Origin of the sequence: Actinoplanes sp. TBRC 11911 (assembly GCF_012933445.1) — a bacterium.
Classification (GTDB): domain Bacteria; phylum Actinomycetota; class Actinomycetes; order Mycobacteriales; family Micromonosporaceae; genus Actinoplanes.
On record NZ_JABBNC010000039.1, the window covers coordinates 57,183 to 100,996 of the forward strand.

The 43,814-nt window shown below is 70.8% G+C and carries 39 protein-coding genes; 12 read left to right on the forward strand and 27 right to left on the reverse strand.

Annotated elements, in window-relative coordinates; genetic code table 11:
* The first annotated feature begins 69 nt into the window (after positions 1 to 69).
* Complete coding sequence (locus HH310_RS36320) at positions 70 to 663, forward strand: metalloregulator ArsR/SmtB family transcription factor (protein WP_169180263.1); 594 nt, start codon at positions 70 to 72, stop codon at positions 661 to 663.
* Here HH310_RS36320 and HH310_RS36325 read toward each other — a convergent pair.
* From HH310_RS36325 to HH310_RS36340, 4 genes are read right to left on the reverse strand one after another with little or no spacing between them, the layout of a single operon-like run.
* A complete protein-coding gene (locus tag HH310_RS36325) occupies positions 660 to 3,053 on the reverse strand; it encodes a hypothetical protein (protein ID WP_169180264.1) in 2,394 nt (797 codons plus the stop codon). The genes HH310_RS36320 and HH310_RS36325 overlap by 4 nt on opposite strands.
* Before the next feature lie 19 nt (positions 3,054 to 3,072).
* Positions 3,073 to 4,356: a glycosyltransferase family 2 protein gene (locus tag HH310_RS36330; protein WP_169180265.1), complete on the reverse strand. Its 1,284-nt coding sequence runs from the start codon at positions 4,354 to 4,356 to the stop codon at positions 3,073 to 3,075.
* Positions 4,353 to 5,291, reverse strand: a complete 939-nt coding sequence (locus HH310_RS36335; protein ID WP_169180266.1) for a glycosyltransferase family 2 protein — start codon at positions 5,289 to 5,291, stop codon at positions 4,353 to 4,355. The genes HH310_RS36330 and HH310_RS36335 overlap by 4 nt, the downstream gene beginning before the upstream one ends.
* 3 nt (positions 5,292 to 5,294) lie before the next feature.
* Entirely contained in the window at positions 5,295 to 6,149 is an 855-nt protein-coding gene (locus HH310_RS36340) for a glycosyltransferase family 2 protein (protein ID WP_169180267.1), read from the reverse strand.
* A gap of 763 nt (positions 6,150 to 6,912) precedes the next feature.
* On the opposite strand from HH310_RS36340, the gene HH310_RS36345 reads away from it, so the two are divergent.
* Positions 6,913 to 7,848, forward strand: coding sequence for a sulfotransferase domain-containing protein (locus HH310_RS36345; protein WP_169180268.1), 936 nt, complete (start codon positions 6,913 to 6,915; stop codon positions 7,846 to 7,848).
* 75 nt (positions 7,849 to 7,923) lie between these two features.
* A complete protein-coding gene (locus HH310_RS36350; protein WP_169180269.1) occupies positions 7,924 to 8,835 on the forward strand; it encodes a hypothetical protein in 912 nt (303 codons plus the stop codon).
* 1,664 nt (positions 8,836 to 10,499) lie between these two features.
* On the opposite strand, the gene HH310_RS36355 is transcribed toward HH310_RS36350, so the two are convergent.
* From HH310_RS36355 to HH310_RS36365, 3 genes are all read right to left on the reverse strand, one after another.
* The gene (locus HH310_RS36355) at positions 10,500 to 11,063 is read right to left on the reverse strand and encodes a hypothetical protein (RefSeq protein WP_169180270.1); all 564 of its coding nucleotides are present in this window, start codon (positions 11,061 to 11,063) and stop codon (positions 10,500 to 10,502) included.
* Positions 11,064 to 11,160: 97 nt separating this feature from the next.
* Positions 11,161 to 12,618 (reverse strand): GMC family oxidoreductase N-terminal domain-containing protein, encoded by a 1,458-nt coding sequence (locus HH310_RS36360; protein ID WP_211193053.1) that lies wholly within the window; start codon positions 12,616 to 12,618, stop codon positions 11,161 to 11,163.
* Positions 12,619 to 12,722: 104 nt separating this feature from the next.
* The gene (locus HH310_RS36365) at positions 12,723 to 13,211 is read right to left on the reverse strand and encodes a MarR family transcriptional regulator (RefSeq protein WP_169180271.1); all 489 of its coding nucleotides are present in this window, start codon (positions 13,209 to 13,211) and stop codon (positions 12,723 to 12,725) included.
* Between the two features lie 58 nt (positions 13,212 to 13,269).
* Here HH310_RS36365 and HH310_RS36370 point away from each other — a divergent pair, with 58 nt between their 5' ends.
* Entirely contained in the window at positions 13,270 to 14,064 is a 795-nt protein-coding gene (locus HH310_RS36370; RefSeq protein WP_169180272.1) for a hypothetical protein, read from the forward strand.
* On the opposite strand, the gene HH310_RS36375 is transcribed toward HH310_RS36370, so the two are convergent.
* The 4 genes from HH310_RS36375 to HH310_RS36390 are packed head-to-tail and all read right to left on the reverse strand — an operon-like array spanning position 14,061 to position 18,863.
* Positions 14,061 to 15,734, reverse strand: a complete 1,674-nt coding sequence (locus HH310_RS36375; protein WP_169180273.1) for a cytochrome c biogenesis protein CcdA — start codon at positions 15,732 to 15,734, stop codon at positions 14,061 to 14,063. The two genes, HH310_RS36370 and HH310_RS36375, sit on opposite strands and share 4 nt — an antisense overlap.
* A gap of 35 nt (positions 15,735 to 15,769) precedes the next feature.
* Positions 15,770 to 17,146, reverse strand: coding sequence for a right-handed parallel beta-helix repeat-containing protein (locus tag HH310_RS36380; RefSeq protein ID WP_169180274.1), 1,377 nt, complete (start codon positions 17,144 to 17,146; stop codon positions 15,770 to 15,772).
* Positions 17,143 to 18,093, reverse strand: a complete 951-nt coding sequence (locus HH310_RS36385) for a glycoside hydrolase family 26 protein (protein WP_169180275.1) — start codon at positions 18,091 to 18,093, stop codon at positions 17,143 to 17,145. Before HH310_RS36385 ends, HH310_RS36380 begins: the two co-directional genes overlap by 4 nt.
* Positions 18,090 to 18,863 (reverse strand): polysaccharide deacetylase family protein, encoded by a 774-nt coding sequence (locus HH310_RS36390; RefSeq protein WP_169180276.1) that lies wholly within the window; start codon positions 18,861 to 18,863, stop codon positions 18,090 to 18,092. Before HH310_RS36390 ends, HH310_RS36385 begins: the two co-directional genes overlap by 4 nt.
* A 141-nt stretch (positions 18,864 to 19,004) precedes the next feature.
* Between HH310_RS36390 and HH310_RS36395 the strand changes: the two genes are divergently transcribed.
* From HH310_RS36395 to HH310_RS36405, 3 genes are read left to right on the forward strand one after another with little or no spacing between them, the layout of a single operon-like run.
* Entirely contained in the window at positions 19,005 to 19,664 is a 660-nt protein-coding gene (locus HH310_RS36395; protein WP_169180277.1) for a hypothetical protein, read from the forward strand.
* Between the two features lie 19 nt (positions 19,665 to 19,683).
* The gene (locus tag HH310_RS36400) at positions 19,684 to 20,331 is read left to right on the forward strand and encodes a nucleoside/nucleotide kinase family protein (RefSeq protein ID WP_169180278.1); all 648 of its coding nucleotides are present in this window, start codon (positions 19,684 to 19,686) and stop codon (positions 20,329 to 20,331) included.
* Positions 20,332 to 20,348: 17 nt separating this feature from the next.
* Positions 20,349 to 21,548 carry a metallophosphoesterase gene (locus tag HH310_RS36405; protein ID WP_312034558.1) on the forward strand — a complete coding sequence of 400 codons (1,200 nt, stop codon included), beginning with the start codon at positions 20,349 to 20,351 and terminating at the stop codon, positions 21,546 to 21,548.
* Here HH310_RS36405 and HH310_RS36410 read toward each other — a convergent pair.
* The 5 genes from HH310_RS36410 to HH310_RS36430 form a co-directional block, all read right to left on the reverse strand.
* Positions 21,516 to 25,004, reverse strand: a complete 3,489-nt coding sequence (locus HH310_RS36410) for an ABC transporter ATP-binding protein (RefSeq protein WP_169180279.1) — start codon at positions 25,002 to 25,004, stop codon at positions 21,516 to 21,518. The two genes, HH310_RS36405 and HH310_RS36410, sit on opposite strands and share 33 nt — an antisense overlap.
* A 1,090-nt stretch (positions 25,005 to 26,094) precedes the next feature.
* Positions 26,095 to 26,697, reverse strand: a complete 603-nt coding sequence (locus HH310_RS36415; RefSeq protein WP_169180280.1) for a class I SAM-dependent methyltransferase — start codon at positions 26,695 to 26,697, stop codon at positions 26,095 to 26,097.
* Between the two features lie 51 nt (positions 26,698 to 26,748).
* Positions 26,749 to 27,603, reverse strand: a complete 855-nt coding sequence (locus tag HH310_RS36420; RefSeq protein WP_169180281.1) for a TIGR03089 family protein — start codon at positions 27,601 to 27,603, stop codon at positions 26,749 to 26,751.
* A gap of 10 nt (positions 27,604 to 27,613) precedes the next feature.
* A complete protein-coding gene (locus tag HH310_RS36425; RefSeq protein WP_169180282.1) occupies positions 27,614 to 27,895 on the reverse strand; it encodes a peptidoglycan-binding protein in 282 nt (93 codons plus the stop codon).
* Positions 27,896 to 27,986: 91 nt separating this feature from the next.
* Positions 27,987 to 28,544 (reverse strand): DUF732 domain-containing protein, encoded by a 558-nt coding sequence (locus tag HH310_RS36430; RefSeq protein ID WP_169180283.1) that lies wholly within the window; start codon positions 28,542 to 28,544, stop codon positions 27,987 to 27,989.
* Positions 28,545 to 28,876: 332 nt separating this feature from the next.
* Here HH310_RS36430 and HH310_RS36435 point away from each other — a divergent pair, with 332 nt between their 5' ends.
* Positions 28,877 to 29,794: a S1C family serine protease gene (locus tag HH310_RS36435; protein WP_169180284.1), complete on the forward strand. Its 918-nt coding sequence runs from the start codon at positions 28,877 to 28,879 to the stop codon at positions 29,792 to 29,794.
* On the opposite strand, the gene HH310_RS36440 is transcribed toward HH310_RS36435, so the two are convergent.
* From HH310_RS36440 to paaN, 11 genes are all read right to left on the reverse strand, one after another.
* On the reverse strand, positions 29,766 to 31,229 hold the full coding sequence (locus HH310_RS36440; protein WP_169180285.1) for an FAD-dependent monooxygenase: 1,464 nt from the start codon (positions 31,227 to 31,229) through the stop codon (positions 29,766 to 29,768). The genes HH310_RS36435 and HH310_RS36440 overlap by 29 nt on opposite strands.
* Before the next feature lie 72 nt (positions 31,230 to 31,301).
* Positions 31,302 to 31,922, reverse strand: coding sequence for a TetR/AcrR family transcriptional regulator (locus HH310_RS36445; RefSeq protein ID WP_169180286.1), 621 nt, complete (start codon positions 31,920 to 31,922; stop codon positions 31,302 to 31,304).
* 53 nt (positions 31,923 to 31,975) lie between these two features.
* On the reverse strand, positions 31,976 to 33,034 hold the full coding sequence (paaE, locus tag HH310_RS36450; protein WP_169180287.1) for a 1,2-phenylacetyl-CoA epoxidase subunit PaaE: 1,059 nt from the start codon (positions 33,032 to 33,034) through the stop codon (positions 31,976 to 31,978).
* Position 33,035: 1 nt separating this feature from the next.
* Positions 33,036 to 33,545, reverse strand: a complete 510-nt coding sequence (paaD, locus tag HH310_RS36455) for a 1,2-phenylacetyl-CoA epoxidase subunit PaaD (protein ID WP_169180304.1) — start codon at positions 33,543 to 33,545, stop codon at positions 33,036 to 33,038.
* Positions 33,542 to 34,417, reverse strand: coding sequence for a 1,2-phenylacetyl-CoA epoxidase subunit PaaC (gene paaC / locus HH310_RS36460; RefSeq protein WP_211193055.1), 876 nt, complete (start codon positions 34,415 to 34,417; stop codon positions 33,542 to 33,544). The genes paaD and paaC overlap by 4 nt, the downstream gene beginning before the upstream one ends.
* 52 nt (positions 34,418 to 34,469) lie before the next feature.
* Complete coding sequence (gene paaB, locus HH310_RS36465) at positions 34,470 to 34,769, reverse strand: 1,2-phenylacetyl-CoA epoxidase subunit PaaB (RefSeq protein ID WP_211193056.1); 300 nt, start codon at positions 34,767 to 34,769, stop codon at positions 34,470 to 34,472.
* Entirely contained in the window at positions 34,762 to 35,703 is a 942-nt protein-coding gene (paaA, locus tag HH310_RS36470) for a 1,2-phenylacetyl-CoA epoxidase subunit PaaA (protein WP_169180288.1), read from the reverse strand. Before paaA ends, paaB begins: the two co-directional genes overlap by 8 nt.
* The gene (locus HH310_RS36475) at positions 35,700 to 36,581 is read right to left on the reverse strand and encodes a 3-hydroxyacyl-CoA dehydrogenase family protein (RefSeq protein ID WP_169180289.1); all 882 of its coding nucleotides are present in this window, start codon (positions 36,579 to 36,581) and stop codon (positions 35,700 to 35,702) included. The genes paaA and HH310_RS36475 overlap by 4 nt, the downstream gene beginning before the upstream one ends.
* A complete protein-coding gene (locus HH310_RS36480; RefSeq protein ID WP_169180290.1) occupies positions 36,578 to 37,315 on the reverse strand; it encodes an enoyl-CoA hydratase/isomerase family protein in 738 nt (245 codons plus the stop codon). Before HH310_RS36480 ends, HH310_RS36475 begins: the two co-directional genes overlap by 4 nt.
* Positions 37,312 to 38,514 (reverse strand): thiolase family protein, encoded by a 1,203-nt coding sequence (locus tag HH310_RS36485; RefSeq protein ID WP_169180291.1) that lies wholly within the window; start codon positions 38,512 to 38,514, stop codon positions 37,312 to 37,314. The genes HH310_RS36480 and HH310_RS36485 overlap by 4 nt, the downstream gene beginning before the upstream one ends.
* Positions 38,514 to 40,202 carry a phenylacetic acid degradation protein PaaN gene (gene paaN / locus HH310_RS36490; protein ID WP_169180292.1) on the reverse strand — a complete coding sequence of 563 codons (1,689 nt, stop codon included), beginning with the start codon at positions 40,200 to 40,202 and terminating at the stop codon, positions 38,514 to 38,516. The genes HH310_RS36485 and paaN overlap by 1 nt, the downstream gene beginning before the upstream one ends.
* A 99-nt stretch (positions 40,203 to 40,301) precedes the next feature.
* Here paaN and paaI point away from each other — a divergent pair, with 99 nt between their 5' ends.
* The 4 genes from paaI to HH310_RS36510 form a co-directional block, all read left to right on the forward strand.
* Positions 40,302 to 40,679, forward strand: coding sequence for a hydroxyphenylacetyl-CoA thioesterase PaaI (gene paaI, locus HH310_RS36495; RefSeq protein ID WP_169180307.1), 378 nt, complete (start codon positions 40,302 to 40,304; stop codon positions 40,677 to 40,679).
* Complete coding sequence (locus HH310_RS36500; protein ID WP_169180293.1) at positions 40,676 to 41,263, forward strand: TetR family transcriptional regulator; 588 nt, start codon at positions 40,676 to 40,678, stop codon at positions 41,261 to 41,263. The genes paaI and HH310_RS36500 overlap by 4 nt, the downstream gene beginning before the upstream one ends.
* A gap of 33 nt (positions 41,264 to 41,296) precedes the next feature.
* The gene (gene paaK, locus HH310_RS36505) at positions 41,297 to 42,598 is read left to right on the forward strand and encodes a phenylacetate--CoA ligase PaaK (RefSeq protein ID WP_169180294.1); all 1,302 of its coding nucleotides are present in this window, start codon (positions 41,297 to 41,299) and stop codon (positions 42,596 to 42,598) included.
* 23 nt (positions 42,599 to 42,621) lie between these two features.
* The coding region (locus HH310_RS36510; RefSeq protein ID WP_248294767.1) for a glycoside hydrolase family 3 N-terminal domain-containing protein at positions 42,622 to 43,814 on the forward strand (1,193 nt) is incomplete at its 3' end.

The window sequence follows — 43,814 nt, forward strand, 5'->3', positions numbered from 1 at the left end:
CGGACAGCGTCATCGTGCACCTTTTGCGGGAGCAATTTCAATAGCGCTCGTTGGTGATATTCTGCGCACATGCCGGACCGCTGGGACACCGTGGCGACACTGGTGGATCCCTCACGCCGCGCCTTGTTCGACTACGTGCGGCGCCAGGACCACCCGGTCGGCCGCGAGGAGGCGGCCGGCGCCACCGGCGTCACCCGCGGCCTGGCCGCCTTCCACCTGGACAAGCTGGTCGACGCCGGCCTGCTGACCGCGCGGTACGAGGCGCCGGCCGGCCCCCGCGGCCGCGGCCGCACCCCGAAGGTCTACGAGGGCGCCGCCGACGTCATGGTGACGATCCCGGAGCGCCGCGACGCCTTGATCGCCGACGTGCTGGCCGAGGCCTACCTGCGCCAGGAGGATCCGCGCGCGGCCGCGCACCGCCTGGGCGCCGAGCACGCCGTCGGCGACCTGGCCGCCCTCGGTTTCGAGCCCCGCCCCGACGGCGACCTGATCGCCCTGGACAACTGCCCGTTCCATGCCCTGACCGCCCGGCACGGCCCGCTGATCTGCGACATCGCCCTGAATTTCGTCAAGGGCATGACCGACGGCGACCCCACCCACGAGGCGCTGCCGTCCCCGCTGCCGGCCGGCTGCTGCGTGGCGGTCCGGACGACGTCCGGCTAGTTGGCGGCCGGGGCGTCTCCGGTGAGCTGGAAGATGGTGACGCCCGGGGCCTGGTAGAAGACGTGCCAGTCCGGGGACGCGCGCATCGCCGAGTCCAGGGCCGCCATCGTGCCCGGCGGCTCGGTGCCGAAGTAGTCCGTGTACCGGGCCATCGCCTGGCTGACCACCAGGTAGTTCGTGTCATAGTGCAGATTCCGGATATATGACTCGATGTCGGGCAGGCGGGCGGCGCTCAGCGAGCCGGTGAACTCCGGGTCCCCCACCAGCGCGATGTCCACGTCGACGTGGCCCCGGTTGAACGACCCGTAGTTGGCGGTCAGCTTCGTCGGGAAGTTCGGGGCGACCAGCACCAGACCCGAATCGGGCCGCGCGTGCGCGTAGAAATACTCCGCCGCGTCGATGTCGGTGGCGCTCATCTGATGCACGTACACCTGGCCCTGAAGCCCTTGCAGCCCGGCGAGCATGATGGCCGCCAGCAGCGCCCCGGACGCCAGCATCGCGGGCACACCCCAGCGGTCGCGGACCCGGCGGATCAAGCCCACCCAGATCGTGCCGACCAGCAGCGCCACGAACGGGATCGAGAACGCGAACACCCGGTAGATCGCCTCGCCGCCGTAGTTCCCGGCGATCAGCGTGGTCAACGGCAGGAACGCGAGCAACGCCGGCAACGCGACCCGGCCCAGCCGTTTACGGGCCAGGAACACCGCGCCGAGCGCCGCGAGCCACACGCCGATCGCCAGCACCCGCGACACCTCGGCGGAGAACGCCTGCTCCGGCGTGCCCCAGCTGTTCGCGTTGCCTTCCGCGTTGGCCAGGACGTCCAGCGAGAAGATGCTGTACTGGCTGTCCACCGAGGCGAGCCGCGGCGCCACGAACGCGACCACCACGAGGATCAGCGCGCCCGCCAGCCACCGCGGCCGCAACACCCCGAGCAGCGCGAACACGACCACCGGCACCAGCATCATGAACGGGCTGAGCTGATGCGACACGGTGATCGCGGCGAACACCGCGGTGGCGCCCAGGCCGGCCCACATCCGGGCGCGCGGGGCGACGTCCGGCATGTCCGGCATCCCGCGCAGCACCCAGCCCCGGAACCGCCAGAACCGGCCGGTGAACGCCGGCGGGGTCACCAGCAGCCAGCGCAGCACGATCACCCAGAAGCCGAGCATCAGCGGATACACGAAGGCCTGCGGCGAGAAGTACGCGATGTCGACCCACATGGTGATCTGCATGAGCAGCACGCCCAGGGCCAGCACCCGCCGGTCCCGGGTGAACTGCCGCAGCAGCGCCGCCGTCAGCAGCGAGTTCACCAGCGTGAAGAACAGCTGCGACCAGGCCGCGAACGACAGCGCGTCCAGCCCGGACACGTGCGACAGCATCGCCACGACCGCGAAGAACCCGGGCCACTGCTGGTAGATGTCGTTCGAGGCGAGCAGGTGCCCGTTGTCGCGCAGCAGGTCGACCACGCCGATGTGTTTGTACGTCCAGGCGTACTCGACGGTGCCGTCCAGCAGCGGCACCGTGGCCTGCATGATCACCGGCACCGCGACCAGGACGCCGGTCAGCACCCAGGGCCGGGCGCGTCCGACCACCTCGACGGCGAACCCGATGAGCAGCAGGATCACGCCGACGACGAACGGCACGCCGAGCGACGACGTGAACCCGTACACGCCGACCTGCCCGGGTTGCAGCCGGGCCAGCGAGACGATCCACAGGCCGAGCCCGGCGGCCAGCGTCACGAACGGGATGGTGGCCAGCAGCCGGCCGTTGTCCACGTTGCGGTGCGGCGGTCCGGTGCGGCCGAGGATCACCGGGACGCCCGCGCGGCTGAGCCGGGCGAACTGCAGCCCCGAGCCGATCAGCGTGCCCGCGGCCAGCACCGCGATGACGGCGAACGGCTGCCACGTGTGCGTCCACAGGCTCAGCACCGCGGCACCCGTCACCGCCGTCAGGCTCCCGAGCACCGCCAGCGCCCAGGACAGCAGCCGGCTGCGCACGTTGGCGACCGACATCAGAGCCGCGCCGGGCCCGAACACCGCGAACACCAATTCCAGGACCAGCTGTACGGTGTCCTGGCGCGCCACCAGGCCGGCGATCCCGGCACCCGCGGCGAGCACGCCCACCAGCGCGAACTCGGGCCGGTGATCGGAGAGCGGGGCGGGCACCTCGGTGGTCCGGCCGACGTCCGGCGGTGCGGGCAGGGCCCGGGTGACCGGCTCGTCGACGGGCGTGGCCGGGATGACCGCGGTCCGCTCGCCCACTTCGAGCGAGGCGGTCACGTCCTTGTCCGCCAGCGGCAGCGTGGCCGTCTTCTCCGGGTCGGCCGCGTCCAGCCGCAGGGTCGTGTCCGCCTCGGCGGTCGACGGCCTGCCGGTAGAGCTTTGTCGCATGTAGATCTGCCCCTCCGATTCAGACCTTGGCGCGCGCCTGCCGGCGGCCCTTCACGTAGGCGCGCGGCCCGGCGAGCATCCCGCGCCGATTCGCCGACAGCAGCTCCCGCGGGAAGTCGTCGCGCAACGTCGCGGTTCGCGTGCTGTCCTTGGCCGTCATGTCCCGCAACGCCGCGGGCGCCAGCCTCAGCAGACTCCAGATCAGTGCCGGCCGGGACAAGACCAGGCTGGTGTACGCCGCCACGAGTCCCGTCCCGTACCCCACCATCTGGCGGCGCAATCCTTCGAGGTCGCGCCGGTGATAGTGATGGGTGACGGCGGTGGGCTGATACGCGATCGTGCCGCCGCCGAGCAGTACCTTGGTGAACGCGAGCGTGTCCTCCGACCCCATGGCCGGCGTGCCCGCCCCGAGCGCCGTGTCGAACATCCCGATGCGCTCGAGCACCCCGGGCCGAAACGTCATGTTCGCGCCCGCCCCGAACGGCGGCAGCGGATACAGCGGGCTCTGCAGGTGCGCGGTGTCCGGGCTGAACACCGCCGGCCGGAACCCGCGACCCTTGCTGTGCCCGCCGAACTGCTCGAACCACAGTTGAGCGGGGGTTTCCAGCTCGGCCGGCACGATGACCCCGGACACCACGTCGGCGGCCGGGTGCTCGTCCAGCGCGCGGGCGATCTCGGCCAGCCAGTCCGGGTCCGCGACCTCGTCGTCGTCGATCCAGGCCAGGATCTCGCCGGGGGCGGCGCGGACGGCCGCGTTGCGCGCGAACGAGAGCCCGGCCCGCGGCTCCACCAGGTAGCCGACCGTGGGGAAACCCCGCACGACCTGCTCGGTGGCGCCGGTGACCGGCGCGTTGTCGACCACCAGCACCCGGAAGTCCGGGTAGCGCTGGGCGACCAGGCTGGACAGGCAGACGGCGAGGGCGGCCGGCCGTTCCCGGGTGCAGACCACCACGGTGATGGGCGGCGCGCTGGCCAGCACCTCGCGACGGCGTGCCAGGAACGCGGGTTCGCGGGTGACGACCAGACCCCGTACCGGAATCGGACCACCCAGCCGGGGCCGCAGCACCTCGCCGAGCTCCGCGTCGATCGCGGCCGCGAACTCGATCGGCAGCAACCCCTGCTCGGGCACGTCCACCAGCACGCTCCCGACCGGCTCGCCGAACAACCGCACCAGCGCCCACACCTGCGCGACCCGCCGGCCGCCGGACTGCGCGGGCACGGTGGGCAGCGGCGCGGACAGTTCGATGTCGAGTACCGCGGCCGGGAGAACGCCGGTCCCGGCGCGTACGGTCTCGGCGCTCATCGCACCGCCTCCAGCTCGGGCCGGCCCGCCCGGCGCGACGCGACGGTCTCCACCACGCCGCCGAATCCGGCCGCGACGACCCCGGCGAACACGCCGCCGGCCTGCCGCAGCCGGCCGGTGCCGAGGTTGCGGAGCATCGCCTTGGGCAGCGACCACAGGTAGTCCCGTTCGGCACCGAGTGTCTCGCCGCCCTCGTGCAGTCCGGCCATCTGCACCTTCCCGCGGCCTTCGGCGTAGCACCGGCGTACGAAATAACTGAAGGTGGACCGGCTGGCCGGCACCTCGTGGCGGATCACCGCGTCCGGCACGTACATCCAGTGGCCGCCCTTGAACGCGCTCATCCGGATGCACAGCTCGGTGTCCTCGGGGCGGTTGACGCCGCCGAGCTTGCCGAAGCCGACCCGGAACCCGCCGACGGCGGTGAACACGTCGCGGCGGACGACCATGCTCGCCGACCAGACGTTGCGGATCGGCGAGGTGACGGTGGGCATGCCCGCGTAGGAGCCGCCGACCGCCCAGAGGAACTCGTCGGGCATCCACCGGGGGCGTCGCACCTCCCAGGCGGGTTCGATCCAGCCGCCGGTGCCGACCACGTCCGGGTCGGCGAACGGGGCGATCAGCCGGGCCAGCCAGTGCTCGTCGGCGGCGATGTCGTCGTCCAGGAACGCGACGATCGGGGTGGTGACGTGCAGGGCGCCGGTGTTGCGGTTGCCGGAGACGCCCTGGCCGTAGCGGTTCTCCAGCACGGTGACGCCCGGCAGGTCGCGGCGGATGCGGTGGAAGAACGGGGTGTTGTGGTCGACGACCACCACGATCTGCTCGGCGCGGTAGGTCTGCGCCTTCGCCGTGGACACGGTCCGGACCAGGGAGTTCCAGCGCTGTTCCGAGTGCGTCGGGATGACGATCGAGGTGCGCGGTTGTGGGGTGGCGGGCATCGATCAGTCCTTGAAGGTCCGCGCGCGCAGCGGTTTGAGGTCGTCGTCGCGGTGCTTGCCGTACGGCTCCGGGTTGACCACCACGCGGCGCATCCGGCGCATCCGCGCGTACTCGCTGAGGATCGTGCGCAGCACCCGTACGCCGTCGCGGAAGGTGTTGAGGTTGGTGACGCCGTGGATGCGCCGGTGCTCGACGCTGCCGACCTCGCCGACCCGCATCCCGTCCACCGCGGCCCGGATGTTGATCATCGTTTCGACCTCGAAGCCGTCGCCCCAGAGCTTGGCGCCGCCGGCCGGTCGCGGCAGCCGCGTGTCCGGGAGGTCGAGGGTCGGTACCACCGAGCGCCAGAACGCGTTGTAGCCGTAACAGAGGTCCGTGAAGTGCGTCCGGAACAGTACGTTGACCACCACGTTCAGCCCGTCGTTGCCGAGCTTGCGCAGCCGCGTGATGTCGTCGCTGTGCCCGCCGTGGGAGAACCGCGATCCCTTCACGAAGTCATCGCCGGCGACCAGTTTCCGCACGAAGAGTGGAATCTCGGCCGGGTCGGTCGAGCCGTCGGCATCGATCATGACGATGATGTCGCCGCGGCTGGCGCGAAACCCGCAGGCGAGCGCGTTGCCCTTGCCGGTGCGGGTCTGTTGCACGACCACGATGTCGGGTCGCAGCTCACGGGCCACCTCGACGGTGCGGTCGACCGACCCGCCATCGACGAGCACGACCTCGCTGATGCCCGCCGGCAGCTTCGCGAAGACGTACGGCAGGTTCTTTTCCTCATTCAGCGCCGGAATGACAACGCTTACAGATGGTGACGGACCGCCGCTACCCTCCGTCGGGCCAGCGGGCGTCGGAAACTCCATTGTGTCGGTTCCTTTCCGGCATTACGGGGGGCGTGCTCCGCGTTTCCTCCGGCGAGGTGGTGATCGTCAGCCTCTCCTGATCAACGTATCTCGCCACTACGGACGGTCAATTGATTGATTCGCGGAATTACTGGTCGTCCGGGCGGACAAGATGATCACGCGCTGAGGTCGGTGCGGCACCTTAAGTTGCTTGTGGCGCGGAAGTTTAGGGAGGAAGATGGACAAAGCGGCCAGACGAATGGTCGTGGGAATTTCACAATGGAAGCGTCGGATAAGCGGATTTCCGACAGCAGGTCGGTGCCGGATAATTGTCGTGAGTTAAAGCACAATGGCCGATGGAAAGTCACATGCGCAGGCAAGTTCACGTCAATCAATCGGCATCCGGGTGCGCCGAGAATCACACGGGTGATCTCGCATAAACAAAATGCCACTACGCGGAGTCACCTCGGCATTACCTATCGGTCGCTATTTGCGGTCGAAATCGAGAAATGTAAGATCCGCGTGATCCGGCTCCCGGAGCAATGGCCCGTCCACAGCCGTAGCTTTCGTACGGCCTTACCGTTGGTGAAGCGATGAACAAAGAGGAAGCGCTCTGTGTCTGCGGCCATACCTACCGCGCCCACGAGCATTACCGGCCGGGATCCGAATGCGCCGCGTGCGAATGCAAACGCTTTCGCCGGGCATTCTGGTGGCGGCGGCGCTCCCCCTCGTGAGGTGGCCGCCATAGTCTACTAATCCTGTAGGCTATGCCTCTGGAGGGACCATGCCACTTCCCGACTTCCTGATCGCCGGGGTGCCCAAGGCGGGCACCACGGCCCTGCACGCCGCGCTCGTGGCGCACCCCGGGCTGTTCCTGCCGTCGGTCAAGGAGCCCAAGTTCTTCCTGTCGCACGAGCGGCCACCGGCCACCGGGGGCCCCGGCGACGTGCAGACCTACGAGGAGCACGTGCGCCGCCAGGAGGACTACGAGGCCCTGTTCGACCCGGCCCCGCCGGGCACGCTGCTGGGCGAGGCCACACCCTTCTACCTGTACGATCGCTCAGCTCACGAACGCATCAAGGCGCTCATCCCGTCGGCGCGCCTGATCGTGCTGCTGCGCGACCCGATCGACCGCGCGCACTCCAACTGGACGCATCTGTGGAACGCCGGCCTGGAACCGGAGGCCGACTTCGTGGCCGCCTGCCGCGCCGAGGAACGCCGCAAGGCCGCGGGCTGGGCGCCGTTCTGGCACTACCTCTCGCTGGGCCGCTACGGCGAGCAGCTCCAGCACCTGTACCGGCACTTCCCCCGCGAGCAGGTGCTGCTGCTGCGCTACCGGGACCTGCGCGACGCCCCGGCCGCCACGCTGGACCGCGTCTGCCGGTTCCTCAGCGTCGCCCCCGGCGTGCTGACCGAGGTGCCGAAGGAGAACGTCAACCGGTACACGGTCGAGGACAACGGGCTGAACCGGGTGTTGCGGACGTTGCTGCGCGGGGGCGGATACGTCGGGCACCACTTCCCGGTCCCCGTCCGGATGGCCGCCCGGGGTCCGCTGCTCACCCTGCTGCACCGCAAGACCGGAAGCCGCCCGGTGACCACGCCGGCCGAGCGAGCGGCGCTGCAGCCGCTGGTGGCCGGCGACATCGAACTGCTACAGGAAGTGACCGGCGACCGCTACGACGACTGGCTCTCGGTCGACCGACACGCCAGCGACCGGTAAAACCCACCATGCCGATAGACCATGTAATGTTCTGTTCGCCCGTTCGTATGTTCGTATGTTCGTATCGGAGTCGCCTTGTCCATCGGAACCTCGACGCTGCCGTTACCCCGCTGGGATGGATCCACCGTCGTGGTGGAGCCGCCCGGGGACGAGCCCGGGGCCTGGTCCGGCGCGCCCAGCTCGATCGTCGCCGACGGCTACGTCTACCTGGCGTACCGCGTGCGCCTGCCGATCGGCGAGGGCCGGGGCATCGCCAACGTGATCGCCCGCTCCCGCGACGGCGTCCACTTCACCACGGTCGCCGAGATCTCCAAGGACCAGTTCGGCGCCGAGTCACTGGAAAGACCAGCCCTGATCCGTACGCCGTCGGGCCGCTGGCGCCTGTACGTCAGCGCCGCCACCCCCGGCACCAAGCACTGGCGGGTCGAGCTGCTGGAGGCCGCCACGCCTTCGTTACTGGCGACCGCCACCCCTGTCCCGGTGCTGCCCGGGGACGAGACGGCCGGCGTGAAAGACCCGGTGCTCTTCCACGACGCGTACGGCTGGCACCTGTGGGCATCGGTCCACCCGCTGGACAGCTGGGACGACGCCGACCGGATGACCACCGAGTACGCGACCAGCCCCGACGGCGTCAGCTGGACGTGGCGCGGCACCGCCCTGGCCCCGCGCCCCGGCTCGTGGGACGCGCGCGGTGTCCGGGTCACGTCGGTCCAGGTGGACGGCGACGAAATCACCGCGACGTACGACGGCCGCGCGACCGCCGGCGAGAACTGGGAGGAGCGCACCGGCCTGGCCCACGGCACCCGCCTTGCGGACGGCAGCTTCGGCTCGCTGGTCGCCGCGGGGGGTGAGCCGCTGGGGAGTCCGCACGCGCCGGGCGGGTTGCGGTATTTGAGCGTGGTCGGGATGCCGGACGGCGGGCGCCGTTTGTACTACGAGGCGACGCGCGAGGACGGCGCCCACGACCTGCGAACCGAGCGGGCCTGACGGGCGAAGCGTCGGTGCGGGCCGCATCATCGGGCGCCTGACGTGATCGTGCGGGTGACGTGGTGTCCGGGAGCTCGCGGGCGGGGGCTGGCGTCGCGCGGCTGACGTGGCGTCCAAGAGGCCCTCGAAGCTGGCGCCTCGACGCGACGCAGGCACCGCGCAGCGGACGCGGCATCCAGAAGCCCCTCGACGCAGGCACCGCGCAGCCGACGCGGCATCCAGAAGCCCCTCGACGCGGCGTCCACGAGCCCGTCGACGCTGGTATCGCGCACCGAGCGTGTTCGCGGAACCGCCGTCGGGCACCCAACGTGATCGCCCAGCTGACGTACCCTGCCGGACCCAGCGTCTACCCCGGTAGCGCGCGGGTCAAAGCCTGCTGGCGCCGAGCCACCGCTGGCCGCCCCCTCCCCCTCCCGGTTCCTGGGTGGGGTCGATTAAACCAGGGCCCACTGACATTTTTGCGTCGTCATCCACAGGCGAGCACCGCGGTGAGGTACTTCGCATCCTTGCCGTGGCCGGGGCGGGGGCCGGAGCCGGAGCCGAGCGCTGGTGCTGGTGCTGGTGCTGGTGCCGAGGCCGAGCGCTGGTGCCGAGCCGGGGCCGGAGCCGGGTGCCGAGCGCTAGTGCTGGTGCCGAGGCCGAGCGCTGGTGCCGAGCGCCGAGTGCCGGTGCCGAGCGCCGAGTGCCGGTGCCGAGCGCCGGCAACGCTGAGACGACCGTTGTGTTGCGACGATGGCGACGCTCGCCGAACCGTCTCACTATGTGGATTTAACCGTTCGCATCATGGACGATTTGCAGACCTTGGAGAGTTACGCCCACTGGCTAACCATAACTCTCCAAGGTTCACATCGGTTCGCGAAAAGCGCTCGGACAAAGGCCACGTAGCAGGAGAAAAACGCCGTCCACAATAGACAAGTATCTCAGTCTATGGACGCGGATTCACGATGTGGACGTCGGTCCTGGTACGCGGGACGCCGTCCCGGATAGTGGGAGTACTACCGTCGTCGGCGCACCGGCATCCGCTCTTACAGCCGCAACCGGACCCCGACAACCGAGCCGTCCACCACGCCTCGCGCACGCAGAACCTCAACCGCCCCCGCGCCCGGCCGGCGGCACCTACCGCCACCGTCGACCGCGCCGCCATGGCGACCAAGGGCAACCAGCCACCGACCGCAACCGGCCATACGCAGCATGCCCACGCACTCAGCCGGAGCCAACCCATGACGCCAATCGCCACCGCCCTGGTCCTGGCAGCGAACACACGCTGGAAAACCGCCGCAGGGCCGCCTCCTCCCCCGCCCGGTTCCTGGGTGGGGGCAATTCAAGCAGGGGGCACCGACATTTTTGCGCGTTCGTCCACAGGTGACCGGCAGACGGGCCCGCGGCTACCGCAGGCCCGTCATCGCCGATCTGTAGGAGCCATCTACGCTGTCAGTCAGGACGCTCCGACATCGCCATCGACCAGCCGCCGCCGCCGTCACTATCGACCAGCGGTCGCCAACTTCCGCTGCTGCCGATCAACGGGCGCTACCACCACTCTCAACCAGCAGCCGACGCCGCAACAGTCGACCAGCAGTCGCCGCCCTCACGATCGACCAGCAGCCGCCCTCACTATCGACCAGCAGCCGCCCTCACTATCGACCAGCAGCCGCCCTCACTGTCGATCAGTACCCGCCAACCCCGCCCCCACCGGCCGGCGCGGGAGCCGTCGTCGCCGGCGCCTGCGCCGCAGTCGGCAGCGCCGCCGTAGTCGGCTTAACCACATGCCACATGTTCAGCACACCCTCACCGTTGACCTGGCCCGCAGCCGAGTCCTTCGTGTACGTGTACAGCGGGTGGTTCTGGTACGTAACCTGCGTCGTCCCGTCCGGGCGCGTGATCGTCCCCAGCTTGCCGGGCAGGGTCGTGCCGGGGGACAGCATTCCCGTTCCGGCCGCCGGCGGCCACAGCGACGAGCAGCCGCCGGCCGTGGTGCACATGGACGTTGTCGACGTGTCCGGGGAGAACATGTAGAGCGTGAAGCCGTTCGCGCCGGTCAGCACGGTGCCGAGCTTGGTGTTCGTGGTGCCGATCATGGTGGAGGCCGCGGTGCTTCCGCCTCCGCTGCCGGATGAGCCGGCCGACCCGGTCGACGAGCCGGACGAGTTGCCGCTCGTGCCGCACGCGGCCAGCAAACCCATCGCCGCGACAGCAACCGCCACTCGGCCGACCCGCAAGTGCCTGTTCATGCCTGTTCTCCTCCGATGAACTGTGCTAGTGCCTTGCACTTGTTCCCACACGCATCGGCGGAAATCGGTTCGAGGATGTGGCACGCCAGACATTTAGTTACAGCGAACGCGCCCGGATCAGCTCGGCCGCGCGTTCGGCGATCGCGTACACCGTGGCCTGCGGGTTTCCGGCCGGGATGGACGGCATCACCGATGCGTCGGCCACCACGATGCCGTCCAGTCCCCGGACGCGGAGCCGCTCGTCGACCACGTCACCGATGGCGCAGCCGCCGACCGGATGAAAATAAGAGGAGGTCGTACGGCGTACGAAGGCGGCCGGCTCTTCGTCACCAGGAGCGACCGTCGCCTTACGCCATGAATGCTCGTTCCCGATGCGTTCCGCGATCCGCAGCCCGGCCACGGCAGCGTCCACGTCCCGCTCGTCGCGGTAATACGCCGGATCGATGATCGGTGGCGTCTCCGGGTTCGCATCCGCCAGCCGTACGCTTCCCCGGCTGTGCGGCCGGATCACCGCCACCGCGATGGTGAACCCGTGTTCGGGCGCGGCGATCCCGGGCAGCCGCCGCGCGTAGTCCATCAGCACGAGCTGGATCAGGTGCGGACCACTGCGGACGAGACCGATCGCCTCGGCGTGATTGCTGGACGCCCGCTGCTCGACGGGACGCGCCGATTCGTACACGATGCTGGTCAGTGGGTGGTCCTGCAGGCCGGCGCCGACGCCGGGCAGGTCGTGGATCGTCTCGATGCCGTAAGAGCCGAGGTCGCGCCGCGGCCCGACGCCGGACCGGAGCAGCAGCTGCGGCGTTCCGATCGCCCCGGCGGCCAGCACGACCATGTCGCACATCACCGTCACCGTGGTCAGCCCTTTGCGGTATTGCACGCCGACGCAGCGGCTCCGGTGGAACAGCAGACGTTGCGCCACGGCGTCACCGACCACGTCGATGGTGCCGCGACCCAGGGCCGGCCGGAGGTACGCGTCGACGACGCTCTGCCGGCGCCCCGCGACGATGTTCAGGTCGACCGGTCCGAAGCCTTCGACGAGTCCACTGCTGACATCGTCGACGCGGCTGAATCCCGCCCGGACCGCGGCGTTGAGCCCGGCCTGGATCACCGGCCTCATCGGACTGGCCGGGCTCACGGTCAGCGGCCCTCCGACGCCGCGCACCGCCGGGTCGCGACCGGCCGCGTTCTCGCTGCGCTTGAAGTACGGCAGCAGATCGTCGAAACGCCAGCCCACCGGCCAGTCCGCGTAACCGGAGTGATGCCCGCGCGCGAAGATCATGCCGTTGATGGCGGACGAACCGCCGAGACCGCGGCCCCGGGCCAGTGCCGGGGAGGTGCCGGTGCCCGGCTGCGGGGTGGTGACATCTCCCCAGGTGGCGCTGCTGCCGACGAACGACGGGAACGCCGCCGGCACGTCCGCGCCGGCCGGTGGCCCGCCGTTGCCGGCCTCGGTGAGCAGAACCCGCGCCCCCGCACCGGCCAGCCGGGCCGCCACCACACATCCGGCGGTGCCGGCGCCCACCACGACAACGTCATAACCTGCCAGGCTCACGAGTCACCCTTCGCCGCTTCTCCGATCGAAGGAAATATCGAATTCGCCGGCAGCAGAATGCTCGCCCGTACGCAAGTCTTGCTCATTCCGCGGTGCTGACACCGCTAGACCTCGGTTCCCCGTACGAGTGTGCGCAGCAGGTCGGCGAGCGTCTGCTGTTCGGCCGGGGTCAGTGTCGCGAGCAAAGCCGCCTCGTCCCGGCTTTCCCGGCCCGCGTGGCGTTCGAACGCGGCGTAACCGGCGTCGGTCAGCCGCACCCGGACGCGCCGCCGGTCTTCGGTCTCGCCGCTGCGCTCGATCAGCCCGGCGGCCTCCAGCGGGCGCAGCCGGGCCGACAACGCCCCGCGCGTCAGCCCGAGCCGGTCGGCCAGGTCGGAGGGGCTCGCCTCGTACGGCGGGCCGCCGCGGCGCAACCCCAGCAGGATTTTGAACTGCCACCGCTCGAGACCGCCCGCGGCCAGCGCCGCCCGCCGGGCCTGTGTCAGGTGCCGGTTGAGGATCGTCAGCCGCACGATGATCGCCTCCCGGACCGGGTCCAGCCAGTCGAGCTCCGCGGCCCAGGTGGCGACGTGATCATCGGCCGAGTCTCGCACCCGCACTCCCCAAGTAGTTTTCTTGTGGATAGTTTTTCCGATAACTACCGTCCGCGCCATGACGTATCTCGACGAGACACTCGCCGCGGCCTTGGACCTGGCGCGAGCGGGCCGCTGGCAGCGAGCACTGTCCCTACTGGACGCCGCCGACGCGGCGCACGCCAATGACGCGACCGATGACGACCGAGCGAAAATCGCCCGCACCGCCGCGGAGGTCGCTCTCCAAAGTGACCTGTTCGCCGCCACGGCCCTGGCCGGTGACCGGGTGTCCATCGCCGAACAACGCGCCGGCCGCTGCTGGGACGTGGACTTCCTCCGCCTGCGGCACGACTACTTCGACCAACTGGCCGGCGGCGGAGCACCCCGCTTCGGCCCCGACGGCAAGGACGCCACCATCCTCGCCCAGCTGCGCCGACGCGCGACCGACCTGTCCGACGACGCCCCCGACCCGACTCGCCACGGCTGGGCCCGAATGTATCTGGGCCTGATCCTCGACAACCTCTTGGCCGAGCGGGACGCCGCCCCCGAACACTACGAGGCCGCGCTACGAGCCGGCGAGCAAGGCGACGACCTGCTCACCCGCGAGGCCCTGCGCCACCTCGGCGACCACGACCGGGACAACGGCGCCCTGACAAGCGCCGGCGAGCGCTGGAAACGAGCCACCCATCTCGGCGCCAAGAACGGCCTGGTCCCCGGCACCCTCTCCCAGCAGATGCTGCTGGCGCTCCTGTACCGGGACCTGGGCGACGAGCCCGCCGCCACCCGCCTGGCCGAGGAGATAGCCCGCTGGACCGACGCGATAGGAGCGAAGCGCCTCCACGCCCAGGCCACCGCTTTCCGGGACGGCTCCTAACCGAACGTGAACGAGTACGCGCTCAACCCCGGCGACAACTTCGCCGTCAGGACGCCCTGCCCGAGGCTGGTCCGGTGCAGGACGGTGTAGATGTCCGGGGCGCCCCCCACGGCGTACGTGTGCGTCTGCCCTTGCACCGTCACGGTCAGCGTGCCCGTGCCGCTCAGATCCAGATAGATGTCGTCCGCCGTGTACCGCAGGGTGATCACCGCGTCCTTCTGCGCGGTGATCGACTCGTCCGACACCTTCCACGTGCCGCCCAGGCCGAACGCGTCCTCGTTGAGTTCCTTCGGCAAGGTGAACGTCGCCACCCCCGGCTGCAACGGGGTGTCGCCCTGGTAGCTCTGCCCACGGGCGGCACCCAGGTACGTCTCGGGCGTCTGGAACGGTGACGTCGGCGTCTGGTCCGGCACGTCGGTCGCCTTCGGCAGCGCCGCCCCGGGGTGCGCGCTGGTCAGCAACTGCCGGATCAAGGACTCGGTTTCCCCGTACGCCCCCTCGCCGACCCCGACGTAGCGGATCTGACCGGTCGCGTCGATCAGGTAGTCGGCCGGCCAGGAGTCGTTGTGGAACGCGTCCCATGTGGCGTAGTTGTTGTCCAGCGCCACGGGGTAGGTGATCCCGGCCCGCTTCGCCCCGGCTGCCACGTTCGACGCGACGTGCTCGAACGCGTACTCCGGGGTGTGCACGCCGATGACCTGCAGGCCGGATGCCGCGTACGCCTTGCTCCACGCCTCCACGTGCGGCGCCGCCCGCAGGCAGTTGATGCACGAGTACGCCCAGAAGTCGACCAGCGTGACCTTGCCGGTGGTCGCGACGGGCGCGTCCCCGGGCGTGTTCAGCCATCCGGTCAGCCCGGTCAGCTGGGGTGCCGGCCCGCAGTTCTGCAGCACCGGGTGCGGTGCCTGCTCGGCCTCGGTCTGGCAGTCGGCCAGCGCGCCGGTCGCGCCGCCGCCGAGCGCCTTCGCCACCGCGCCGGCCTGGTTGATCTTGTTGTTGAGGGCGCTGGTGTAGTCCGGGATCGCCTTCTGCACGGCGTCGGTCACGTTGAAGGTCAGCGCCACCGCGAGCCCGACGACCACCGCGCCGGCCACGATGCGGATGCCGCGCTGGCGGGTGCGGAACGCCTTGAGCCGGTCGGTGACCCGCCACCCGGCCAGCGCGAAGATCAGCAGCGGGATGGCGGTGCCGGCCGCGAACGCGATGGTCAGCGCCAGCGTGGACGGACCGAACCGGCCGGTCGCGCCGGCCACCGCGATGGTCGCGAGGACCGGGCCGGCGCACGGCACGTAGACCGCGCCGAGTGCCAGGCCGAGCACGAAACCGCCGCGGTCGCGGCCGCGGACACGCGACGGGGTGAGCCGGGTGAACGGGGCTTCCAGCAGGGCCTCGAACTTGGGGATCATCATGCCGATGCCGAGCACCACGAGGATGCCGATGCCGGCCCAGCGGATGATGTCCTGCGGCAGCGGCAACGCCCGCAGGACCAGCGAGCCGAGCACGGTGAACACGCTGAAGCTGAGCGTCAGCCCGAGCACCACCAGTAAGGGCCGGCGGGAGCGGGACGAGCCGCCGGACGACATGAACACCACCGGCAGCACCGGCAGTACGCAGGGTGAGATGCCCGTGATCAGACCACCGACAAATCCGATCAGTACGAGCGTCACCATGGGTGAATCATTACGGGCGATTGCCCGGTACGCGATTACGGGTCGCTTACGGACGAGCCCGCGTCGAAGCCGGTGGCCGCGCGCCAGCCGTCGAAGGTGACGGTGTCCTCGCTCGAGACGCCGTGCAGGATGGCGAAGCCGGTGGCCGGGCCGGCGTACCGGTTGTGCTCGATCGCCAGGCCGGTGGGCTGGGCCGAGGCGTACTGCAGACGCCAGATCGCGACGCCCGCCCGGCGGGTGACCTCGTTGCCGGTGATGCGGGTGCCGTCGATCTTGCCGGCGAAGTCGCCGCCGGTCTGCAGCAGGAACGTGAACTTGGCCATGTTGGTGAAGGTGTTGCCGCTGATCACCATGCCGGTGCCGCAGCGCAGCACCAGCCCGGTGTCGAAGTCGGGGCCGGTGCCGATCGCCTTGTTGTCCGAGAAGACGGTGCCGCCGCAGGCGCTGCGCCCGGAGGTGCCGGTCTCCATCACACCGTCGTTGGCCTCGAACGTGTTCTGCGAGATCGTGATGTTCGAGGCGTCGTAGAGCTCCATGCCGCCGCCGTCGTCGCCGTAGTCGCTGGACTCGCCGTGGTTGCGTTGCACGGTGTTGCCGCGGAAGACCGGGCCGGGTGACTCGCTGACGAAGGTGGCGGCCAGCCCGTACCCGCCGAAGTCGTCGTCGGGTGCGGCGCTGTTCCAGATGATCACGTTCTGGTCGTGCACGTCGTTGTCGTCGACCAGCACGCCGCGTCCGCCGCCGCCGGAGACCACGATGCCGGCCCCGTTGTGGTACACGTCGGACTTCGTGACGTGCACGTCCGTCGAGTCGGTGACCAGCACGCCGTAGCAGCCGACGGGCAGCCCGGCGGCGTTGTGGCCGTCGCTGTCGCGCACCGTCACGCCACTCACGGTGACCTTGCCGGTCTGGTCGATCCGGATGCCGCTGCCCTCGTCGCCGGTGATGTCGACGTTGGCGCGGGGGTTCGGCACGCAGCCCTGCACGGTCAGGTTCGCCACGGTGGTGCCGCCGGCGGTGACGGTGACGACGTTGCGCGTGCCGGACCTGCCGACGATCGTGGCCCGCTCCCCGGGCGCCGAGGTGACCGTCAGGCCGGCCCGGTCGAGCTGGAACGGCGCGTAGTTCCCGCCCCGCACGAAGATCTTCGACCCGGCCGGGGCAAGCGCCACCGCGTGCTGGATGGTGCGCCACGGGCTGGCCGGGGTGCCGGCCGCGCGGTCGCTGCCGTGTGTGGACACCCAGTAGCCGGGTCCGGCGGCCGCGACGTCCGGTGGCCCCTCGTGCGCCACGCTGCGCCACAGCTCGAACCCGCCGGCACCGAGGATCACGAGCACGACGAACGCGATGATCAGCGGGTGTCGCCGCGGCACGGCGTGCCGCGGACCGGCCAGGCGATGGGCGGCGGTCACCCGCGGAACGCCGGATCGTCCGACATGGCGCGATAGGCGGCGAGCGACGCCGGGGTGGAGTCGACGCGCCACTTCTCGGTGGAGCCGGGATGGGTGTCGGTGTCGAACCAGACGACCGCGCCGACGGCGGGCCGCTGCTTCACCCAGTCACGTAACGAGCTGATCCACTGCGGTTTGCTGGCGCCGCCGCGGTCCACCACGGCGACCTCGGTGAGCATGATCGGCTTGGTGGAGGCGTACGTGTCGTAGAAGTTCTCGAAAAGATCGCCGGGGGCCTGGTCCTCGGCGTAGCCGGAGACGCCCGCCCAGTCCACGTACTCGTCGCCCGGGTAGTAGTGCGCCGCCGTGTTCCAGGCCAGGTCGGGGTGCGAGTTCCAGTTCGGGCTCCACACCCAGGAGACGTTGTCCGCACCCTCTTTGGCGAATATTTCCCGCAATCGCCGCCAGGCTCGGACATATCCGGATGTGTCGTTCTGGTTCGCGGGGCCGCCCCACGCGTAGAAGTCGCGGTTCATGTCCCAGCCCCAGCGCAGCAGGGTGGGCTGGGCGCGTGCCTTGAGCTGCCGGGCCGCGGCGGCGACGAGCTGGTCGGCCGACCCGCCGTTGATCACCGAGTAGTGCGGCCCGCGCCACGAGACCATCAGCGTGCTGTCCGGCGGCACGTACGACAGCGTGGTCGGCAGCCGGTCCGTCCACGAGTAGTACCGGTGCACGATCCGCTCCGCCCGGCCGAGCTGGCGGCGGCGCAGGCCGAGTGCGTCGGTCTCACTCAAACCTTTGAGGTCCACGTACGCCCCGAGTTTGATCTTCCCGGGGGTGAAGGGGACCGGTCCGCCGCCGGACGGGAGCGCCGGGGTGGCCACCGGAGCCGACGAACGGTACGTCCGGCAGCCGGCGAGGGCGAGCGCACCGGCCACCGATACGCCGAGTAACGCGCGGCGCCTCATGTGAGCTTCTTCCCGGCCAGCCGCGCCGCCCGGCGAACCAGCCGCCACCCGGGCTGCGCGACCTGCTTGACCTTGGGAACCAGGCCCGGCTCCCCGGTCGAGGCGAGCGCGATCAGGTCGGATCCCGCGTGCGCGGGCGTCGGCTGCAACCGGGGCACGGCGTAGCGGGACTCGCGCGGCGTGTGCAACCGGCGGCCCACCTCGGTCGCGTTGTCGTAACCCGCGGCGACGACGAGATCGCGTACCGGACGGTTGTGATAGCCGTGCGGATAGGCGAACGACCGCACCGGCCTCTGCAGACGCTGCTGCAGGTCGTCGTGGCTGCGCAGGATCTCGCGGCGGAGCTGGGCCGGGGGCAGCACGTCGAGCGGGTGGTGCACCAGGCTGTGGTTGCCGACCTCGACGATCCCGGACGCGGCGACCTCGGCCAGCTCGTTCCAGGTCAGCATCGGCCCGAAGTCGGCGGCGGACGCGCCCAGCCAGTCGGCGTGCGCGCCCAGGTGACCGGTGGAGGCGTACAGGGTGGCCCTGGTCCCGGTCTCGCGCAGGACCGGCAGGCCGGCGGTCAGGAAATTGCGGTAGCCGTCGTCGAAGGTGACCGCGAGCAGCCGGCCGCCCTCATCGGAACGGGACAGGGCCTCGGTCAGCCCGACCAGTTCGTATCCGGCGTCGCGGAGCGCGCTTAACTGCTCGGCGAGCAGCCGTGGCGGCACGGCGAGCATGCCGCCCCCCGCGGACACCGAGTGGTACATGAGCACGGGCAACGTCACGCGAGCCAACGCTACCCGCGCTGATCTTCGAAGCCGGGCAGGCCGAAAGTCTCGCTCACCACACGTTCGGCTGAACCCTCTGGTTGTTAAAGCCGTATCCCCCGGCGAGACACGTACGACCAGTACCACCGGGAGCGGCTGATGTTCCGACTGATTCACCTGCACACCGACAGCGGCACGCCACGCATCAGCGTGGAACCCGACGGGTTCGTCAGCACCCGGGCGGCCCTGTCGCGATATCGCAGCGCCCCCGCGTCCTATTTCGGGGTGGGCCGCTTCGACCACGAGGGCACGCTCGCCGAGATCATCCTGGACCGGCTCTGCGGGCCGCTCGGCGACTGCCCGCGGCCGGCGTCGCTGGTGCACGCCAGCACGTACCACCGGTTGTGCGAGACCTGCGCGATGGGGCTGGACGTGCTGACCGTGCCGGAGCTGGGCCGGCTGCTCGGCATCTCGTGCCGTCTCGCCCCGGCGATGGCGCGCCTGGGCCGGCATGCCGCGCCGGACGAGGCGTACCCGTCGGGAAATCGCATCGCCCGCGAGTTCGCCACCCATGTCGAGGACGTCCGGTGGCGGCGCGAGCTGTGCGCCGAGCTCGAGCGCACGCCCGGCGCGGTCAACGGCCTGCTGATCGGCGTCGGCGCGCTGACCCACCGCGACGTGCTCGATCTCTACCCGCGACTACGCACGCTCGGCGACGAGCTGCCGCCGGTGGTGCGCGAGGAGCTGACCAGGGCGACCGCGCGGCCGCTCTCCCCGGCGGGCGTGACCGGTCTGCGGCTGGGTCTGACTTTGCGCTGAGATCGCGTACCTTGCCTGCATGACTTTCGACGACCTGGTCGAGCGGGCGCGGGCCCTCGTCACCGGCGACCGCCGGGCGATCCTGGGCATCACCGGCCAGCCGGGCGCCGGGAAGACGACGCTCGCCGAGGAACTGGTGGCCGCGCTGCCGGCCGGCTGGGTCGCGCACGTGCCGATGGACGGCTTCCACCTGGCCGACGTCGAGCTGGAGCGGCTCGGGCTGCGCGACCGCAAGGGCCATCCGGACACGTTCGACGCCCTCGGGTACGCGGCGCTGCTGCGCCGGCTGATCGAGAACCAGGACGACGTGATCTACGCGCCCGGCTTCGAGCGCGTGCTCGAGCAACCGCTAGCGGGCGCGATCCCGATCGACCCGGCCGCCCGGTTGATCATCAGCGAGGGCAACTATCTGCTGGTCGACGAGCCGCGCTGGCGGCGGGTGCCGCCGCTGATGGCCGAGATCTGGTACGCCGACCTGGACCGCCCCACCCGCATGGACCGGCTGGTGTCGCGGCACGTGCGGTTCGGCAAGGCGCCGGCCGCCGCCCAGGCCTGGGCCACCGGCACCGACGAGCGCAACGCGGTATTGATCGCGGCCACCCGCGACGACGCGGATCTGATCGTGCCCGCAACCGTTATCCACGCGATCGGCGCCGCGCCCATGTGAGTGGCATTCTTTCAAATGTGACAGCCGACTCCGTCGAAACCCGGCCCCGCCGGAACGTGGGCCGGGTGCTCCGGTTCTCGGCGACGATCGGCGCCATCCTGGTGCTGCTGTTCGCCGTGCCGTGGTGGACCCTGATCATGAGCGGCAACCACTGGCCGCACGCCGTCCGGGTGGCCGGCTCGGTGGTCTTCGCGGTCGCGCTCGCCGCGTTCCCGCTGCTGATGGCCTCCGGCCACGGCCGCCGGCACAACGACCGGGTCGCGGTCGCCGCCGACGTGCTGCTCGGCGTCGTCTGGGTCCTGTTCGTCTGGTCGATCCTCGGCGAGATCCTCGCCGCGCTGCTCTGGGCGGCGCGGGTCGGCTCCCCGGCTCGCTTCCGCATCGCCACCCTGGTGGTCGCGGTGATCTCGTTGGTCCTGCTTGCCTGGGGGTACGCCGAAGCGAGACGAGTGCCCCGCGTCCGGCGGGTGAGCGTCACCGTGCCGCGGCTGGGTCCCGGGCTCGACGGCTTGCGGCTGGTGCTGCTCACCGACACGCACTACGGCCCGATCGACCGGACCGCCTGGTCGCGCCGCGTGGCCGAGGTGGTGAACAGCCTCGACGCCGACGTGGTCGCGCACACCGGGGACATCGCCGACGGCGAGGTGGCGCAGCGCCGCCGCCAGACCGAGCCCCTCGCCGACATCAAGGCCACCCTGGCCCGGGTGTATGTGACCGGCAACCACGAGTATTTCAGCGGCGCGCAGCGCTGGGTGGAGTACATGGCGTCGATCGGCTGGGAGGCGCTGCACAACCGGCACGTGCTGGTGCAGCGCGGCGGATCGTCGCTGGTGGTGGCCGGGGTCGACGACCGCACCGCGGCCGGCTCCGGCATCCCCGGCCACCACGCCGACCACGAGGCGGCGCTGATCGGCGCCGACCCCGACCTGCCGGTGCTGCTGCTCGCGCACCAGCCCGTCCAGGTCGCCGGGGCCGTCGAACACGGCGTGGACCTGCAGATCTCCGGCCACACCCACGGCGGGCAGATGTGGCCGTTCCACTACCTGGTCCGCCTCGACCAGCCGGCGCTGGCCGGGCTCTCCCGGTTCTCCGAGCGCACCCAGCTCTACACGAGCCGGGGCACCGGATTCTGGGGGCCGCCGTTCCGGATCTTCGCGCCCTCCGAGATCACCCTGCTGACGTTGTCAGCCGGCCAGGTGCCCCCACCGGTCCTCTAGGTCGGCCCACGTGCCCTGGTCCTCGACGCGGCCGCCGATCAGGATGACCACCCGGTCGGCCTGGCTCAGCGCCGCCCGTTTCGACGTGGACCCGACGACCGTCACGCCGTGGTCGCGCAGCGCGTGCCACAGGTCCAGCTCGGTCGTCACGTCCAGCGCCGACGACACGTCGTCGGCGATCAGCAGCTCGGTGCGCGGCGCCAGCGCCCGGGCCAGCGCCAGCCGCTGCAGCTGACCGCCGGACAACCGGGTGCCCTTGTGGCCGATCAGCAACTGCAGCCCCCCGCCGGCCGCGGCCAGGTCGTGCTCGAGCTGCGCGGTCGTCACCGCGTCGGCCGCGTCGACCTCGTGGCCCAGCTCGATGTTGTCGGCCACCGTCCCGGACAGCACCCGGGGCAGCTGCGCGACATATCCGACCTGGTTGGGCCGCAGGAACACCTCGGGCTCGTCCACCCGTTCGCCGTTCCAGCTCAGCTCGCCGGTGTGGTGCACGATCCCGGCCAGGGCCCGCAACAGCGACGACTTGCCGGACCCGACCGGGCCGACCACGAGGACCAGCTCGCCGCGTTCCACCCGCAGGTCGACGTCCTGCACGCCCAGCGTCCCGTTCTCGTGGACCGCGCTGAAGTTCCGCAGGTCCAGCGTGCGCAACGGCTTGCGCGGCGCGAGCGGCGGCGCGGGGGCGGTGCCGGCCGACAGGTCGACGCCCGGCACATCCTCGGAATACTCCGCCTTGCCGGACATCGCGACCGTGCGCCTGGTCCACACCCGGGCGCTGGGCAGCTGCGACACCAGCGACGCGGTGGTCCAGGCGAACCAGCGGGCGGCGCCGAGCGTGGCCACCGCGATCAGCGTCGCGGCCGACGACAGGCTCCCGGACAGGTACAGCGCCCAGGCCGCGATCGGCAGCAGCCCGCTGACGATCGACGGCGTGGACCGGGCCCACACCTGGATCGAGATCTCCCGGCGCTGCCGGTCGCTGCGCGTCGCGTCCAGGCTCGCCAGGTGGTTCAGCACCGGCTCGGTCGCGCCGGCCAGCTTGACCGTGCGTGCCGCCGACAGCGACGACACGAGCGACGTCGCGAACGCCGCGCGGGCCAGCACCGTACGCCGGGCCGCCTTTTCCAGCCGGGGCCCGAACAGCGTCGCCGCCAGGCCGGACAGCAGCATCGTGCCGAGGAAGAACAGCCCCGGCACGAACGACTGCGCCGCCAGCGTCATCACCACGAGCATGATGATGCTGGTGAAGTTGTCGATCAGGTTGTCGGCGAGCATCACCACGCGTTCGGTGTCGCCGCCCTGCGCGACCACCTCGGCCGGGGTGTGCTTGCTGACCCGCCGCGGGCCGATCTGCCCGTGCACCAGACGCAGGCTGATCCGCAGCATCTGCCGCACCCACCACTCCGGGAACCAGGCCCCGGTGTAATACAGCGTCGGGATCGCCAGCAGCAGGCCCGCCGCGATGCCGATCGCCGGGTACAGCGGGTTGCCGATGCCGTCGACCACCTTCGACCAGAGCAGCGGCAGGATCGCACCGTCCAGCCCGAGCAGCACCAGAATGATGAACAGCGCGACGGCGCCGAGGCCGTACCGCTTGTCGTTGGTGGCCAGCCGCACGATCTCGCGCATCGTCCGGGTGCGGGGCTCGGTCGGCAGCGGCGGCGGTTCGACGGTGGGCAGCGTGTTCGTCAGCGCCTCGGCGCCGAGCTCGACCTGCACCGCGGTGTCCCAGTCGGGTTCGTCGGTCTCGCGCTGGATCAGGCCGCCGCCGCCCGCCAGGGCCGGCACCGCCAGGTTGCTGCTCGCCATCAGCTCGGCGAACCGTTGCGACTCGCGCAGCGGCCCCGCCTCCAGCACCTGGCCGTCGCTGAGCACGACCACCTCGTCGCAGCGCTGCACACTGGACAGCCGATGCGCCACGATCACGCCGATGCGGCCCTCGAGCAGCCGGTCGGTGGCGCGCTGCACCCACGACTCGGTGACCGGGTCCATCCGGGCGGTCGCCTCGTCGAGGATCACCACCTGCGGGTCGCGCACCAGGATCCGGGCGAACGCGACGAGCTGCTCCTGCCCGGCGGACAACTTGTAGCCGCCCTCGCCGAGCTTGGTGTCGATGCCGTCCGGCAGGCTCGTCGCCCACGGCGAGAGGCCCAGCTCGTCGAGCGCGCCGGCGGCCTTGGGTAACAGCTCCGGGTCGAACAGCGCGATGTTCTCGGCAAGCGTGCCGGCCAGGATCTCGGTGCGCTGCGGGACGATCGCGGTCCACCGGCGCAGCCCGTCCACCGCCAGGTCGTTGAGGTCGACACCGCCCAGGAACACACTGCCGTCCGGGACGGCGACCGCCCTGGTCAGGATCTTCGCGAGGGTCGACTTGCCGGATCCGGTGCGGCCGATCAGCGCGTACGACCGTCCGCGCGCGAAGGTCAGGTTGACATCCTTCAGCGCGGGTGGCCGGCCGCTGTCCGCCTCGCTGTAGCGGAACGTCAGATCCCGCACGACCAGATCGCCCTCGACCGGCGGCACACCGTCGGTGGGTTCCTGCGGCACGTCCTGCAGAAGCTGCACGCGGCTCCAGGCGCCGAGCGCGTTCTGCAGCTCGGGCACCATGCGGGTGACGTGCTCCAGAGTGCCGCCGAAGCCGAGCGCCAGCAGCCACACGGCGGTCAGCCGGGCGCCGTCCACGTGACCGGTGAACAGGGCCCACGCCCCGACGACGACGAGGACCGCGATGAGCGTACGGGTGATCGCGCCGGCACCCATCGTGATGCGCGACGAGTATTTCCAGACCAGGCGGCCCCGGCGCAGCACCTCGCTGGCCCGCCGCGCGTAGAGCCGCCGCACGTACGGCGCGGCCAGGCTGGTCCGCACGTCGTCCTGCCCGTGGATGGACTCCTCCATCACCGCGGCCAGATCCGACCAGGCCTCCTCCTCGGAGATCCGCAACGGCGACAGCTTGCGGATCGGCTTGTTCATCGTGAGGAACAGCAGAAACGACACGAAGACCATGCCGACACCGGCCGGCCACCAGACGAAGAACGCGGTGACAATGCTCAGAAAGGCGACGGCGATGGACTGCGCGATCCGCACGCCGCTGCCCCGTAACTCGGCCCCGACCTGGTAGACGTCCGAGTCGATGCGGTCGAGCAGCTCACCCACCGGCGTGTTCTCCAGCCGCGGCAGATCCTGCCCGAACGCCACCCGGTTCAGCCCGCGCCGGATCCGCGCGGCCCAGTCCGCGGTCAGCCCCGAGGCGACCAGCCCGACGAGCACATCACTGAGCACGGACGCGGTCAGGGCGGCCGCGAGCACCACGAACAGCGGCATCGACCGGTCGACGAGAACCGCGCCGGCCAGCGCGAGCGCACCGGCCTGCCCGGCCGCGCCGAGCACGATGAGCAGCGCGGCGAGGAAGGATCGGCTCCTCGACGTGGCCCACAGGTCTCGAAGCAAGCGCATGAAAGACAGTCCTCTTGGGGCTCGGGGGCGTCAGCGGCGGTGCCCCCATCCTCACTTGCGGACCGTAAGGTCTTCAACGCAATTACGCCCCCTCGATCTATCACCTACATCACCATCGACACCCATACACACCCCCCGCCGAACGCCTCAGCCCCCCACCCCGCCACCCCGCACCTCAGCCCAGGCCTCAGCCCCGCGCCTCAGCCCCGCGCCTCAGCACCCGCACCCCACCTCAGCACCCCCGCCCCGCACACCGCACCCGCGCGTGCCACCAACTCACGTCCGTCGATTCCGAAACCGACATTTCACGAAATTTATCTTTAAAGGAGGCGGCAGTGATCAGGCACCGTGCTCCGGCGTGCCGAGCTTTCGGCCGGCCGCCGGGTCGAACACGTTGCGCCAGTTGTGCGAGCGGTCCCGCAGCCGACAAATCGGAAATGTCGCCTGGCAATCCCTCCCGCAGCTTTGCCATCGCCGGATTTTCGAGACCTTGGAGAGTTATGGCTCGTATGTGGGCGCAACTCTCCAAGGTCTCGAAATCGGGCAAGCTTCGGCGGCGACAAAGGCCTCTGATACGGACAAAATGATCGTCCTGTTTGGACCGGCGTCCACAAGACGGACACTCTCGTCCGGATAGTGGGACCGCCGCGCCGACGCGCTCTCGGCTGCCGCCTGGCACGTGGGACGCGCTGCCGTTCGCCAAGGCCTGGGCCGCGCCGCCGTTGCTGGGCCTGGGACGCGCTTCCGACCGTGGGCCGCGGACGCGCCGCCGATCGTGGGCCGCGGACGCGCCGCCGATCGTGGGCCGCGGACGCGCTACCGATCGTGGGCCGCGGACGCGCCGCCGATCGTGGGCCGCGGACGCGCTACCGATCGTGGGCCGCGGACGCGCCGCCGACCGTGGGCCGCGGACGCGCTACCGACCGTCGGCCTCGGACGCGCCGCCGACCGTGGGCCGCGGACGCGCTACCGACCGTGGGCCGCGGACGCGCTAGCGACCGTCGGCCTCGGACGCGCTACCGACCGTCGGCCGCGGACGCGCTGCCGGTCGTGGGCCAGCTGCGCGGCTGGCCTGCTGCGGCGCCGGTTGTCAGTCGGGGCGCTGGGCCAGGGCGAAGATCTGGCTCTCCGGTGCGCCGGCGGGCGGGGTGAACTCCACGGTTTCGATGCTCACCACCGCGAAGCCGTGCGCCTCCAGCAGCGCGGCCAGATCGTCCTTCAGGTAGCCGGAAACGGTCACCGGCACGCCCAGGAAATCGAACGGGAGGCCGTCGCCGTCGAAGTTCACCATGCCGATGCCGAAGTAGCCGCCGGGCTTCAGCCAGCCGGCGACCTTGTCCAGCGTCCGTTCGATGTCGGCCCTGCTCAACATCAGCAGCGAGAAGAACGCGGTCACGGCCTCGAACCCGCCGAAGTCGTCCGGCAGCTCGGTGAAGTCGGCGTGCACGAACTCCGCGTCCGGCACCTGCTCGCGCGCCAGCCGCAACATGCCGGTCGAGATGTCCACTCCGATCACGCGGTGATCAGTCTCGGACAGGATCTTCGCCGTCGGGATGCCCGTGCCGCAGCCGAGGTCGAGGACCGACGTGCCGGACGGGAGCAGCCGGTTGATCCGCTCGATCAGCGCCGACTGGAAGGGATTACTGCCGTGCTCGCCCTGGTAACGCTCGGCGAGTTGATCGAATACCGCCATGCGCGGCCACGCTACGCGGCCCCGGCGATCTCCACCTCCGGGAGGGGCCGGTCAGCGCATCACGCGAGTGATCTTCTCCGAGGCGATGACGGAGTCCAGGCGTACGGGATCGATGTTGTCCGCCAGCACCACCGAGGCACCGGCGGACAGCGGCGCGAGCAGCCAGGTCAGCGGTTGCTCGGTGGCCGAGACGTCGACCAGCACGCGATCACCGGCCCGGATCCCGTTCCGGCCGGCGATCTCCACGGCCAGCGCGCCGTATTCGCCGAACGTGGTGCCGGCGTCCCCCGCCGCGTCCGCAGCCCCGGCAGCGAACCGAGGAGCATCCGCCCCGAGATGCGGCCGCACGGCGGTCACAAAGTCCCGGTACTCATCCGGAATATCCGAAAAATCGGAATTGTGGACGGGAGCGCCGCCGGTAACGTGCGCTGATCCCTGGCAGCGCGCTGAACCTTGGTCGTGCGCTGACCCCTGGTCGTGCGCTGACCCCTGGTCGTGCGCTGACCCCTGGTCGTGGGTGGATCCCTGGTCCAGCCACCCGCGATCGGGCGCTCCCGGCCGGAACAGCGCGAACTGATGCCGCGCCGCCGGCACCGCGTCCAGCCAGCTGCCGATCCGGCTGAACGCCACGAACGACGCGTCCACCTCCGGGCCGGCCGGGGACAGTCCCGCCGTGGCCCACCCGCGGAACGACACCTCGATCCCCACCGACCAGGCCCCGAGCAGCACCACGGCCGTCTGCCAGTGCGGCGGCAACAGCACCGCGACCCGCGCCCCGGGTCCGAGCCCGCACTCCGAGCTCAGCAGCGAGGCGGTCGCTGCCGTCCACCGCCCGACCTCGGCCGCGTCGAGACCGACCCGCTCCCCGGTGGCCTCGTCGCGATAGGTCACCAAGGTCTCGGTCACACCGGACACCCTATGCGGCGAGCGTCCGGCGAAGGTCGCGCACCTCCTTGGCGTACCGGGAAAGCACATGCACCGTCCGCGGCCCGGCCACGCCGTCCGGCCGGAGCCCGACCCGCGCCTGGAATTCGCGCAGCGCCTCGGCCAGCGCCTCGTCGCCGTCGCCCACCCGCACGCCAAGGTCGGCGAGCAGGGTGCGCAGGCTCGCCGGGTCGGCCGACGGCGGCGGCTCGGACCAGCCGATCAGTCCGCCCACGGCCGTGCCGACCAGGCTGAGCATTCGTCGAGCTGTCATCGTCACCTCCTGCTGGGCTGCGGGGTTCCAGCCTGAGGCGTGCGCCGCCGGACAGCATCCGACTCGAGTCCTGTCTTGGCGCCGACCGGTTCTAACTTTTGGCCGAGAGTCGGCACGCGTTGTCCCGGGCCAGCACCACCAGCTCGCGGGCGTCCCGTTCGCCCACCCCGTACCCGGTGATCGCACGCGCCACGACCGATTCGCGCTTGCCCGCGGCCAGCGAACGGCAGGCGATCTCACCGAGCTCGGCCACTTCGTCGTCGCGCCGGTCCACGACGAATTGCGGCATTTGTCGCTGCACCGCCGCCACGAACCGCCCGCTCGACGGCAGCTCAACGTGCAGTCGCTTGGCGGGCGACCGGCGCGGCGCGGCCTTCGTCAGCGCCGGCTCGGGTGCCGCGAGCGCCGGCGCCGAGGTCGTTTCCCCCGGTACGCCGGTGACCCCGCCCCCGGCCGGCGCCACAGCAGTGGTTTTGTCCGAGGACGGCGAGCACCCGGCCACCGCAAGCAGGACGACGACCAGCGCGGCAACCCTCACCGACGAGCCGCCGCCGCAGAAGCCGCAGCTGCCGCGGAAGGCGAAGCCCCAGCAGCCGCCGAACCCGGCTCGCAAGCCGACGCCGCACCCGAGCGGCAAGCCGACGCCCACCCGGCTCCGGGTGCGGCCGGCCGCAACCGCACCCCCTCGGGAATGCCAGGGCCGAACGGCTTGCGCTCGACGATCGTCGGCCCGATCCGGGCCGGCGCGTTGGCCCGCACCGTCAGCGGCGCGACCGATTCCTCACGGGGTTCCGGGGCTAAAGTCACCGGCCGACCCTAGGGGCCCCGCTCACCGGATCGGCCCGCCGCGCCCACGGACGGTGCATGACCGAACCCGTCCGGGTGACCCACCGCATACAGCGAACCCCCAGCCGCCTCACCGCGAACGAACAAACTCCCGAGCAATCGTTGTCGCATCACGGAAGGAATCGAGGCGTCGCCATGACCGATCTGATGACCCGGCCCAACCCGAACGACCACGATGAGAACTCGCCCGGCGACCACCCGGACGCCGGCGACAACCTCAACGGTCCCGACGACGACAGCGTGACCCCGCCTCCGCCGCCGCCACCGCCGTACGGGGAAAGCTCGAACCCGGGTCGCTGGCCGCGCCGGATCGCCGGTGGCGCCGCGGTGCTGGTGTTAATCGGTGGCGGCGGGGTGGCCGGCGGCGCGATCGCCGACCATTTCGCCGGAAATCAGGCGTCGCCGATGAGCGCCTCCTCGGCCGGCGGCAGCGTCGTGGAGAGCAACGACCTGGCCGCGGTCGTCGACAAGGTGCAGCCCAGCATCGTCACCGTCATGGTCGACGGCGCGCAGTCGTCGGTCCTCGGTTCGGGCGTCATCCTCAACGCGAACGGGCTGATCCTCACCAACAATCACGTGATCGCCTCGGGCGGCACGGTCAGTGTCCGGCTCTCCGACGGGCGTACGATCCCGGCCAAGGTTGTCTCCGCCGACACCCAGCGTGACCTGGCGTTGGTGCAGGCGACCGGGGTCTCCGGGCTCACCCCGGCCACGTTCGGCAACGACGACAGCGTCGCCGTCGGTGACAGCGTTCTCGCGTTCGGCGCCCCGCTCGGCCTGGCGAACACGGTGACGTCCGGCATCATCTCGGCGCAGAACCGCAGCGTGAACACGGGCAGCGAGAAGCTGACCGGCCTGCTCCAGACCGACGCCGCGATCAACGAGGGCAACTCGGGCGGCGCGCTGGTCGACCTCTCGGGTCATGTGGTCGGGATCAACGTGGCGATCGCCACCGCGAGCCAGACCGATCAGGGCAGCATCGGCCTGGGCTTCGCGATTCCCTCCAACACGGTGGTCAACGTGGTCAAGCAGCTGCAGAGCCGGGCGCGCTGAACCAGCGCGTCATCGCCCGGCGCAGCGCGGCCGGATCCGGCGTCGCCTCCCGTGACGCCCATGCCACGTAGCAGTCCGGCCGCACGAGCAGCGCCGTCGCCCCGTCCAGCGGTGTGCTGATCACGTCGACCCGGTCCCGCCAGGGCGCGGCCACCGGGGCCAGCGTCCCGGTGTTGTCCACCAGCAGCGGCCGGCCCGACCGGGTCGCCTCGCCGAGATCCGGTCCGAAATGCCCGGCCAAAGCAGACGTCTCCCCCATGTCGTACGTGACGTCGGATCCCGCGATCAGCCCGGCCAGGCGCCGCACCACCGACGGCTCGCTCAGCAGCTCCCCGAACAGCACCCGCAGCGCGGTGATCTCCGGACCGGGCCCGACCAGCGCGGTTTGCGCCTGCGTGTGCATGGTCACGCGTTCGGCGGCGGGCCGCCGCTCGCTCTCGTAGGTGTCGAGCAGCCCCTCCGGCGCCCATCCGCGCACCGCCGCCGCGAGTTTCCAGCCGAGATTGGCCGCGTCCTGCAATCCCAGATTGAGGCCCGGCCCGCCGATCGCACCATGCACGTGCGCCGCGTCGCCGACCAGGAATACGCGTCCGTCCCGATATCGATCCGCGATCCGAGTGTTCCGCCCGGAGGTGCGGCGTAGCAGATCGCCTTTGTCGCTCGGCCCGAACGGAATATCGAATCCGGCGACGTACGCGAATGCCTCGCGAAGCTCCTCGATCGTGAACGGCGCATCCGGCTCGGGAATGTTGAGAGTGCTGACGCTTATCATGGACGGACCGTTCGGGAATGGCGCGTAGGCGATCAGTCCGCGTTCGGTACGCTGATGCAGGAAAGGCGGGATGACGCCGAATCCGGGCACCCGCAATCCGCCCCGGTCGACGTATTCCGCCGGGACGCTGACATGCGCCACCCGGGAGACGGTCCGGTCGGTGGTCACGCCCGGGAAATCGATGCTGGCCAGTTTGCGAACGGTGCTGTGGCCGCCGTCCGCGCCGATCAGATACCGGGTCTCGCGGCCGTCGTCGAGCACGACCCGGTCGTCCTTCTGCGTGAACCCGCCGAGCTCCCGCCCCTTCTCGATGACGACGCCCAGCTCCAGCGCCCGTTCCGCCAGCATGGCCTCGATGCGCCGCTGCGGCACCAGAACCGTGTATACCGGGTTGTCGCTCAGCTCGCTCAGCCCCAGGGGATACGCCGCGAACATGAAATTCGGCGCCGGTTCGGGTGGTTTCCCGTCCCCGGTGAGCCGTTGGTAAAGGCCGCGCCGCTCGAACAACCGCACCACTTGACCGACCATTCCATTGGCGCGCTGCTCACTCAACTCACCGGTGCGCTTCTCGAGCACCAACGGGCGTACACCGGAAAGCGCAAGCTCACAAGAAAGCATGAGCCCATTGGGTCCACCACCGGCGATGACAACGTCAAATTCCATGACCAAACCCCTTTTCCCGTACGCGACGGGTCCGCCCGGCAAACGCAACAGGTTCGCCCCGGGCTCTGGATTTCAGACGCGCGGCACCGGCAATCCGGCGGACACCTGCGAAAGCGCGTCGACAAGTAGCTGTTGAATTCCGGTTTCCGCGCCCGCGCCGTTCAGCGAGAAATGCTGGGAGGCGACATTGTTGGCCGCCATCACCACCGCGGCCACGAGCTTCGGATACATGTCTGCGGCCGGGTCCGTGCCGGTCCGCTCGCCAACCGCATCCGCGACCGCGGCCTCCGCCGTCGCCGACGCCCGCAACGTCTCCGCCTGCACCGCCGGAACCGACATCATCAGCCGCAGCCCCGCCGCCCAGACCTCGCGATCGGGCCGCGGATGCGCGGTCACCTCAGGCCCCGCCACGAACTGCGCCAGCACGGCCGCGGTGATCGCCTCCCACAACGGCTCGGCGGCCGGCCGCGCCCGGAGGTCCTCCGCGATCAGCAGGCACCGATCAAGGTGCCGGGACGCCACCGCTTCGGCCTTGCTGGAGAAGTAGTTGTTGAACGTCCGTGGCGAAACCTCGGCCTCGGCAGCGATGTCCTCGACGAGCACGTGCTCGTACCCGCGCTCCACGATCAGCCGGATAGCGGCCCAGCTCAGCGCCGCCCGCGTAGCCAGCTTCTTCCGCTCCCGAAGTCCCATGCCCCGAGACTAGCGAAAACTGCGTGCCCCGCAAAGATGCGGAGCCCGCACCTTTATTCGTCGTACGTGACTGTGACCTTTTCGGACACCGGGGTGGACTGGCACGTCAGGACGAAGCCCTTCGCCAGCTCGCCCGGCTCCAACGCGAAGTTCCGGCGCATCGACACCTCGCCCTCGACGACCCGGGCCCGGCACGTCCCGCACACCCCGCCCTTGCACGCGAACGGCAGATCCGGCCGGGACCGCTGCGCCCCCTCGAGCACGGTGTCGCCCTCGGCCACCGTCACCGTCGTGGAGCGGCCGTCGAGCAGCACCGTAACCTCGCTGCTCGGGCCGTCGGGGCGGCGTTCCGGGCGGTGCGGCTCGGGCGGCGCCTCGTCCACCCAGAACAGTTCCCGGTGGATCCGCTCCGGCGCCACCCCGGCCTCGCCCAGCACCTCGATGGCGTCGGTGACCATCCCGAACGGCCCGCACAGCCACCAGTGGTCCACCGCGGCGACGTCGAGCAGCAGCGGCAGCAGGGTGCGCATCTTGTCCCCGTCGAGGCGGCCGCTGAGCAGGTCGACCTCGCGCGCCTCGCGGGACAGCAGATGCACCAGCTCGAGCCGCGACGGATGGGTGTCCTTCAGGTCGGCCAGCTCCTCGGCGAACATCACCGTGTCCGCCCGCCGGTTCCCGTACAGGATGCTCACCTGCGCCGCCGGGTTCCGCAGCAGCGACGACACGATCGACAGCACCGGCGTGATCCCCGACCCCGCCGCGATCATCACGTGCCGACCGCCGGCCTCGACGTCGGGCGTGAACGTCCCCGACGGCGGCGCCACCTCGACCGGGTCACCGACCCGCACCTCGTGCACCAGCCAGTTCGAGATCAGTCCGCCCGGGACCTCCCGCACCCCGATGCGCGGGCGAGCCCCGGCGGCCGCGCAGATCGAGTACGACCGGCGCTCGTCCGACTCGTCCGACGGCCGGCGCACGGTGAGCGACTGACCGGGCCGGAACGCATACGCCCCCGCGAGCTCGTCGGGCACGTCGAACGTCACCGCCACCGCGTCGTCGCAAAGCCGCTCGACGGCGGCGACCCGCAACGTCTGAAACTCGCGGACCGCCACGTCAGATCTCCTTCACATGCTCGAACGGTTCCCGGCACGCGGGGCATCGGCGCAGTTCCCGGCACGCGGTAGCACTGAACGCCGCGATCTGCTCGGTGCCGGCATGCCCGCACCGGGGACAGGCGACGTCGTCGCGCCGCCGCCCGAGCACGAGCGGCACCGGTCCGGCGCCCCGCTTCGGCGCCGTGCCGGGCGGCGCGATCCCCGCGGCCGCCAGCTTGGCCTTGCCGGCCGGCGTGATCCAATCGGTGGTCCAGGCGGGCGACAGCACCGTCCGCACGTCCACCAGGCCGAACCCGGCCCGCCCCAGCGCCGCCACGACGTCATCCCGAATGGCCACCATGGCCGGACAGCCCGAGTACGTAGGCGTGATCGCCACGTCGACACCGCCGTCCGCCCGCACCCGCACGTCGCGCAGAATCCCGAGCTCGGCGAGCGTGACCAGCGGCAGCTCGGGATCGACGACCGCACCAGCGACGCGGGCCGCCTGTTCAGCCGCGACGCCGTTCACCACGCACCGTCCGGTATGGCCCTGGCCAGCTCCTGCATCTCGCCGAGAATCTCCCCCAGCGCCGCGGTATGCATGCCGTCCCGCCCTCTGCCGGGCTCCACAGCCGTCGCGGCGCGCAGACGCAGCGTGGCCGCCGCGACGACCTCCGCCATGACCGCGTCGAACTCGGCGCGCAACGAGGCCGGCTCGACAGCGATCCCCCGACCCGCCAGCCGACGCTCCACCTCATGCGTCTCGAACAGCTCACCCACCAGCGGATACACCGCGTCGACCGCCGCCTGCACGCGCTCGTGCGACACCGGCGTACCGTCCCCGAGCCGCACCACCCACTGCGCCGCGTACTCCCGGTGGTACGTCACTTCCTTGACACCCTTCGCGCCGATCGCCGCCAGCACCGGATCACCCGACGCGGCAAGGCGGTCGAGCAGCGCGAGCCGCCACGTGGCGAACACCAGCAGCCGTGCCACCAGATGGGCGAAGTCGTCGTCCGAGCGTTCGGCCAGCAGCACATTCCGGAACTCGTGCGGGTCCCGCAGGTACGCCAGCGTGTCCTCGTCCCGGCCCGAGCCCTCGGCCTCGCCGGCCCGGGTCAGCAGCAGCCGTGCCTGGCCGAGCAGGTCCAGCCCGATGTTCGCGACGGCGAGCTCGTCCTCCAGCTCGGGCGCGCGGGTCACCCACTGCTGCAACCGATGCGACATGATCAGGGCGTCGTCGCCCAGCATCAGGCAGTACGCCGCGAGGTCGGCCCGATCCACCCCGTCCGGGATGGCGGTGGGCACCCCGGCGAGCGGGTCGGCGAATCCCGTCCCGTACGCCCAGCGCGCGTCGTCGTCGTGATCGGTGAGTGCCCCGTAGGCGTCATCGAAGGACATGATAACCAGCCTTTAGTCCGCTTTTGGGTGGTGGCGGGGTGGTTGGACGGGCTTAAATGTGGGGAACGGAGTCGGGAATGGAGTAATACGTCGGATGCCGGTACACCTTGTCGCCGCTGGGCGCGAAGAACGCGTCCTTGTCCTCCGGCCCGGACGACACCACATCCGCGGAGCGCACGACCCAGATGCTGACGCCTTCGTTGCGCCGGGTGTAGAGGTCACGCGCGTGGTGCAGCGCCATCTCGTGGTCGGCCGCCCGCAGCGACCCGACGTGCACGTGGTTGAGACCGCGTTTGGCCCGCACGAACACCTCGAACAACGGCCACTCGTGCCGGATCTGCTCGTCACTCATGGGTGGTCTCCGTCCGCTTCGCCGCGTGGGCCGCGGCCGCCTCGCGCACCCAGGCGCCGTCCTCGTCGGCTCGCCGCCGGTGGGCGATCCGTTCCGCGTTCATCGGCCCGTCGCCGGAGATCACCCGCTTGAGCTCGGACCAGTCGATCTCACCGAAGTCGTGCCGCCCGCGCTCGGAGTTCCAGCGCAGATCCGGGTCGGGCAGCGTGACGCCCAGCGCCTCGGCCTGCGGGACGGTCATGTCGACGAACCGTTGCCGCAACTCGTCGTTGGTGTGCCGCTTGATCTTCCAGGCCATCGACTGTCCCGTGTTCGGCGAGTCGGTGTCGGGCGGCCCGAACATCATCAGCGACGGCCACCACCACCGGTTCGTCGCGTCCTGCACCATCGCGCGCTGCGCCTCGGTGCCCTTCATCATCGTCATCAGCAGCTCGTAGCCCTGCCGCTGATGGAACGACTCCTCCTTGCAGATCCGGATCATCGCCCGCGCGTACGGCCCGAAGGAGCTGCGGCACAACGGCACCTGGTTGCAGATCGCGGCGCCGTCGACGAGCCAGCCGATGACGCCGACGTCGGCGAACGAGAGCGTCGGATAGTTGAAGATCGACGAGTATTTCTGCCGGCCCTCGATCAGCCGCCGGGTCAGGTCGCCGCGGTCGGCGCCCAGCGTCTCGGCCGCCGAGTACAGATAGAGCCCGTGCCCGGCCTCATCCTGCACCTTGGCCAGCAGGATCGCCTTGCGCCGCAGCGTCGGCGCCCGGGTGATCCACGCGCCCTCGGGCTGCATGCCGATGATCTCGGAGTGCGCGTGCTGGGCGATCTGCCGGATCATCGTCTTGCGGTAGCCGTCCGGCATCCAGTCGCGCGGCTCGACCCGCTGGTCCTTCTCGATCGTCTCGGCGAACGTGCGTTCACCGGTCGCGAGGTCAGTCATGACGCCCCCCAGCTGAAGAAGCCCTGTCCCGTCTTGCGGCCCAGCTCGCCCGCGGCCACCTTGTCGAGCAGCAGCCGCGGCGGGGCGAACCGCTCACCCAGCTCGCGGTGCAGATGCTCGGCGATGGCCAGCCGCACGTCGAGGCCGACCAGGTCGGTGGAGCGCAGCGGACCCATCGGATGGCGGTAGCCGAGTTCCATCGCGCGGTCGATGGCGGCCGCGTCGGCGACACCTTCCTCGAGCATGCGAATCGCTTCCAGACCCAGCAGTACGCCCAGACGACTCGTCGCGAAGCCGGGCGAGTCACGCACCACGACCTCGGTCTTACCCAGCCCGGCCACCCACGAGCGGATCGCCTCGCGCACGGCCTCGCCGGTCTGCGGCCCGACCACGACCTCGACGAGCTGGCTGACCGGAACCGGGTTGAAGAAGTGCATGCCGCCGAAGCGCTCCGGCCGGCGCAGCCCCTCGGCCAGCCCGCCGATCGACAACGAGCTCGTGTTCGTTGCCAGCACCGCCTGCTCACCGACCGCGTCCTCGGCGGCGGTCAGCACCCGGATCTTCAGCCGGGCGTCCTCGGGCACCGCCTCGACGACCAGGTCGGTGTCGGGCGACAGGGCGCTCACGTCGTCGACCATGATGAGCCGGTCGAGCACCGAGTCGGCGGTCTCGGCGAGCTTGCCCTTCTCGGTGGCGCGCAGCAGACCCATGGCGACCCGGTCGCGGGCCGCGGCGGCCGCCGCCGGATCACGCTCGACGAGGCAGACCACCGAGCCGGCCACCGCGAAGACCTGCGCGATCCCGGAGCCCATGCGGCCGCCACCGATCACGCCGACCACCTTGGGCACGGCGGCGGCGGGCGTCGCCGGGGCGGTCACGACCGGCCCCCGGCCAGGAAGGCGTCCATGCGGCTGCGTTTCTCCGCCGAGTCGAACAGGATCGCCTGGGCCAGGTCGTCGGTGACCGGATGACCGCCGGGCGCGTCCGCGACGAGTTTCGTCAGGCGCAGCGCGAGCTCGCCGGAGCGCGCCATCCGGTCGAGCAGGGCGTGCGCCCGCTTGACCAGGTCGTCGGCGGGGACGACCTCGGCGACCAGCCCGAGCCGGTGCGCGTCGTCGGCGTCGAGCCGCCGGCCGGCGAGCAGGACCTGCTTGGCGACCGAGGCGCCGACGAGGTCGCGCAGCCGCCAGCAGGCCCCGGCCGCGGCGAGAATGCCGAGGCCGGGCTCCGGGTTGCCGAAGACGGCGGCCGGCGACGCGAGCCGGATGTCGCACGCGTACGCCAGTTCGGCTCCGCCGCCCAGCGCGTAGCCGTCGACGGCGGCCACGGTCGGCAGCGGAAGCCGCGCAATCCGGTCGAATAATCGGCTGTTGATGCCTTGCAACGCCTGATCGCGGCCGCGTTCGCGCAGTTCACCGATGTCGGCGCCGGCCGCGAACGTGCCGCCGTCACCGGTGAGCAGCAGCAGCCGCGGCCGCTGCTCCAGGGCCGTGCAGACGTCGTGCAGCTCGCCGACCATCGCCGCGTTGATGGCGTTGCGGGCCTGCGGCCGGCGCAACGTCACCACCACCCGGTCGTCGAGCTCCTCGACCAGGAGCGTCGTCGCGCTCACGGCCGCTCCAGCAGCATGGCCACACCCTGGCCGACCCCGACGCAGAGCGTGGCGAGGCCGCGGCGCGCGTTCTCGCGCTCCATCCGGCCCAGCAGGGTGACGGTGATGCGCGCGCCCGAGCAGCCGAGCGGGTGGCCGAGCGCGATCGCGCCGCCGTCCGCGTTGACCCGCTCCTCGTCCAGCTTGAGCCGGCGGATGACGCCCAGCGACTGGACGGCGAACGCCTCGTTCAACTCGACCGCGTCGAGATCCCCGACGCCCCAGCCGGCCCGGGTCAGCGCCTTCTCGGTGGCGGGGACCGGGCCGAGACCCATGAGCTGCGGGGGCACCCCGGCGCTGGCCGCGGTGACGATCCGCGCGCGCGGGACCAGGCCGTAGCGCTCGACGGCCTCCTCGCTGGCCACCACCAGGGCGGCCGCGCCGTCCGAGAGAGGCGACGACGACCCGGCGGTGACCACGCCGCCGGCCCGGAACGCCGGCTTCAGAGCGCCCAGCTTCTCCAGCGTCGAGCCGCGCCGCGGGATCTCGTCGGTGGTGACGTCGCCGGCCGCGACGATCTCACCGGCGAACCGGCCCGCGTCGATCGCGGCGATCGCCCGCTGGTGGCTGCGGAGCGCGAACGCGTCGCTCTCGGCGCGGGTGATGCCGTCGAGGGCGGCGACCTCCTCGGCCGTCTCGCCCATGCTCAGCGTGACCCGGCGGTCCTCGGGGCGGGTCCCCGCGGCGCGGTCGTGCTCGGTGAACGCCGGGTTGGTGAACCGCCAGCCCAGCGACGTGTCGACCACCTCGCCGGGACGCGCCCACGGGGTGCCCGGCTTCTGCATGACCCAGGGCGCCCGGGTCATCGACTCGACGCCGCCGGCCACGACGATGTCGGCCTGACCGGCGCGAATCGTGTTGGCCGCGGAGACGATCGCGGTCAGGCCGCTGGCGCACAGACGGTTGACCGTGTAGCCCGGCACGGAGTCGGGCAGGCCGGCGAGCAGCGCGGCCATCCGGGCCACGTTGCGGTTGTCCTCACCGGCCTGGTTGGCGGCGCCGAGCACGACCTCGTCGACGGCCTCGCCGGGAACGCCGGCCCGGTTCACGGCCTCGCCGACGACGAGCGCGGCGAGGTCGTCGGGGCGGACGCCGGCGAGCGCACCACCGTACTTGCCCTGTGCGGTGCGGACGCCGCCGACCAGGTATGCCTCAGACATCAAACTTCCTCCGTTGCCGGAACGTGGTGACGGGACTGCAGCGTGAAGAACCGGCCAGTGACGAAGTAGTCATCGGTCAGCGACGCCGTCGCGGCCGGGTTGGCCCCGGTGCCGTGCAGGTCGCCGAACGCCGCCGTCTGGTTGACGAAGACGCCGCCCGTCAAGTTTTCCGACAGATGAACGCCGGCGTCGAGCGCCGCCTCCCGCGCGGAGGCGAGAACGCCGGGTGAGATCGAGTACACCGAGGCGGTCAGCGCGCCGTGCGCCCGGACGGTCTCGGTGAAGATGCGCAGGCTGTGCTCGGTGGAGTCGGTGGTGATCACGAACGAGACCGGGCCGAAGCACTCGCGCGTGTAGGTCTTCTCGTCCGCCGCGTCGAGGCGCGCCAGCACCGGCGTACGGATGGTGGCGCCGGGATATTGCTCGTCGGCGACCTCGGCCGACGCCCGGATCACGTCGGGGAGCGTGCCGGCCTCGGTGAGCCGGGCGAGCACCCCGTCGTTGACGATCGCGCCGAGCGTGCCGGCCGCGCGTTTCGGGTCGCCGAGCAGCTTGTCGATCGCGGCGGCCAGGTCGGCGCCGAACTCCTCGGGGCTGCGGTGCCCGGCGTCGGTCTCGATGCCCGAGCGCGGGACCAGGATGTTCTGCGGGGTGGTGCACATCTGGCCGCTGTAGAGCGAGAGCGAGAAGGACAGGTTGCGCAGCATGCCCTTGTAGTCGTCGGTGGAGTCGACGAGCACGGTGTTGAGCCCGGACTTCTCCGTGTAGACGACGGCCTGGCGGGCGTTGGCCTCCAGCCAGTTACCGAAGTCGCTGGAGCCGGTGAAGTCGACGATCCGCACGTCCGGGTGGGTGGCCAGGGTGGCGGCGATGCCGTCGCCCCGCTCCTCCACGGCGAGGGTGACCAGGTCGGGGTTCAGGCCCGACTCGGCGAGCACCTCGCGGCAGATCTGCACGGTGATGGCCAGCGGCAGGATCGCGCCCGGGTGCGGCTTGACGATCACCGGGTTGCCGGTAACCAGGCTCGCGAACAGGCCCGGATAGCTGTTCCAGGTGGGGAAGGTGGTGCAGCCGATGACCAGGCCGACGCCCCGGCCCACGACGGTGGAGGTCTTGGACAGGCGTAAGGGGTCGCCGCCGCGCTGCGGCTTGGTCCACTCGGCGGTCGCCGGCATCCGGGTGGAGGCGGCCAGCGCGTACGCCACCGCCTCGAGGGCGCGGTCCTGCGCGTGCGTGCCGCCGGCCTGGAAGGCCATCACGAACGCCTGGCCGGTGGTGTGCTGGACGGCGTGCGCCATCTCGAAGCTGCGCGCGTTGATCCGCTTGATGATCTCGGCGGCCACACCGGCACGGCCCTGCGGACCGGCGGCACGCCAGGCCGGGGTGGCGGCGCGGGCCGCGGCGACCAGGGCGAGCGGATCGGCCTTCGGATAGCTGAGGCCGAGCTCGATCCCGTACGGCGAGCGCTCGGTGGACACGGTACCGGTGGCGCCGGGCACCTCGATCGGGAACGGTTTGCCGAGCAGCGCGGTGAACGCGCGCTCCCCGGCGGGCGCGGCGTCCTCGCCGTAGACGGACTTGCTCGGAGACTCGGGATAGGCCGACCAGTAGTCCCGGGCCTGGGTGGCCCGGACCGCCTGGTCCAGCAGTTCGCGATGCGTCTCGTACCACTGGGCGGGGCTTGTCATCTGCGCTCCATTGCGGTTGGCTGTCCTCATTATCTACCGTCCGGTCGGTCGGTAATCAACCCCTGGGGGTGAAGGTTGGCACGCACCGCCGCTCACGAGATGTTCGACCGGGACACCGCGTCCAAGGCCCTCGGGATCGAGCTGCTCGACGCCGGGAACGGCGAGGCCACGCTGCGGATGCGGGTCACCGGCGACATGCTCAACGGGCACGCGATGACGCACGGCGGCTATGTCTTCATGCTCGCCGACACGGCGTTCGCGTGTGCCTGTAACAGTCATGGTCCGGTGACGGTCGCGGCGGGGGCCGACATTTCCTTCGTGCGCCCGACCAAGGCGGGTGACGTCCTCATGGCGTACGCGAAGGAAAGAGTGACGCGAGGTCGCAGCGGGCTCTACGACGTCACCGTGACCTGCGAGGGCGACGTGGTCGCCGAGTTCCGCGGCCGCAGCCGCACGATCGGGGAGCGGGCTTCGTGACCGCCCCGCGCCGGCGTGGCCGTCCGGGCAACGACCTGGACACCGTGCTGGCCGCCGCGGTACGCCTGTTCAACGCGCGCGGATACGACGCCACCAGCATGTTCGACATCGCCGAATCGCTCGGCATCACCAAATCGAGCGTCTATCACCACATCAACGGCAAAGAGCAGTTGCTGCAGATGGCGATGGATCGGGCGCTCGATGGGCTGTTCGAGGCGGCCGCCGAGGTCGAGGCGCTCGAACTGCCCGCCATCGAACGCCTCGAGCAGCTCATCCGGCGCAGCGTGCTGGTGCTCGCCGACCGCTTCGAATATGTGACCGTTCTGCTCCGGGTGCGCGGCAACACCGCCGCCGAGCAGCACGCCCTGTCCCGCCGGCGCGACTTCGACGCCGTCGTCACCGAGCTCGTCAAGCAGGCCCAGGCCGAGGGCGGCGTACGCCCCGACGTCGATCCCGCGACCGCGGCCCGCCTGCTGCTCGGCATGGTCAACTCGCTCACCGAGTGGTACCGCCCGCGAGCCGGCGGCGCCGCGGCCATCGCCGACACCGTCACCACCATCGCCTTCGAGGGGCTACGCAGCTGACTTCGAGGGCTACGCGGCTGAGAGGAGCCCGCCGTGCAGGACCGCACCCCCCGCGCCGAGGATCTGGAGCCGATCGAGCGAGCCTCCGTCGACGAGCTCCGAGCGGTGCAGCTCGACCGGCTGCGCTGGTCACTGCGGCACGCCTGGGCGCACGTACCGGCGTACCGGAAGATGTTCGATGAATTTCAGACCCATCCGGACGATCTGCACGATCTCTCCGATCTGGCGAAATTTCCGGTCACCGACAAGGCGGTGCTGCGCGCCAACTACCCGTTCGGGATGTTTGCCGTCCCACGCGAGCAGATCGCCCGGTTGCACGCCTCGTCCGGCACGACCGGCCGGCCCACCGTGGTCGGCTACACCCAGGACGACCTGCGCACCTGGGCGCGGCTGATGGCGCGATCGATCCGTGCCTCCGGCGGGCGGCCCGGCGATCGGGTCCACGTGGCGTACGGCTACGGGCTGTTCACCGGTGGTCTGGGCGCGCACTACGGCGCCGAGGAACTGGGCTGCACGGTGATCCCGGTGTCCGGCGGCATGACCGAGCGGCAGGTCATGCTGATCCGCGATTTCGAGCCGGACATCATCATGGTCACCCCGACATACCTGCTGGCCATCGTGGACGAGATGGACAAACAGGGCATCGATCCGCGGGCGACGTCGCTGCAGGTCGGCATCTTCGGCGCCGAACCGTGGACCGACGAGCTGCGCACCGAGATCGAGACCAGGCTCGACATGCACGCCCTGGACATCTACGGCCTGTCCGAGGTCATGGGGCCCGGCGTCGCGAACGAATGCATCGAGACCAAGGACGGCCTCACACTCTGGGAAGACCATTTCTACCCGGAGATCATCGACCCGCTGACCGGCGAGGTGCTGCCCGACGGCGAGACCGGCGAGCTGGTGCTGACCTCGCTCACCAAGCAGGCCATGCCGGTGGTCCGCTACCGCACCCGTGACCTCACCCGATTACTTCCGGGCACCGCGCGCCCGATGCGCCGCATCGCGAAAATCACCGGACGCACCGACGACATGATCATCCTGCGCGGCGTCAACCTCTTCCCCACCCAGATCGAAGAGCTCATTCTCCGTACGCCCGCACTGGCCCCGCATTTCCAATGTGTCCTCACCCGCGACGGCCGGATGGACGCGCTGCGAGTGCTGGTGGAACGCCGGTCCGCTGCCGATCCGGCCGCCGCCGAGTCCGCGGGCCGTGACCTCGCCGCCGCCGTGAAGAACACGATCGGTGTCACGGTGGCCGTGGAGGTGATCGAGCCGGACGGGGTGGAGCGGTCGATGGGCAAGATGCGGCGGATCGTTGATCAGCGCCGTTGACCGACCCGCTAGCGTGGGCGCCGATGAAACGCAAAGGTCTGTGGATGCCGGCAGTGGTTCTGGTCGCGGCGGTCGCCGGATGTCAGTCGAGCACGCCGGCGATAACCGCGCTGCCCAGTGAACCGCCGCCGCCGTCGTTCCCGAACGTCGAGGCGACCCGCACGTCGGCTTCGCCCGCCACCACCACCGGGGACTGCGTCACCGACACGCTCACCAAGTTCTCGCTGGAACAGCAGGTCGGCCAGGTGCTCATGATCGGCACCACGGTGAACGCCCCGGCTTCCCTCGACGACACCGTGCAGAAGTACCACCTGGGCGGCGTCTTCCTGCAGGGCCGCAGCACGCACACCGCGGCCCAGCTCCGCTCCGGCATCGCCGACCTGCAGAAACAGGCCGAGACGCCGGTGCTGATCGCGCTCGACCAGGAGGGCGGCGACGTCCAGACGCTGAAGGGGCCGGACTTCCCGATCATCCCGTCCGCGTTCACGCTGGGCGCCGGGCCGTCGGCGAAGCTGAAGGGGACGGTGGCGGACAGCGCGAAACGGCTGCACGGCATCGGCGTGACCCTCAACCTCGCGCCGGTGGCCGACACGGTGCCGACGAGTGTGGGCAAGGCGAATCCGCCGATCGGCGCGTTCAACCGGCAGTACGGTTCCGACCCGGCCAAGGTCGGGGCCGCCATCCGTACGGTCGTGCCGGCCTCGCAGAACGCGGGCGTGCTGACGATGCTCAAGCATTTCCCGGGGCTGGGACGGGTGCGCGCGAACACGGACACGTCGACCAAGGCGGTCGACGACGTGGCCACGACGACCGATCCGTACCTGCAGCCGTTCGCGGACGGCATCAAGGCGGGCTCGGCCGGTGTGATGATCTCCTCGGCCTCGTATCCCAAGCTCGACGACAAGACGATCGCCGCGTTCTCCAAGCCGATCATCACCGACCTGCTGCGCAAGAAACTCAAATTCAGCGGCCTGGTGATGTCGGACGATCTGGGTGCCGCCGACGCGGCCGAGATCGTCCCGCCGGGCGAGCGCGCCGTACGCTTCATCGGGGCCGGTGGCGACATGGTGCTCACGATTCAGGGCTCGGACGCGGCGCCCATGTCGTCGGCACTGCTCGCCAAGGCGCAGAGCGACAAGGCGTTCCGCACCCGCCTGACCGATGCGGCCCGGCACGTGCTGGCCGCGAAGAAGAAGGCCGGCGTCCTGCGCTGCGG

Bases quoted from the DNA above. Each gene is read 5' to 3' on its own strand.
- paaI (WP_169180307.1), top strand. From the start codon at position 40,302: ATGTTCGACCGGGACACCGCGTCCAAGGCCCTCGGGATCGAGCTGCTC.
- HH310_RS36415 (WP_169180280.1), bottom strand. From the start codon at position 26,697: ATGGCGGTATTCGATCAACTCGCCGAGCGTTACCAGGGCGAGCACGGC.
- HH310_RS36385 (WP_169180275.1), bottom strand. From the start codon at position 18,093: ATGAGGCGCCGCGCGTTACTCGGCGTATCGGTGGCCGGTGCGCTCGCC.
- HH310_RS36335 (WP_169180266.1), bottom strand. From the start codon at position 5,291: ATGCCCGCCACCCCACAACCGCGCACCTCGATCGTCATCCCGACGCAC.
- HH310_RS36340 (WP_169180267.1), bottom strand. From the start codon at position 6,149: ATGGAGTTTCCGACGCCCGCTGGCCCGACGGAGGGTAGCGGCGGTCCG.
- HH310_RS36410 (WP_169180279.1), bottom strand. From the start codon at position 25,004: ATGCGCTTGCTTCGAGACCTGTGGGCCACGTCGAGGAGCCGATCCTTC.
- HH310_RS36355 (WP_169180270.1), bottom strand. From the start codon at position 11,063: ATGAACAGGCACTTGCGGGTCGGCCGAGTGGCGGTTGCTGTCGCGGCG.
- HH310_RS36375 (WP_169180273.1), bottom strand. From the start codon at position 15,734: ATGGTGACGCTCGTACTGATCGGATTTGTCGGTGGTCTGATCACGGGC.
- paaB (WP_211193056.1), bottom strand. From the start codon at position 34,769: ATGAGTGACGAGCAGATCCGGCACGAGTGGCCGTTGTTCGAGGTGTTC.
- HH310_RS36395 (WP_169180277.1), top strand. From the start codon at position 19,005: ATGTTCCGACTGATTCACCTGCACACCGACAGCGGCACGCCACGCATC.
- HH310_RS36440 (WP_169180285.1), bottom strand. From the start codon at position 31,229: ATGGAATTTGACGTTGTCATCGCCGGTGGTGGACCCAATGGGCTCATG.
- paaC (WP_211193055.1), bottom strand. From the start codon at position 34,417: ATGTCCTTCGATGACGCCTACGGGGCACTCACCGATCACGACGACGAC.
- paaA (WP_169180288.1), bottom strand. From the start codon at position 35,703: ATGACTGACCTCGCGACCGGTGAACGCACGTTCGCCGAGACGATCGAG.
- HH310_RS36435 (WP_169180284.1), top strand. From the start codon at position 28,877: ATGACCGATCTGATGACCCGGCCCAACCCGAACGACCACGATGAGAAC.
- HH310_RS36320 (WP_169180263.1), top strand. From the start codon at position 70: ATGCCGGACCGCTGGGACACCGTGGCGACACTGGTGGATCCCTCACGC.
- HH310_RS36370 (WP_169180272.1), top strand. From the start codon at position 13,270: ATGACGTATCTCGACGAGACACTCGCCGCGGCCTTGGACCTGGCGCGA.
- HH310_RS36485 (WP_169180291.1), bottom strand. From the start codon at position 38,514: ATGTCTGAGGCATACCTGGTCGGCGGCGTCCGCACCGCACAGGGCAAG.
- HH310_RS36425 (WP_169180282.1), bottom strand. From the start codon at position 27,895: ATGACAGCTCGACGAATGCTCAGCCTGGTCGGCACGGCCGTGGGCGGA.
- HH310_RS36330 (WP_169180265.1), bottom strand. From the start codon at position 4,356: ATGAGCGCCGAGACCGTACGCGCCGGGACCGGCGTTCTCCCGGCCGCG.
- HH310_RS36345 (WP_169180268.1), top strand. From the start codon at position 6,913: ATGCCACTTCCCGACTTCCTGATCGCCGGGGTGCCCAAGGCGGGCACC.
- HH310_RS36445 (WP_169180286.1), bottom strand. From the start codon at position 31,922: ATGGGACTTCGGGAGCGGAAGAAGCTGGCTACGCGGGCGGCGCTGAGC.
- HH310_RS36325 (WP_169180264.1), bottom strand. From the start codon at position 3,053: ATGCGACAAAGCTCTACCGGCAGGCCGTCGACCGCCGAGGCGGACACG.
- HH310_RS36400 (WP_169180278.1), top strand. From the start codon at position 19,684: ATGACTTTCGACGACCTGGTCGAGCGGGCGCGGGCCCTCGTCACCGGC.
- paaN (WP_169180292.1), bottom strand. From the start codon at position 40,202: ATGACAAGCCCCGCCCAGTGGTACGAGACGCATCGCGAACTGCTGGAC.